Origin of the sequence: Colwellia sp., from assembly GCF_013214175.1 — a bacterium.
Classification (GTDB): Bacteria; Pseudomonadota; Gammaproteobacteria; order Enterobacterales; family Alteromonadaceae; genus Colwellia.
Genome location: NZ_JABSPA010000012.1, coordinates 92,134 through 137,324, shown reverse-complemented (window position 1 = coordinate 137,324; position 45,191 = coordinate 92,134). Strand labels below are relative to the sequence as shown.

At 38.8% G+C, this 45,191-nt stretch carries 37 protein-coding genes; 14 read left to right on the top strand and 23 right to left on the bottom strand.

Going from position 1 to position 45,191, the window contains the following annotated elements; translation table 11 throughout:
• Together HRT55_RS21000 and HRT55_RS20440 are read right to left on the bottom strand one after the other, a co-directional pair.
• The coding region (locus HRT55_RS21000) for a MerR family DNA-binding transcriptional regulator (RefSeq protein WP_367241227.1) at nt 1–95 on the bottom strand (95 nt) is incomplete at its 3' end.
• 191 nt (nt 96–286) lie between these two features.
• A complete protein-coding gene (locus HRT55_RS20440) occupies nt 287–745 on the bottom strand; it encodes an HPP family protein (protein ID WP_291624221.1) in 459 nt (152 codons plus the stop codon).
• 97 nt (nt 746–842) lie between these two features.
• On the opposite strand from HRT55_RS20440, the gene HRT55_RS20435 reads away from it, so the two are divergent.
• Together HRT55_RS20435 and HRT55_RS20430 are read left to right on the top strand one after the other, a co-directional pair.
• Entirely contained in the window at nt 843–1,391 is a 549-nt protein-coding gene (locus HRT55_RS20435) for a TetR/AcrR family transcriptional regulator (protein ID WP_291617387.1), read from the top strand.
• Nucleotides 1,392–1,739: 348 nt separating this feature from the next.
• Nucleotides 1,740–3,653, top strand: a complete 1,914-nt coding sequence (locus HRT55_RS20430) for a hypothetical protein (RefSeq protein WP_291624219.1) — start codon at nt 1,740–1,742, stop codon at nt 3,651–3,653.
• Nucleotides 3,654–4,135: 482 nt separating this feature from the next.
• Here the strand turns inward: HRT55_RS20430 and HRT55_RS20425 are convergent, their stop codons facing one another.
• The 4 genes from HRT55_RS20425 to HRT55_RS20410 form a co-directional block, all read right to left on the bottom strand.
• A complete protein-coding gene (locus tag HRT55_RS20425; RefSeq protein WP_291616751.1) occupies nt 4,136–4,450 on the bottom strand; it encodes a hypothetical protein in 315 nt (104 codons plus the stop codon).
• Nucleotides 4,451–4,452: 2 nt separating this feature from the next.
• A complete protein-coding gene (locus tag HRT55_RS20420) occupies nt 4,453–4,758 on the bottom strand; it encodes a hypothetical protein (protein WP_291624217.1) in 306 nt (101 codons plus the stop codon).
• 15 nt (nt 4,759–4,773) lie between these two features.
• Nucleotides 4,774–5,199 (bottom strand): hypothetical protein, encoded by a 426-nt coding sequence (locus HRT55_RS20415; RefSeq protein WP_291624215.1) that lies wholly within the window; start codon nt 5,197–5,199, stop codon nt 4,774–4,776.
• A 568-nt stretch (nt 5,200–5,767) separates the two neighbouring features.
• Nucleotides 5,768–6,187 carry a tetratricopeptide repeat protein gene (locus tag HRT55_RS20410; protein WP_291624213.1) on the bottom strand — a complete coding sequence of 140 codons (420 nt, stop codon included), beginning with the start codon at nt 6,185–6,187 and terminating at the stop codon, nt 5,768–5,770.
• 591 nt (nt 6,188–6,778) lie between these two features.
• Here HRT55_RS20410 and HRT55_RS20405 point away from each other — a divergent pair.
• Nucleotides 6,779–7,351: a TrmH family RNA methyltransferase gene (locus tag HRT55_RS20405; RefSeq protein WP_291616744.1), complete on the top strand. Its 573-nt coding sequence runs from the start codon at nt 6,779–6,781 to the stop codon at nt 7,349–7,351.
• A gap of 89 nt (nt 7,352–7,440) precedes the next feature.
• On the opposite strand, the gene HRT55_RS20400 is transcribed toward HRT55_RS20405, so the two are convergent.
• Nucleotides 7,441–9,276, bottom strand: coding sequence for an alpha-amylase family glycosyl hydrolase (locus HRT55_RS20400; protein WP_291624211.1), 1,836 nt, complete (start codon nt 9,274–9,276; stop codon nt 7,441–7,443).
• A 99-nt stretch (nt 9,277–9,375) separates the two neighbouring features.
• Complete coding sequence (locus HRT55_RS20395) at nt 9,376–11,028, bottom strand: alpha-glucosidase family protein (RefSeq protein ID WP_291624209.1); 1,653 nt, start codon at nt 11,026–11,028, stop codon at nt 9,376–9,378.
• A gap of 282 nt (nt 11,029–11,310) precedes the next feature.
• Between HRT55_RS20395 and HRT55_RS20390 the strand changes: the two genes are divergently transcribed.
• From HRT55_RS20390 to HRT55_RS20380, 3 genes are all read left to right on the top strand, one after another.
• Nucleotides 11,311–13,929: a TIM-barrel domain-containing protein gene (locus HRT55_RS20390; RefSeq protein WP_291624207.1), complete on the top strand. Its 2,619-nt coding sequence runs from the start codon at nt 11,311–11,313 to the stop codon at nt 13,927–13,929.
• A 3-nt stretch (nt 13,930–13,932) separates the two neighbouring features.
• Nucleotides 13,933–14,991: a glucokinase gene (locus HRT55_RS20385; protein ID WP_291624205.1), complete on the top strand. Its 1,059-nt coding sequence runs from the start codon at nt 13,933–13,935 to the stop codon at nt 14,989–14,991.
• A 236-nt stretch (nt 14,992–15,227) separates the two neighbouring features.
• Nucleotides 15,228–16,733 carry an MFS transporter gene (locus tag HRT55_RS20380; protein WP_291624203.1) on the top strand — a complete coding sequence of 502 codons (1,506 nt, stop codon included), beginning with the start codon at nt 15,228–15,230 and terminating at the stop codon, nt 16,731–16,733.
• 113 nt (nt 16,734–16,846) lie between these two features.
• Here HRT55_RS20380 and HRT55_RS20375 read toward each other — a convergent pair whose 3' ends face one another.
• The 3 genes from HRT55_RS20375 to efp form a co-directional block, all read right to left on the bottom strand.
• Nucleotides 16,847–17,869 (bottom strand): LacI family DNA-binding transcriptional regulator, encoded by a 1,023-nt coding sequence (locus tag HRT55_RS20375; protein WP_291624201.1) that lies wholly within the window; start codon nt 17,867–17,869, stop codon nt 16,847–16,849.
• Nucleotides 17,870–18,169: 300 nt separating this feature from the next.
• Nucleotides 18,170–18,835 carry an outer membrane beta-barrel protein gene (locus tag HRT55_RS20370; protein WP_291624199.1) on the bottom strand — a complete coding sequence of 222 codons (666 nt, stop codon included), beginning with the start codon at nt 18,833–18,835 and terminating at the stop codon, nt 18,170–18,172.
• A gap of 73 nt (nt 18,836–18,908) precedes the next feature.
• Nucleotides 18,909–19,481, bottom strand: coding sequence for an elongation factor P (gene efp, locus HRT55_RS20365; RefSeq protein ID WP_291624197.1), 573 nt, complete (start codon nt 19,479–19,481; stop codon nt 18,909–18,911).
• Between the two features lie 98 nt (nt 19,482–19,579).
• Here efp and epmB point away from each other — a divergent pair, with 98 nt between their 5' ends.
• Together epmB and HRT55_RS20355 are read left to right on the top strand one after the other, a co-directional pair.
• A complete protein-coding gene (epmB, locus tag HRT55_RS20360; protein WP_291624195.1) occupies nt 19,580–20,620 on the top strand; it encodes an EF-P beta-lysylation protein EpmB in 1,041 nt (346 codons plus the stop codon).
• Nucleotides 20,621–20,659: 39 nt separating this feature from the next.
• On the top strand, nt 20,660–20,965 hold the full coding sequence (locus HRT55_RS20355; RefSeq protein ID WP_291624188.1) for a hypothetical protein: 306 nt from the start codon (nt 20,660–20,662) through the stop codon (nt 20,963–20,965).
• A 132-nt stretch (nt 20,966–21,097) separates the two neighbouring features.
• On the opposite strand, the gene HRT55_RS20350 is transcribed toward HRT55_RS20355, so the two are convergent.
• The 6 genes from HRT55_RS20350 to HRT55_RS20325 all read right to left on the bottom strand — a co-directional run bounded on the left by HRT55_RS20350 (nt 21,098) and on the right by HRT55_RS20325 (nt 27,535).
• A complete protein-coding gene (locus HRT55_RS20350) occupies nt 21,098–22,765 on the bottom strand; it encodes a mechanosensitive ion channel domain-containing protein (protein WP_291624186.1) in 1,668 nt (555 codons plus the stop codon).
• Nucleotides 22,766–22,896: 131 nt separating this feature from the next.
• Nucleotides 22,897–23,400: a DUF3016 domain-containing protein gene (locus HRT55_RS20345; RefSeq protein ID WP_291624185.1), complete on the bottom strand. Its 504-nt coding sequence runs from the start codon at nt 23,398–23,400 to the stop codon at nt 22,897–22,899.
• Nucleotides 23,401–23,482: 82 nt separating this feature from the next.
• Entirely contained in the window at nt 23,483–24,049 is a 567-nt protein-coding gene (locus HRT55_RS20340; protein WP_291624183.1) for a DUF4136 domain-containing protein, read from the bottom strand.
• A gap of 482 nt (nt 24,050–24,531) precedes the next feature.
• On the bottom strand, nt 24,532–26,178 hold the full coding sequence (groL, locus tag HRT55_RS20335) for a chaperonin GroEL (protein ID WP_291624181.1): 1,647 nt from the start codon (nt 26,176–26,178) through the stop codon (nt 24,532–24,534).
• Between the two features lie 82 nt (nt 26,179–26,260).
• Nucleotides 26,261–26,551: a co-chaperone GroES gene (locus HRT55_RS20330; RefSeq protein ID WP_019026448.1), complete on the bottom strand. Its 291-nt coding sequence runs from the start codon at nt 26,549–26,551 to the stop codon at nt 26,261–26,263.
• Between the two features lie 465 nt (nt 26,552–27,016).
• The gene (locus tag HRT55_RS20325; protein ID WP_291624178.1) at nt 27,017–27,535 is read right to left on the bottom strand and encodes an FxsA family protein; all 519 of its coding nucleotides are present in this window, start codon (nt 27,533–27,535) and stop codon (nt 27,017–27,019) included.
• Between the two features lie 133 nt (nt 27,536–27,668).
• Between HRT55_RS20325 and cutA the strand changes: the two genes are divergently transcribed.
• Together cutA and HRT55_RS20315 are read left to right on the top strand one after the other, a co-directional pair.
• The gene (cutA, locus tag HRT55_RS20320; RefSeq protein ID WP_291610878.1) at nt 27,669–27,980 is read left to right on the top strand and encodes a divalent-cation tolerance protein CutA; all 312 of its coding nucleotides are present in this window, start codon (nt 27,669–27,671) and stop codon (nt 27,978–27,980) included.
• Between the two features lie 5 nt (nt 27,981–27,985).
• Nucleotides 27,986–29,860: a protein-disulfide reductase DsbD gene (locus HRT55_RS20315; protein WP_291624176.1), complete on the top strand. Its 1,875-nt coding sequence runs from the start codon at nt 27,986–27,988 to the stop codon at nt 29,858–29,860.
• 194 nt (nt 29,861–30,054) lie between these two features.
• On the opposite strand, the gene HRT55_RS20310 is transcribed toward HRT55_RS20315, so the two are convergent.
• Genes HRT55_RS20310 through HRT55_RS20300 form a run of 3 tightly spaced genes read right to left on the bottom strand, consistent with a single transcriptional unit; the run spans nt 30,055 to nt 34,250 of the window.
• Nucleotides 30,055–32,511, bottom strand: a complete 2,457-nt coding sequence (locus HRT55_RS20310; RefSeq protein ID WP_291624174.1) for an EAL domain-containing protein — start codon at nt 32,509–32,511, stop codon at nt 30,055–30,057.
• Nucleotides 32,512–32,524: 13 nt separating this feature from the next.
• A complete protein-coding gene (locus tag HRT55_RS20305; protein WP_291624172.1) occupies nt 32,525–33,817 on the bottom strand; it encodes a hypothetical protein in 1,293 nt (430 codons plus the stop codon).
• Complete coding sequence (locus HRT55_RS20300) at nt 33,795–34,250, bottom strand: hypothetical protein (RefSeq protein WP_291624170.1); 456 nt, start codon at nt 34,248–34,250, stop codon at nt 33,795–33,797. Before HRT55_RS20300 ends, HRT55_RS20305 begins: the two co-directional genes overlap by 23 nt.
• A gap of 327 nt (nt 34,251–34,577) precedes the next feature.
• On the opposite strand from HRT55_RS20300, the gene aroQ reads away from it, so the two are divergent.
• From aroQ to HRT55_RS20280, 4 genes are all read left to right on the top strand, one after another.
• On the top strand, nt 34,578–35,048 hold the full coding sequence (aroQ, locus tag HRT55_RS20295) for a type II 3-dehydroquinate dehydratase (protein WP_291624168.1): 471 nt from the start codon (nt 34,578–34,580) through the stop codon (nt 35,046–35,048).
• A gap of 79 nt (nt 35,049–35,127) precedes the next feature.
• The gene (accB, locus tag HRT55_RS20290; protein WP_291624166.1) at nt 35,128–35,571 is read left to right on the top strand and encodes an acetyl-CoA carboxylase biotin carboxyl carrier protein; all 444 of its coding nucleotides are present in this window, start codon (nt 35,128–35,130) and stop codon (nt 35,569–35,571) included.
• A 45-nt stretch (nt 35,572–35,616) separates the two neighbouring features.
• Complete coding sequence (gene accC, locus HRT55_RS20285; protein ID WP_291610892.1) at nt 35,617–36,963, top strand: acetyl-CoA carboxylase biotin carboxylase subunit; 1,347 nt, start codon at nt 35,617–35,619, stop codon at nt 36,961–36,963.
• Nucleotides 36,964–37,062: 99 nt separating this feature from the next.
• Nucleotides 37,063–37,230, top strand: a complete 168-nt coding sequence (locus HRT55_RS20280) for an oxidoreductase-like domain-containing protein (protein WP_291624163.1) — start codon at nt 37,063–37,065, stop codon at nt 37,228–37,230.
• Between the two features lie 111 nt (nt 37,231–37,341).
• On the opposite strand, the gene HRT55_RS20275 is transcribed toward HRT55_RS20280, so the two are convergent.
• The 3 genes from HRT55_RS20275 to HRT55_RS20265 form a co-directional block, all read right to left on the bottom strand.
• Nucleotides 37,342–40,494: an efflux RND transporter permease subunit gene (locus tag HRT55_RS20275; RefSeq protein ID WP_291624161.1), complete on the bottom strand. Its 3,153-nt coding sequence runs from the start codon at nt 40,492–40,494 to the stop codon at nt 37,342–37,344.
• Entirely contained in the window at nt 40,487–43,819 is a 3,333-nt protein-coding gene (locus HRT55_RS20270) for an efflux RND transporter permease subunit (protein WP_291624159.1), read from the bottom strand. The genes HRT55_RS20275 and HRT55_RS20270 overlap by 8 nt, the downstream gene beginning before the upstream one ends.
• A 129-nt stretch (nt 43,820–43,948) precedes the next feature.
• A complete protein-coding gene (locus HRT55_RS20265) occupies nt 43,949–45,103 on the bottom strand; it encodes an efflux RND transporter periplasmic adaptor subunit (RefSeq protein WP_291624157.1) in 1,155 nt (384 codons plus the stop codon).
• Nucleotides 45,104–45,191: the final 88 nt, after the last annotated feature.

Below are 45,191 nucleotides of genomic sequence, written 5' to 3'. Positions count from 1 at the left end.
TTTAATAGGCCAACCTTATCGTAATAATGAAGTGTTCGAATAGTAACACCCGAAATTTCGCTTAGCTTACTTACACTGTAAGTTTTATTTAACATAAATTTCCAATGGCCTACTGTTAATGACAAATAGAATCATCAACTATCACGTAAGGTTAGGGTCAAGCAAAATTTAGATACATACTGATGCCGAGCGAGAAAACTTAGCTATAAAACTGCGATAAATGAAAAAACTATCTCTTTTGGTATATTAAACAACCTTTCAAATAGTTAAACAAAACAAAGCCCCTTTAGCTCACGTTTACCACAAATCTATCTTGAAATATTTGCATTATTTTTCCCATTAAAACGATAATTACAGCGCCAATTAATACAGGAGTTACTAAGAATAACCAACTTTGTCCTGACATCATAATTAGTAACGGATTAGCTCCTGCTGGCGGATGCGTAGTTTTTGTTAACAGCATTCCGCTAACTCCTAGACCTGTTGCTATAGCTAAATCTATTTGGGATACACCTATAAATTGAACAAAGAAAACACCAATAAATGCAGTAATTAAATGCCCTAAAATTACATTTTTTGGTTGTGCCAATGGGCTTTTAGGCAAACCAAAGACAATCACTACTGTTGCACCAAAAGGAGCCATAATCAATGTTGAATTTTCGAATGTAGTCTCAAAGTACAAAAGAAAACCAATTGTTATAGAGGCACCCACCCCTGCAATCAACGGCAAAACAAATTTATTCATATAACCTCCGAAACAAAAAAAACAAGACAACTCTGTCTACTTTATATTCTAGACAAGTCGGTCTAGTTTTGTCAATATAAAAACTTAGGAGAATAAAATGAATAAAAAACGAAAGTTATTAATTGATACTTCTTTAAGTCTTTTTTATTCCAATGGTATTAACTCTATTGGAATAAATGAAATATTGAAGATTTCAGGAGTAGCAAAACAAACTCTTTACAGCCATTTTGAAAGCAAAGAAAGCTTGATACTTGCAACTCTTGAACAAAGGCATATGAACTTTATTGAATGGTTAGAAATAAAGCTTCAAGGAGCAGATTCTAACGAAAAAGTGATAATTAGATTATTCACTGCACTAGAAAGTTGGTTCACTAATTCTGAACCAATGCTTGGAGATTTTCGTGGATGTTTCTTTATTAATAGTTCAGCTGAATTTAGTAATAAAAGTAGTGATATTTCGTTATTTTGTAAAAGGCATAAGCATAAAGTTCGAGAAATCATTCGCCTGCACATGACAAAAGAAAACCCTTTTTTACTCGATGCTATTTGTATTATGAAGGAAGGAGCAATAACTAGTGCATATGTGACTGGTGATTATTCTTCAGCGATGAAATGTGTTCAGATACTCACACGATATGAGTGCTAACGCTTATTATGGAGACTTCTCAGTAATAAGCCACCAATCATTCATTAGAAAATATATCGCAAATATTTTGAAGCTAACTTCCGCTTAGCGCACATTCCAGACGTTAGCAACGGTCGATTATCTGGCTGTTTTTAGTCGCATTGTGCCTATTAGATACATTAACTGTAATAGATTGCCAATGACCCCCCCCTAAAGTATCCAAGGTGACATGGAAAACTTTCTTATTCTTTGTTGCTCTAACTGCAATTGTTCAAGGGGACATTAGGACAAAATCGTCTTGTTGAAAATTAAAGTATTTAGCTTTATTACCGATATAAACTTAACGTGGGTTTACGATTAAGGACAATCATGATTAACAATGTATTAAACAGCCCATTTGACTTAAAAACATCCCTTGCCCAACCAGTCAATCAGCAACCCCATACACTCACCAATGAACTTAAAAATATTGCGCCAGAAATGGTTCAAGAACTATTGAGCCAGTTTGATGAAGAAAGAGTGGAACAATTACTTCATCAACAATTTGCCGCACTCATCACTGTATCAAGTGGACCTACAAACTTCGATTACAAATATTCAGACAAAGAATTAGCCTTACGCACAGTGATAAGCAGTCAACAAGAAGGTTTACTCAATAATGAGAATAGTGATGAGCTAATGAAACGTTTGAATAAATCGGTAAAAAACATTCACGGAGCTTACGCCAATACTAGTGATATATTAGCGAGTTTAGGGCAATTGGGTCATGAGCAAAAATCATTTTTAGCCTCGAGTGAACAGCGCGTTGAACGAGCACTGGGTTCTTATATGGAAAGTATCAATCGAACCGACAATGAAGATAATGATAACTACAGTTTTGAACTTTCAGTGAAAACTAAGGAAGGCGATATTATCAATATCACCTTTAATTCATCGCAAGGCTATGACGAAAACACGGGTAAAACAGTAGATGGTTTTGGTCTCATTTATCAAGTTGAGGGTGACTTATCAGAAGCTGAGCATCAGGCACTAACCGAGGTATTGTTAGGGATTGGACAAATGGCTGATGAATTTTTTAAGGTAAGCCAAAACTCATTCAGTAAATATGTTCCCCCAGGTCAATCTAATTTTAACCTAGATTTTTTGGCTGCTTTTAATCATCAACAGTTATCTGGTTTTGATGTGTCTTTTTCGACCACAGAAGGTCAACAATTTGACTCCCCAGAAAATAATCTCGCTCTAAGTTACCACGTTGATCAAGAGTCAAACCAACAAGCGCTTATGTTTAACTCTCAAGCGGGTGTTAACGAAATAGATTTCTCGTTAGATATGTCTACTTTTGGCGGTAAAGACGTAAAGCAAATGCAGCAATACATAGCCACATTAGATAAAAACCTCGAAGATAGCCGTTACAATAGTAAAGGCGAAAATAAAACATCAGCATTTGGGAAAAAAGACGATTTAAAAATGCAACAAGGCTTTGCTATTTTTAAAGGCGCTTTTGCTAGTATGTCATCGGCAGCACAGCGTTATAGTAATATAGAGTCAGTAGCTGCTCAACAATTCACTGATGGCCGAGCAATGGTCGCAGAGTTAGTCGATAACATGATCACCAATGATCCTCGCTATCAAGGACTTGGCAGCGAAAAAAATAATACCTTAGGTACTGGCATTTCTAAACTAGCAGATTTTGATGCTAAATTTTCATTTTCAAGAGAGCCACTAAACCGGCGAGAACTGGCCCCTAAAATTAGCGTTGAGTTAGAGCAAGTCACCCAGCAATACAAATCAGGAAAATTTACCGGGGTAAGCCAAAGTAAAACGGTAGCGACTCATTTCGATTATCAGCTTACCCGACCTGATTACTATGACAAAACTGAAAGCTACAACATTGGTACAGCAGTCAAAAATCAAGAATTGGTTGGACTTGATCAAAAACACCAAGTGGATGTTAGTAAAGAAACTTATCAATTTAACCCTAAAACGAATCAATATGAACTGCAAATGGCATTTAATGAAAATATTGAGAATGAGAGCAACATTCGTCTAATTAATGATCTTTGGCTTGAAAACACAGAGAGTAGCCATACTCTGGATAAAAAAGAGCGTATCGCTAACGAAGGAAAACCAGAAGATTTTAAGCGAACAAATCACCATTCTCATAAAAAACTAATGACGTTAATTGGAGATCTAGATAAGTTAGCAGAAAATAAACACGTTAAACGTGAGTATCTTATCGGATTAAGTAATGTGAACTTTTTTATGGATAGTAATACTAAATAAGAGAATACTTCCCTTGTTAGTGGTTAGAAACCATAAGGTAGCAGCGGCATTATCAACTTAAAAGTGAGCATGATAAGTTAACAATACCGTTAATAAATTACTTTTTGCAAAAGTTAAGTCGAAGCAAGTTAACTTTAAAGCTGTCAATTTCCTTCACCATATTTCCATTAGTATCTAACAAAACACCTCAGCTCAGTTTAACGGGTTAATTTGTTGCAATTGAGTTTTTCCATCACCAATTACCAAGTAAATCATTTTGTCTGGAACCATGTATTGACTCATGGGTGTATTGCCATGAACTTCATCATGGCAACCTTGCAGACCATACAAATTGATGACTTTTTAAATCCCTGTTTAGCGCTATAAAATTGCTAGCACTACACTATACAAAAAAGTAGCCTAGCTATATAAAAAGAATTGCTGTGTTCTATACGGATCAACCGAGCTGTACTCTTAATTATATCGCTAGCATATTTGATAATTTACGCCGGTTTGCATAGCGCTTTAATACGGATTTTATCGGTCCAACTAAGAAAACCATGATTAGTTAAGTACTCAACGTTAATCATTGAGGTGCCATTCGGGCATTGCTGTAAAAGTTGTTTATAGGCTTGATCAACATAATTACTATCATAAACAAAACCTAAAAATATTTTTTGTGACTTTTCAATATTAATAACCTTGCCACTAGCCAATTCCTGCTGACTATTAGTGCCAACATCCACTTGTGACATATGAATACTGCTAGTACAGGCACTAAGCATCACTACCATAAGTAACGAAAATAGCTTTTTCATCACTACACCTCATTACAGTAAGCGGAGACAATAACTTCTCTTTTAAAGACAAGTAAATAGCCTGTAGTTTGGTGCTTGGTATATACCCCTTCAATTTTTCCTGTTGGACATTGTGCTTTAAGATTATCAATGGCTTCATCAACAAAGGCATTGCTAAAATTAATGCCAATAAAATTCCAGCTAGATGCAGCAGTAGTTATTTTGTTTTCTCTTTCTGCTGGTATCTGGGTCATTGATACGGTATTTAAACCAACACAACCACTAAGTGAAAGTGCTAATAATGAAAATAATATGGTGTTCTTTAACATGATAATTCCTAAAATTTAGTTAATACAGTAACCCTTGATACGTACAACCTCACCACTTACTGGGCCAACATTGGTTGCTTCGCGTACGGAAGTTAATCCCGTTATTTTTTTACTTGGACATACTTTAATAACCTCAGAGAGCACTTGGTCAGCATAAGCATCGTTGTAAACTGGATTACCCGTTTTAGGACCAAAATTACTGATAGCCAAAATTAAAGCGACAAACTCCAAATCTTCACTGGTCGAGGCAGACTTTGCCACTCCAGCGCCTATTTCTGCGGCTTTAGCTGCATCAAAGCCAAGTTCATTTACCTCAATAGTAAATGGCGTTAACCTCCCCTGCGACTGATCTATATCACCAATATGAACATGATGAAGTTGACTACAGCCACCAAGAAGTAAAAAACTAAGCCCGAGTATACTTTGCAATTTTATCGGCATATGTGCCTACCTGTTGTTAATGTCTATTGATAAAACTTGTGACTATTATACGTTTAATTGTAACGAACAGGTGCGCTTTACTGTTTAGTTAATGTGGTGGAAGTGTCAGAAAATGTAAGCTAAAGCCGAAATATCCAAGTTACATAAAGGTGTGTGTTTCAGGTGAAATTGCAGGTTAAATGTGAGTTATGAACGAGAGTATAGATAGTATTAATGGCGCGGAGATGACTTATGTTTTGTTAATAGGAGTTGTGAAAGGTAATGATGATTAATAAAAAAACACTGTGAATGCTTTAAATAAAGGTCGGTAAAGCGTAGGCAGAAGACAAGCCTGCCTTCGCCATAACGCCGTTACTATTTAACCTGAATCCAGCTTAACAAATGTTTCTCTAGCAGCTATTTTTACTTACTTCTGCGTTAAACTCACTTGCAATAGGCCAGCTATTGACGCGTAAATTAGCCTTGAATTAAGAAAAGCTATCAAGTTAGAGGTGCGTAAAATAACTTTACTAAAATTTAAATTAGTTAAACACATTTCAAACCGAGTTCAGGTTATTTAAATGTATTTTTATGAAGCCTTTAATTTTTCCAATAAGTCATGAATCTCAGCTTTTAATTCTTTATCTGCAATTTTATTACAACTGATTTTAGCTTGTTCTAAATGCTCAATAGCCCCTGTTTCATCACCTAACTCCACTTTTAGCGCCGCGATTGAAAAACCAATGGAAGAGCGGAAATCTTTAGAGTTAATAGCTTCAGCCTTCACTAATGCTTGTTGATAAATAGTAACAGCTAAGTCTAAGTCATCGGTAAAGTCAGCTAGGGTTTCCCACTGTACTGGATGGTCTTTATCCGACTTTTCATTATCTTCACAAAGTTGCTTTAATTCTAAATAAAAACCATCAAATCTTTTTTGATTTTTTTGTTGAGCAGCCGCTAATAAGTTATCAGTGAGGAAAAGCACTCTTTTGTATATTTTGGTATTCATCTTGTGGCCCTGTTATTTAGAGTAAAAAGCAATTATGGTTAACAATATATGGTGAACTAAGTTTCAAGCTGCCATTATAATGTTTTACCGAAAATAAACAGCAACTATAGCGAACTAACCTGAACTCTGGATAAGCAGCACTTGCTCAATATTCCCCTTTATCCGATTCTCCGCGTTAAAACGTCGATAAATAACCAGTTATTCATAAATGTTTTGCCTTGATAATCGAATAAATTGAAACATTGATAGAGTATATCACTACTTAATCGTGTGAATTTCGTTCTAAACAACCGTAAACTGTTGTTTTACCTAAACATCAAGCACTCATTATCCAGAGTTCAGGTTAACTAAGCAGAATACTTACTCATATAAATGTCTCTATTAACTTCCATAGAAAATATAACGCCAATTTTTTAGACTCATACTTTTCTACAAAGATTAAAACCTTATTCTTTATAGTTAACAGCTCGTTTAGAGCATAAATCAAGCGGTAAAAAAATAAGTAAAAAAATGCCATAAACATTACGCTGTCAACAAGTACAATAGCGCCATAATATTTGTCGAATTTATACAGATAACAGGATATATAACATGCCCTCAGCTATGCAGCCATCAATACAAGTATCAAAACAGCTCAGTAAAGATGAGCTTAGAGAAAACAAACCAACACGAGATGACTACTTAAGTCAGCCTAAGCTGCCTCTAATAGTGGTATTAGATAATGTTACCAATAGCTACAATATTGGCTCCTTTATTCGTTTAGCTGATGCTTTTGCTATTGAAAAAATCATTGTCTGTGGTCAGTTGACTATCTCAGATAAGAAGCTAAAGAAAGCCTCCCGTAATGAAGCTAAATGGGTTTGCATTGAGTACAGCGATAGCACCACTGCAAGCTTACAAACACTAAGAGAGCAAGGTTACGGGATTTATAGTGTCGAATTGTGTCATGAGTCTGTTGATTATAAGACGGTTACTTACCCATCTCCCTGTGTATTAGTATTGGGCAATGAGCGTAAAGGTGTTAGTGAAGCTGCCTTACAATTAAGCCACCAACAAATACACATTCCTATGTTCGGCATGGGTAACTCGTTGAATGTTTCTACCGCTGGCGCGATTGTTTTAGCTGAGTGTGCGAGCCAAATTCGTGGTTCCTTAACAGCATAAAGAAAAAGCGACCTCAACATTACTTGAGGTCGCTTTTTTTATATCTTTTTAACAGGCTTAGTTCTCCTGCCTAATTACCTTTTCACTAACTATTTCAGTTGATAAATAGCAAAACTCAATGGTGCTATTTCGCCATCATTTTTCGCTTTGACAGAACGGTAAACTAGTTTAGCCTTTTTTTTATTAGCATCCGCTTGCTCAGTAATAACATCTAAACGCTCTGCATTATCAGCGGTATTAAATACTATTAATAAATTTTGCGCTTTTGCTTCGCTTGTCGCTTTCACTTTCCGAGTTATAGCAAATATTCCAGCTTTATCTTGCGAATAAACAACTGTTTGCTCACCAAAACGTAACGCTGGGTATTGTTGATATAATTGCGCATATTTAGCAAACGTTTGATAGAACAGATGGTTAATATCAAAGTTATCATCAGCAGTAGTATTATTTGTTGCTAATAAATCATCATCGTTATAACTGGCAACCAAAGAAGGCATCATATCTTGGCGTGAAGCTTGATCACCACCATCACCAACAAACCCTTGCTCATCGCCATAATATATAACCGGTACACCACGACTAAAGAACATCATGGCGTGAGCCAATAAGTTACGCTGAATTTGCGTTTGCTCGCTATAGTTATGAGGACTTTGTTTAAGTGTATAAGCAAAGCGGCCCATGTCATGATTACCGGTAAAGTTAACTAATTGATTAGCATTGGTGTTACTAATATATTTATGTTCAGTTTGATAAAAATGATCTTTAGCAAATAACTGCGCCAGTACGTCTGTACCCTGCTGTTCAACCAAGGTTTTTGTCATCGCGCCTTGAAAAGCAAAGTCTAATACTGAAGGGATTTTCGCTTCAGTGGTAAAGCGGCTTAATAACTCAGGCTCAAAGCTATAAACCTCACCAAACATGAAAAAATTATCTATGCCTTGTGTTTTAGCATGCTGCATTAACGCTGGTGAGAATTGTTGCCAAAACTCTATGTTGACATGTTTAACCGTATCAATACGAAAGCCGTCAGGTTTGAATTCATCAATGATATCTTTATAAATATCGACCATGCCATTAACAACACTGGCTTTTTGAGTATATAAGTCGTCAAGGCCAGCAAAGTCACCACGCACTGAGCTTTCGCCACGCCAAAATGAATCACCTTGGTTGTGATAGACATCCATGTCATTAAGCCATTTTGGGTATTTTAATGTTTCATCGCCCTTAGGAATTAATGGGCTGTAATGTTTGCCTTCTGCAAGTTGTGCCATTGAAATAAATGGGCAATCATTGCCTTTATTACCTTTACCGCCATCAACAATCCAACCTAAGCCATCTTCGCCGTGACATTCTTTGTACTTAATCACGTCAGCAGTATGGTTAGTAATAATATCGAAAAACACTTTAATATTGCGCTTGTGTGCTTGGTCGATAAAGTTTTTCAACTCTGCGTTACTACCCAAGTGAGGGTCAATTTCAGTAAAATCTAGAATCCAATAACCATGATAACCTGAAGTTCCTGCTTGCATAGCGCGATTACGTAATATCGGCGTTAACCAGATAGCACTTACACCCATATTATCAAGGTAAGGTAATTTTTCAGTAAGGCCGGCTAAATCACCGCCGTGATACATACCTTTATGAGTTTTATCTAAACCACCACGAGAAACGCTACGCTTTTTATCATTGGCGGCAGCGCCTAAATCATTGCTGGTATCACCATTATAAAAACGATCCGGTAAAACAAAGTAAAACACCTCATCTTGAAAGGCACGTTGCTGATAGGGTGCTAGCTCTGCGGCTTTTGCTGTTAACTTTCCCGTTACTTTTGGTGTAACCTTAGCATCGCTTGCTTGGCTTACTTGAGATGTTAAACAAGCCAAGCTTATTGTAGCTAGTAGCGAACATTTACTGATAAAATTCATAGAGCTTCTCTTAATGCGTTTACCGTATTTACGTTACTGACATTACTGATGTTAATCAATTTAACTTACTGAGTTAATTTACTGAGTTAATTTACTGAGTTAATTTACTGACTTGCTTTGCTGCTCTAGTTTGCAGTAAAAGCAACCAAAAGGCGGTAACTGTAATACGCCATCAACAATCGTTGCACTTGTTAGCTTATGCCCTGATACCGCAGTTAGGCTATCGCTTAGTTGAGTCAGTGAAGATAAAGCCACTGTTTGACTTTGCTCACTAAAATTAAAGCATACTAATAACTGCTCACCTTGGTATTGACGTACAAAAGCTAATATTGGCTCAGGGGTATCAATAAACTTGATATCACCGTAACGTAACGCCGGTTGTTCCTTGCGCCAGCGATTAAAGTGACGGTAACTATTTAATACTGAATCAGCCGTTTCATCTTGTAGATCTACCGATTTAGCAAAGTGTTCGCTTGCTACAGGTAACCAAGGTTTGCCTTCACTAAAGCCAGCATTGACTGAGTCATGCTGCCATGGGTGCGGCGTTCTACAACCATCTCGACCTTTAAATTGTGGCCAAAAGGTTATGCCGTAAGGGTCTTGAATATCTTCAAAGGCAATATCAGCTTCGGTTAAACCTAACTCTTCACCTTGGTAACTACAAATACTACCGCGTAATGATGAAATCATCGCAAAAAGCATTTTAGCAAAATCGTTACTGTTAAAGCCACCCCACCTTGTAACAACACGCTTTACATCGTGATTTGAAATAGACCAGCATGGCCAGCCATCCGATACACGCGACTCTAAACTTTCTACTACTTGTTTAATGTAAGCGGCTGAAAAATTGTCAGTTAATAAATCAAAGCTGTAACCCATATGTAGTCGGCTATCACCTTGGGTATATTCAGCCATAGTTTTTAACGAGTCTTCTGAAGAGATTTCACCTAAGGCCACTGCTCCAGGATATTTATTCAATAAACTGCGAATATCTTCCATAAAGCCCAAGTTTTCATCTTGAGTATTATTGTAATAATGATATTGATAAGCGTAAGGGTTTTTCTCATCAAAACCTATGCTTGTACGTAATTCTTTAGGTTTAGCTGGGTTATCACGCAATTGAGCGTCATGATAACAAAAGTTAATAGCATCAAGACGAAAGCCATCAACACCACGTTTAAGCCAAAATTCAATATTGTCTAACACCGCTTGGCGCACATCAGGGTTATGGAAATTTAAGTCTGGTTGACTAGTGAGAAAGTTATGTAGGTAATATTGCTGACGTCTAGGATCCCAAGTCCAACCGCTACCACCAAAGATAGATAACCAGTTATTTGGTGCAGTACCATCTTCTTTGGCATCAGCCCAAACATACCAGTCAGCTTTATCGTTAGTTTGATCTTCACGTGAATCGATGAACCATTGATGTTGATCTGAAGTATGGCTAAGCACCTGATCAATCATTATTTTAATACCAAGGGCATGCGCTTTCAGCACAAGTTCATCAAAGTCAGCTAGGGTACCAAAGATAGGATCAATATCACGATAGTCGCTAATATCATAGCCAAAATCTTTCATTGGGGATTTGAAAAAAGGCGAGATCCAAATAGCATCAATCCCTAAACTAGCAATATAATCTAACTTACTAATGATTCCCGGCAAATCGCCAATACCATCTTGATTAGCATCATAGAAGCTACGTGGATAAATTTGATAAATTACCGCGCCACGCCACCACATTTGTTCATTCATTTGAAAACCCCAACACTGATACTTGCTCGTTTAGTGACAGTTATTAATAACCGTCGCTGTCTAAGCACTTAATAATTATTATCAAATAAGAATACGCAAATAAAAACGCAGCTGATAGGCTTTGCATACGTATGTATCGCCTTTGTCTAAAAATGCATACGTATGTAATAACAATTATGGACTTAGTCTGTATTGCATACGTATTCAAGATGTTGCGCAGCTTAGACTAAGGTTATTATCAACAGCACTCCGCTAGCCACATTCAACTTTAAGGGTTTTGTTTTGCGTTTATTCACCTTGAAATACTGCACCGCTTACTTATTAACAAGTGTATTTACTTACTTGTTCTTCTCAGGCCAATCATTGGCAAGTACTGGCAATTACCTAAACCATAAATTAGAAGGTAATACCGTTGTTATCAGCACGACTTTAACGACAGTAACCTTAAATGCTTACGGGGAAGGCGCCATAGCAATACATTATCAAAGTCATAAAGAAAAACTTCCTGCTAGCCAATTGCCTTCCTTTGCCATCAAGGAACAAGCCGTGAACCGTCGTTTTGTTATCCAAGAAGATAACCAGCAGCTGACACTTACTTTGAATAAGCTGAGTGCTGTTATCAACAAGTCGCCTTTTTCTATTTCCTATTACCAGAAAAGTAAGTACCAAAAAAATAAGCACCTGAAAAATGGTAAGCATGAAGACACCTTACTCATCGCCGAGCAGCAAGGTTTTTTTAGCGGTACGGTAAATGAAGTTACCGAAATCCCCGCTATTGACGGCAGTAGCACGGCAACCAAAATAACTAAAAATCTGCCAGTGCAAGGATTTCGCTTTTATCTAGATGACACCGAAAAACTAGTCGGCGGCGGCGAACGGGTATTAGGTATGGATAGACGTGGCCATAGTTTCCCTTTATATAATCGCGCCCATTACGGCTATGCCACACATTCAGAGCAAATGAATTTCTCTATCCCGGCGGTAATGTCGAGTAATAAATACATAGTATTGTTTGATAACTCCGCCAAGGGTTATATGGATTTGGCTAAAAAAGAAGAGAACATATTAGAGTTTTCTGCTGTTGCCGGTCGTATGGCTTATATCGTTTTTTCCGCGGATAGTTATCCAAAACTAATTAATAACTATGTTGATGTTACCGGCAAGCAACCCCTTCCACCGCGCTGGTCTTTGGGTAATTATGCTTCACGTTTTGGTTATCGATCAGAAGCTGAAGTTAGAGCAACGGTAAATAAATTTATTGATTTAGACTTCCCTCTTGATGCGCTGATCTTAGATTTATATTGGTTTGGTAAAGATATTAAAGGTCATATGGGTAATTTAGCTTGGGATAAAAACGCCTTCCCCGAGCCTGAAAAAATGATCAGTGATATTAAAAAGCAAGGCGTGAAGACTATTTTGATCACTGAACCCTTTGTGCTGAGTACATCCAGTAAATGGCAGGACGCTGTTGAGCAACAAGCATTAGCGACAGATGCACACGGCAAGGCTAAACAATTTGATTTTTACTTTGGCAATACCGGTTTAGTTGACGTCTTTAGTGACAAGGGTCAACAATGGTTTAACGATATTTACCAGAAGCTTTACCAACAAGGCGTCACTGGTTGGTGGGGTGACTTAGGTGAGCCAGAAGTTCACCCAAGCGATACTTTACATACCCTTAGCGATGGTAGCGTAGTTAATGCTGACGCTATTCATAATGTTTACGGCCATCAATGGGCCAAAATGGTTTTTGACAATCAACTTAAGATGGACCCAGAGCAGAGACCGTTTATCTTAATGCGTTCAGGTTTTGCTGGTTCACAGCGTTATGGCATGATCCCTTGGACCGGTGATGTTAGTCGTTCGTGGGATGGCTTAAAGCCGCAAGTGGAATTGAGCTTACAGATGAGCTTGCTTGGCATGGCTTATACCCATTCTGATTTAGGCGGCTTTGCTGGTGGCGAGACCTTTAATCAAGAAATGTATATCCGCTGGTTACAGTATGGCGTTTTTCAACCGATTTACCGTCCTCATGCCCAAGATAACATTGCCCCGGAAGTTGTCTTTCACGATAAAGAAACTCAAGATATTTTAAGAACATTTATCAAGTTAAGATATAAGCTACTACCGTATAATTACAGCCTTGCTTATCAGAATAGCACTACTGGCATGCCTTTAATGCGCCCGCTCTTTTTTGAAAGTGAAGAGCTTGATCAAGGCTTAGAACAAGAACTTAAAAGTAGCCCTAAAAGTGACAACTATTTAGCTTCCTTTGATAATGCCAGCAGTTACCTGTGGGGCGATGCCTTTTTAGTGACTCCGGTAGTGGCAGCTAATGTTAGCTCTGTCGCGGTTAACTTACCTGCAGGTGTTTGGTTTGATTACTTTGTTAGTGACAATGAGCCAGCTAAAAAATATCAAGGCGGACAAACAATTAACTTAGCCACGAGTTTAGAGACGCTACCAGTACTAGTGCGCGGTGGTGCCTTTATTCCTATGATTGATGATATTCAATCTACCCAAGATTATGACGCCAGCAAGTTAACCTTACATTATTATGCTGATAAGTCAGTCACTAGTGCTAACTATGAAATGTATGAAGATGACGGCAAAACCTATCAAGCCATTGAAAAAGGATTGTTTGAATTATTACAATTTTCAGCTAAGCAACAACAAAAGCAGTTAACCATAAAGCTTAACCGTACCGGCAAGGCTTATAACGGTATGCCACAAGAGCGGACCATGACCTTGGTTATTCATAATATCGCGCAAGTCCCCAATAGAATTAGCTTGAACAATAAAGTGATAAACAATGCTGTTTGGCAAGATACAGACAACACATTAACTATCGATTTTACTTGGCAGCATCAACCTTTAACTTTAACTTTAACGATACAGTAAATAATGAAGACACATTTATCTAACAAAAATAAAGACACCATCAACCTTATTGCCGATATTGGTGGTACTAATATTCGCATAGCGCAAGCAACGACAAACCCTGAGGCTGATCAAAGTGATAGTGAGGCCACGGACATTGATAGCATGGGCATTAATATAAGTCACATTGAAACTTATCAATGTAAGCAGTTTACTAGTCTAGCTGAAGTGCTTGCCCATTATATTGAGGTTAAAGCGTTGGCCGACACTAGTATTAACGCTTGTTTTGCCATTGCTTGCCCGGTTGATAGAGACTTAATTAGCATGACGAATTTACCTTGGCAGTTTTCCCAAAAAGAACTTCAACAGGCTTTAAAACTTAATAGCTTAAGCTTTATTAATGATTACACCGCCATAGCAATGGCTATTCCCCTTTTATCAGATAATCAAAAAGTAAAAATTGGTGGCGGTACCAGTGTTGCTGGTAAACCTATTTCGGTATGTGGCCCAGGAACAGGTTTAGGCGTAGCTAATTTAGTCTCTGTTAATATTTCAGGAAAGAGCCAATGGCATTGTATCAGTGGCGAAGGTGGTCATATTGATTTTGCTGCGGTTAATGAAACCGAGCAACAAGTAATGAACTTTATTCAGGGCTTAAAAAAACGCGTTTCATACGAGCAACTATTGTCAGGTTATGGTTTAGAGCAAATACATCAGGCGTTATTATTTATTAATCAAGGTAAAGAAATCACCACAGTAAAGGATAAGCTTTCAGCCAGAGACATTACCACTAATGCCCTTAATGGTACTTGTGAGATCTGCCAGCAAACACTTACCCTTTTTTGTAATGTACTGGGCAGCTTCGCCGGTAATTTAGCGCTAATAATGAATAGCCAAGGCGGCGTTTATATCGCTGGTGGCATAGTACCGCGTTTCATTGATTATTTAAAATCCAGTGATTTTAGAGCGCGTTTTGAAAGCAAAGGGCGTCTCGCTTATATCACCGAGCAAGCACCCACTTACGTGATAACAGAAGAGCAACCCGGGTTGCTCGGAGCCGCTGCTTTTGTCTTACAAAAGTAACCAAAGACAGTAAATGGTAACTAGACGTTACTGAATACGTATGTAACATCTAGTGGTTACCCTAGAAACTGCGTATATTAAATTAATTGCTGTAGTTTTGTTGTAAATCTATTTCAATATACACCTTGTTTTATACCTTATTGGTATTGCACATTACTACTTTATTTATCTAGAGTAATAATGTGCTTTTTTTTAAAGACAAGCGCCGCAACATATAACAATAAGAGTGCCTCGAGATGAGCGATACCAGCGACATGAGTAATCAAAGCAAAAATAACCAGCAAAAACCACGTTTGAGTTTTTGGCAAATTTGGAATGTAAGTTTTGGCTTTCTCGGTGTTCAATTTGGCTTTGCCTTACAAAATGCCAATGCCAGTAGAATACTCTCTGATTTAGGCGCTGACTTACACTCACTGTCACTCTTTTGGTTAGTTGCGCCAATCATGGGCTTGCTCATTCAGCCTATCGTCGGCTCAGCTTCAGATAAGACCTGGAACAAATTAGGTCGTCGTAACCCTTATATTCTAGCCGGCGGTATTGCCGCAGCAATCGGCATGTTATTAATGCCAAATTCAGCCACCTTAGCGAGCTTTATCACGCCACTATTTTTTGGCGCCATGATGTTAGCGTTAATGGACGCTTCTTTTAACCTAGCGTTTCAACCTTTTCGTGCCTTAGTGTCTGATATGGTACCTGCACAGCAACGTACTGTTGGTTACTCTATTCAATCGTTTTTAATTAATATTGGCGCCGTTTTTGGCTCCATATTACCTTTTGTATTAACCAATGTGATTGGTTTAGAAAATACAGCTAGCGCTGGCCAAGTGGCACCTTCTGTTATTTGGGCTTTTTATATTGGCGCAACAGTGATGTTAGGCTCAGTATTATGGACCGTTTTTAGAACCAAAGAATATGCACCTGGTACTAATGGTTTGTCGACCTTAGATAAAAATGATAGTGAACGTCCACTGAGCGAAAAATTAGCCGAGTTTTTTGGCCTAATGAAAACTATGCCAACCACTATGAGACAACTTGCCTTAGTACAATTTTTCTCGTGGTTTGCGCTGTTTATTATGTGGGTATATACCATGCCAGCCATTGCCCAACATATTTGGGGCATTGATGCTAAATGGTTTGACCCGACTTATTTAGAATCAGTTGGCACCATACCTGAGCATATAGCCAAAGCAAAAGGCACCGCCGGTGACTGGGTTGGTATTATCTTTGCCGCTTATTCTTTGTTTGCCGCGATTGCTTCCATATTTATGGCAAAAATTGCCAATACTATCGGTCGTAAACTCACTTATTCAATATCGCTATTGGCAGGTGGCATTGGTTATATCAGCATTATGTTTATCCAAAACTCTGAGCCAACGTTAGTAAACTTACTCATTACTGAAATCACAGTACCACAAGGTGCAGTATCATTATTCTTACCTATGATTGGCATTGGTATGGCTTGGGCGGCAATATTAGCAATGCCTTATGCTATTTTGGCAGGATCATTACCTGTGAAACAAACCGGTGTTTACATGGGCATATTTAACTTCACCATTGCCGCTCCGCAAATTGTTTCAGGAATTTTTGCTGGTTGGATTTTAACGGCAGTATTTGATAATCAAGCCATCTATATCATTATGCTTGCCGGTGGCTCAATGATATTAGCGGCATTGTCAGTGTATTTTGTTAAGGATGGTGTGGAAGAGCAAACGGTTAATCATCAAGATGAAGCAACGGCTTAATACCAGTAGCACTAATTACTAAACTGCACATACTAAAAAGGCGCTTAAAGCGCCTTTTTAGTTTCTAAGTTATTTAAATTAATGAAGTCTGTATTAAAGCAAAACTTAACTAGCTAACTACCACAAGATTTTCGAACAACTAACTCAGGTGGGATCAAGGTGGTTTTCGCCTCTTCACCACTAATCAAAGCCAGTAAAGTTCCCACTAATAACTCACCTGCCAACTGGGTATCTTGTTTCACCGTAGTTAATGGCGGGAAGGTAAAACTGGCAATGGCAATATCATCAAAACCAACCAGTGCTACTTGCTCAGGGATCTTAAGATCATGCTCTTGTAGTGCCCGCATTGCACCAACGGCAATAAGATCACATGCAGCACAAATAGCATCGAAAGACTCACCACTTGCGATTAATTGACATGCGGCCTGATAGCCAGCTTCTTCGGTATATAGCGCGTTAAACTGCAAAGCTTGATTAACCACTAGACCATTATCTTTTAACGACTGACAATGACCTTTATAGCGGTCAAAAAATTCCGGTGCATGACTCGAAGCACTGCCTAAAAAGGCCAATTGCTTTCGCCCTTGATTAATGAGGTGTTCAGTCATCTCTATACCGCCTTGGTAGTTATCACAACCAATAGAGATAAGCGGTAAGTTTTTAACTTCAGCTCCCCAACGAACAAAGTGAGTTCCTTGCTCAAGTAATTTAATTAACTTCTCTTCATAGTCAACATAATCACCATAACCCAATAAAATTAAACCATCGGCTTTATTACTATCTTCAAAGTCAGCATGCCAATCGTCACTTGCTTGCTGAAAAGACACTAACAAGTCATAACCTTTTTTGGCACAAGCACGGGTGATGCTACCTAACATAGATAAGAAAAACGGGTTTATGTCTGAATCATCATTGGTGGGATCGGCGAATAACAACAAGGCAATTGTATCACTTTGCTGTGAACGTAAATTACTGGCATTTTTATCAACCTTATAATTTAACTCTTTGGCAATGGCTTGAATCTTCTCTCGTGTTGCCTCATTAACTAATGGGCTATTTCGCAAAGCTCTTGAGACAGTAGATTGAGAAACCCCTGCCTTATAAGCGATATCAAATGACGTTGCTTTTTCTTTCACGCGACCTACTTAAAAAATTAAATAACAAGAATAAAATAATAAGAATAAAACTTAATAATAATATACCTGAGCTGCTGACTTATGTATAGCTAGCAGCAAGTTAAACTAGATTAACTTACTGGCATATTTATTAATTATCTCCCCTCTAAAGCGATGTTATCGCAGAGAGTATTGCTGTTTTCTAAGCAATAAAAAACCCAGTAAACAGTAATACTGCTTGCTGGGTTTTTTTCATAATTTGACTAACGATTTACTCGTAACTAACGCTATTCGCGATAAGTATTCTGTCGCTTATATAACTTAGAAAATAGAACCTATTTCCAGATGGTAAGAGCCGATGCTGGCATCATCTGAATGACTAAAATCAATCCAAGCTTGTTTATAACTGGCACGGAAAAATAAACTGTTATCTAACTCGTAACGAAAACCGACAGCAACATTGTACGAAAAGCGCGTATCATTAAAAGTGTTCTGATAAGTATCACAAACATAACCCCACCACGGATCCCACCAACAAACAGAGCCTGGCGGACCTGTAGCAATGTTGCTATCGACAAAACTCCAACCGGCTCCGGCTTGGATATACGGAGTAAATTGTGAAGCAAAAACACTGTAAATGACATTAAACTGACTTTCTATCAAATCCATTTTATGATTTATTTGATGACTACTACCATCGTCAGCATCAATTAAAGTAGCCTTATAACTTGGCGTCGATGAAGACAAGTCAAAATTAAACAAAATATGTGGATTCAAATTATAGCCAAGGGTAAAACCCCAACCATAGTCACTTTCCATAGCGGTTTTAGAGCCATTTTGTCCATCGATATCAGTAGCTTGGTTATTGAGTAATTTAAAGCTCGCTTCCCACTTATCACTACGCTTAGTATATTTAGCGTTGGCATCAACACTTAACGTACTCGCTAAAAAGCCAAGTAGACAAGTTATTAGCATTGCCTTTGACATTAACACCTTGTTAAACAACATCATTATTCCTTTAACTCAATTGAGTTTGATAAAAATTAGTTTGATAACTTTATTAAGCTTTGCTTGCTCGTGATACATATTCGCCCGAACGTGTATCAATGCGAACTTTCTCACCAATTTGCACAAACAAAGGTACACGCACAACCGCACCTGTAGCTAAAGTAGCGGGCTTGCCACCAGTACCTGCGGTATCACCTTTAAGGCCAGGATCTGTTTCTGTAATATCTATTTCAACAAAGTTTGCTGGCGTTACGGTAATCGGCGTGCCATTCCATAAGGTAATAGTACAAATGTCACCTTCAACTAACCACTTAATAGTATCAGCTACCGCTTTTTCATCTGCGCCAATTTGCTCAAAAGTTTCATTGTTCATAAAGTGCCAGAATTCACCATCAGCATATAGATAGGCAAGTTCAACTTCCATTACGTCGGCACCTTCAACAGTCTCTCCTGACTTAAAGGTTTTCTCTAACACCTTACCTGAAACTAGTTTACGAATTTTAACGCGACTAAAGGCTTGGCCTTTACCTGGCTTAACCAATTCATTTTCAAGAATGTTACAAGGTTCGCCATCAAGCATGATTTTAAGTCCAGCTTTGAACTGGTTGGTACTGTAATTAGCCATAATAAGAGTGCTCTTTTATTGATTACTTAGTTATTTATTTGATCTCCACTAGTCTATAACCGTTATAATGGCAACAGTAGCTAGTGAGAGATGTTCAATTGAAATTAGAATTGCCGCAGATAATAACCCAAATTGATCACGATTTGCATCTTTGTGATGAAAAATCATGGCAAAAAGACTTACGTGATGTAGTGACAGAGCCAGAACAACTATTAGCCTTGATTAATATTGCCCCTGATGACTATTTACAACATTTCAAAGCACGGAGTTTATTTCCCGTGCGTGTGCCGCTGTCATTTATTAAACGCATGAAAAAAGGCGATTTTAACGATCCACTACTCAAACAAGTTATGCCGCTGTCTGAGGAATTCTTGCTCACCGATGGCTACTCTGCTGATCCCTTAAATGAACATGATACTGTCGCAGAAGGTTTATTACATAAGTACAAAAATCGGGTGTTGATGATAGTAAAATCAGCCTGTGCCATTAATTGTCGTTATTGTTTTCGCCGTCATTTCCCTTATCAAGATAACAGCCCTAATAAAAAACGCTGGCAAAGTGCTTTAGATTATATTGCTGCTCATGATGAAATCAGTGAGGTGATTTTTAGTGGTGGCGACCCATTAATGGCTAACGACAATCACTTGGCTTGGTTGGTTGGGCAAATAGAACAAATTCCCCATGTGACACGTTTACGACTTCATAGCCGCTTGCCTGTGGTGATACCTAATCGTATTACCGCAAGTCTTGTAGCACTGCTAAAAAACTCACGTTTAAAAGCTACTATGGTCTTGCATATCAATCACCCTAATGAAATTAATGATGAGTTAATAGCGGCACTTGAACCGCTACGGGCAGCACGGATACCACTCTTTAACCAAAGTGTATTGTTACGTGGGGTAAATGATGATGCTAAAGTATTATGTAACTTAAGTGAGACTTTATTTGATGCTGGCATTCAGCCGTACTATTTGCACCTTTTTGATGCTGTGCAAGGCGCTGCTCATTTTGATGTCAACGAGGCTGATGCGGTGACAATAGTTAATGACATGCTGGCCAGCTTACCTGGATTTTTAATGCCAAAGTTAGTACGAGAAATTGCTGGTCAAGCTAACAAAACCCCAATCAATCTGGCATAATTGCCGCAATTAAGAAAAGCCCTCAAAGTAAGAAGTATTATGACAAAAGCAATTGAACAACAACTTATTGAAAATATTTCAGTTATCTTAAAAAGATCTTTAACGGCTGATGCCACCCTAGCCAATTTGCGTGAACAGAAGAAAGCCAGTTTTAAAGCTGTTTTTACTGCCGAGGCTAGCTTTAAAAGTACTGCTGATACCTTCCAACCCTACATTGAAGAAATTGCTGATGACCTTTTAAAGTGGCAAGAAAGCAAAGACCAAGGGCAATTAATAGCCTTGGTTAAAAAGATAGAGCAGTTGTACACGGTATTAGCTAACTTTGAACAAAGCTACAATCAATAACCTGAGTTAAAAAAAACCAATAACGCTAGCCGTTGAAACTGTCATCTTCGAGGTGTTTTAGTCGAAGATCCATATTCTAAAGATATGGATTCTCGATCAGACATCTCGAGAATAACGACTTAAGCTCGCCAGTTACTCAGCAACTCTCTCTGCCATAACTTGTACCTTACAATCATGCTCGTCCAATAAAGCGAGTATATTCAGATTGAGTTGGTTAATTTCATCAAGAAATACATCAAAGTCTGTAGTTTTAACATAAGCCAAAATATCTAATTCTAAACCATAGATGGTATACGCTTTAAAATGGGTACGTTGCGGTGATGCTGCAATCATTTCATTATCGCTGAGCATAGCCCTAATGGCTTCCAGTACAGCCTCAAGGTTTTCTTTCCGCGTACTGGGTGCTAAGAATATCTTAGGTCTAAAGGCTATTTTTTCACGTTCGGAGTAATTTTCAAGATTCATATCAATAAACTTGGCATTGGCAACGTAGATGACACTTCGGTCTAACGTACGAATTCTAGTCGAACGTAAACCTATCTCTTCAACAACACCAAAACTGTTGCCAAAACGGCAAAAATCGCCAATTTTAATTGGCGCAGAAGTGTACAAAGTAATAGCACCAATGATATTTTCTACTGTTTTTTGCGCGGCTAACGCAATAGCTAAACCACCAATACCTAAACCAGCCAATAAGGTAGAAGCATTAAAACCAAGGTTTTCCAGCCAATTCAAAGCGGCAATGCTAAATATAATGATCTTTATTACTGTGCCTGCAGGCCTTAGCAAGTACACGGCTAAGGGTTTGTCTTGAGCAATAAATTTCTCAGCCAGTATAATTTTCATTAAATCAATAAAACGAAAACAGAGCCAGCACCAAGCAACAATTAGTAGCGTACTGCCTTCAGTCACAGCTCTTACGGCCATAGTGACATTCGCTTCATCACGAAAACTACGGGCAAAAATCACTGCGATTAATAATGCTACCGGTTCTTTTATAAAGCTTAAAACGTCATTTGACACTTTATGGTAAACACGTTTGAGACTAAAGGCTGTCAGCCAAGTAAAGACTTTAGCGACTGAGTAATATATCAACATCATCAAGGTGAAATATAACCATTGCCAAAGCATGACACCAAAGAGATCTATAGCCGGTAACTTTTTAGCTAAGAACTCTCCCAAAGGTGAGTACGAATAACGCTTAAATAACCTTGGGATTTTCTCAACCGTAGCATTTGATATTTTCCAAATTCTAACTTTATCTTTAGCGCGAGGAATGCGCTGCAATAAAATATCGATGTTATTACCTTGGTAATCTACCTGCCCTACCAACTCCCTATACGAGGGTAAGTTGTCATTTATCAGTCCTTCTTTTAAGGTACTAATACTATTTAAATCAATCCATAAAGTACGATTTAATACTACACCTAATTGTCGTGCTAACTCTTCTTTACCAACGCTAAGGGTTTTTTCTGACAGGTTACGGTAATCTAGATAATTTGTCGCTAAAGCTAAATCACCAGCACGCATAGCACGTAAATAACCGGCAATGGCACTACGAGGTTGACCTCGTTCAAAATCATCTTGCGGAATATCATACTCATCAGTGTAATCATATGGGTTTGTGTTTTTCTGCGATTTTTCTTTGCTCTCGAGCATACTTTTTATCGATAGCTCTTCACCATTATGTTTGCCTGGCTGAGCGCTCAATACATTTGGACTGATTAGGAATATAAATAAGAAAATGATAAGGGTAACAGGAGAGTGGTAAAAAAAAGTAGAGTGTTGGGCGAGCTTCATTGCGCCTTTTCCTTGCGATAACATAAAGTAACATGGCAAAGATAATAACTTAATTACATGTCATAACATACAATTAGCGGCAATAAAAAAGTCACCGAAGTGACTTTTTGTTTAGCTTTTTAAATGAGCTACTATTTTTTGACTATCAATTCTTTAAAAGTCTTGTCAAACCAGTCATCGAGCATCTTCTTCTCATAACCTAATGATTTATTACGATACTTTAAGCTACTACCAGACATAAAGTTCATATCTTTTACCACAACCTCATCGGCTTGAATCACCTTGCCATCAGCATCAAGCAGTTGGTAGGAAAAATTCATTCGGGGCATATATATTTGCTTAACAATACGGGTTCTGTGTATGCCAGCGGCATTAGTATCACCAGCTAGGTCGACATCAGTAACATCAATTTTAAGTACTTGCCCCTCTGGTAAATTGGCGGCTAATTTTGCAAAGTGTTTTTCAAACTCTTTAAAGGTACGTTCTCTAAATGACTTACGGTTTTCATTACCGGCGTCAATATCACGATAACTTTTATAATCAGTCCAAGTCACTTCACTACTTGCGGCAAATGCACCTGGCGCTATTAATAACGTTGAAGTTAACAGTGTAACCATTAAAATAAATTGTTTCATATACTGCTCCTTAATTAATATTGTAACTTAAGTAAAACAAAAAACAGCTTAGCGATCTGTGTAAAATTGATACTTAACTGTATTAGTTTGTAGCGTAAAACTGCTTCATCACACGACTGACAATCGCGGCAGTACGATGCTCTCGCTCTGCTTCATTAGCATCTTCATGTGCAAAACCCTGTACCGCACCACGCCACACTTTCTTACCTGTACGAGCATCTTCGATGTAAATCAAAAAGCTGCCTTTTTTCAAATCATCATTACCCGGTAAACCTGGGGTAATACCGAATTCATCATTGATGGTTTTATCTGATAAATCACTGGCTAAAGCAACGCCAAAACCAACATGAAAAGCAGAGTTACTGCTATCAACAGTATTTTTAAAGCCATGACTATTTAGATCAGCAATAATGGCATTCGCATATAGCTGATATACTGCTTGTGTTTGCTCTGGCTTTAATGAAGTTTCTTCTACATATTTCGGTGCTAAAGAAAACTGGCTGCCCGGAGAGTAAGAAATAGGAATATCTCGAACACTTGATATGGCCAATTGATTTTTATTCACTTGTGGCTGTACCTGTACAGTCACACAAGCACTTATAAATAGGCTACTAAGTAGAGCTATGGCTACAGTAATATTTTTCTTCATTATTCAATCCCAGAAATATGTATTATCACTTCAATACTGACTTAAATCACTAGTTAAGTATATAAATACAATCAACTAAATTCCGAGAAACAATGTTACCTTAACGTTATCTTATGTAAACAAGATTCCACTTCAAATAAGCAGTATAACTTTCGCTTTTAAAACAACATCATCTGCTGTTTTCAGTGATTTAAAAGACTTAAGCTTCATCATAATTCGGCTTACTTCTCTCGACTTAATCAAGTAGGTAGGATAAACACGTTTAGTGTTTCTTAAACGAACTATTCATTTCTTCTTTTACAAAAAACAAAAAAGCCCGCCGAGGCGAGCTTTCATTTACTTATTCAAGTAAGTGCTATAAACAATAAAATGTTTTATGCGCAGGATAAACTGTTTAGTTCAAGGCGCTTTATGATGACGTTAAGTGTTTCTTAAACGAATCATAAAGCAACGATGAAATTAACAATTTAGACCAGCATAAATTACATCATACCGCCCATGCCGCCCATACCACCCATACCGCCCATATCAGGCATAGCAGCAGATGAATCTTGAGGAGCATCAGTAATCATAGCTTCAGTAGTAAGCATTAAACCAGCGATTGAAGCAGCAAACTGTAAAGCACTACGTGTTACTTTAGTTGGGTCCAAAATACCCATCTCGATCATATCACCGTAAGTGCTGTTTCCGGCATTGTAACCGAAGTTACCTGTACCGTTACGCACTTCGTTAAGCACTACTGATGGTTCATCACCACAGTTAGCTACGATTTGACGAAGTGGCGCTTCCATAGCGCGGATAGCAACGTTAATACCGTGAGTTTGGTCTTCGTTAGCACCTTCTAAATCTTTAATCGTTATCGCAGCGCGAACTAAGGCAACACCACCACCGGCAACAACACCTTCTTCAACTGCAGCACGCGTTGCATGCAATGCATCTTCAACACGGAACTTCTTCTCTTTCATTTCCATTTCAGTAGCCGCGCCGATTTTAATTACCGCAACACCGCCAGCTAATTTTGCTAAACGCTCTTGTAGTTTTTCTTTATCATAATCTGAAGATGAATCTTCAATTTGACCACGAATTTGGCTAACACGTGCTTTAATGTCGGCTTCTTCACCAATACCATCAATAATTATAGTGGTATCTTTAGAGATAACTACACGTTTGGCTTGACCTAAGTCTTCTAACGTTGTTTTCTCAAGCTCCATACCGATTTCTTCAGAAATTACCGTACCGCCAGTTAAGGTGGCAACATCTTGCAACATAGCTTTACGACGGTCGCCAAAACCTGGTGCTTTAACCGCAGCAACTTTAACAATACCGCGCATGTTGTTCACTACTAAAGTAGCTAAGGCTTCGCCTTCAACATCTTCGGCAATAATTAATAACGGCTTACCTGATTTAGCAACGCCTTCAAGCGTCGTTAATAATTCACGAATGTTAGATACTTTCTTATCAACTAAAAGAATGAAAGGGTTTTCTAATTCAACACTGCCATTTTCTTGGTTGTTAATGAAATAAGGAGATAAATAACCACGGTCGAATTGCATACCTTCAACAACGTCTAATTCGTCAGTTAAGGCTTGACCTTCTTCAACCGTAATAACACCTTCAGTGCCAACTTTATCCATTGCGGTAGCAATGATTTGACCAACAGTTTCATCAGAGTTAGCAGATATAGTACCTACTTGCTCAATCGCTTTGTTGTCAGTTACTGGTGTAGAGTTTTCTTTCAATGCGGCAACAGCAGCGATAACGGCTTTGTCGATACCACGTTTAAGATCCATTGGATTCATACCAGCAGCAATAGATTTCAAACCTTCGCTAACAATGGCTTGCGCTAAAACAGTTGCAGTAGTTGTACCGTCACCCGCTTCGTCATTCGCTTTAGAAGCAACTTCTTTAAGCATTTGCGCGCCCATGTTCTCAAACTTGTCTTCAAGTTCAATTTCTTTAGCAACGGTAACACCATCTTTAGTGATTGTTGGACCACCGAAAGATTTATCAAGCACAACATTACGGCCTTTAGGACCAAGCGTTACTTTTACCGCGTCTGCTAATATATTTACACCACGTAGCATTTTTGCACGTGCGTCATTTCCAAATAATACGTCTTTTGCAGCCATGTTATTTATTCCTATTTATATTACGGGGATGGAGCTAAACGAAGCTCAACATCAAATTAAAATTTAGTACTTAAAAAACAGATTATTCTACGATTGCTAAAATGTCAGATTCAGAAAGGATTAAAACTTCTTCACCATCAATTTTTTCAGTTTTAACGCCGTAACCTTCAGAGAAGATCACTTGGTCGCCAACTTTTACGTCTAATGCACGTACTTCGCCGTTTTCTAATATACGACCATTACCTACAGCAATAACTTCACCACGTGTGGATTTTTCTGCAGCGCTGCCTGTTAATACAATACCGCCAGCTGATTTTGTTTCTGCATCTTTACGTTTTACGATTACACGATCGTGTAGTGGACGAATAGCCATTTGTTTTTCTCCAAAAAATGATTCTGTTGTATAAGGTAGTGATTAAATTAACGAACAAATATTTAACACTAATCGTTGTTGCTAATAGAAATGGGGATAAAAAAAGTCGACACAAGGTCAGCTTTAACTTATTTGTACTCTTTGTTTACTTTACCTAAGGGTCTATTGATCTTTCGCGGTGGAATTTTGTTCGCTTCGTTTAAAGAGAGTAAAGCGTTTTAATCGCGGCGGGTAGTGTGTAGCCTAGTCATTCTAAGCAAATACTACTCAACAAAGAGTAAATTTCTTTTAACCGAATCCTTCGGACAACATCTGTTGAACCTTTTTACGGCGTTATCGCCGTTTTATGTGACGCTACATGGATGTAGCCTATTTGACAATGCAGGAGCACATTGTCCTGAATAACCACATGTCAAAGGCTCTGCCTTGTAAAAATACCCAACAAATAGCTGCAATCAACAGACCCTAGTCTTTACGCTTAAACTCACCTTCTAGAGTCTCACCTTGGTGATGTGAAAGTGGCTCATTGGCTTGAGCTCTCGACGAAGTAAATGGCTCGCTGGTAGTTTCATGCTGATAAACATTACCTTGAGCACTATGATTAAATGCAGCGCCTGCGCCAAATTGATTAACCTTAATATGCTTTTGCACTTGATTAGCTATAGCAGTACGTACCGCGGGTACCAATAACGATAAGCCGAAAATATCAGTAACAAAACCGGGAGTGACTAATAAAACACCGGCGACTAATAGCATTAAGCCTGTGACTATTTCCTCTGAAGGCATTTCACCTTGTGCCATTCTCGTTTGTACCGACTGTAAAGTAGCTAAGCCTTGTTGACGGACATATTTAGCCCCTAACCAAGCACTTAAAATAACGATAGCAATGGTTGGCCAAATGCCAAGTAAAGCGCCTACTTGCATAATCACCGTTATTTCGATGATAGGGATAATGATAAACAGCACAAATAATAGTTGAAACATAATAATTCCTTATTTTCTATGAAACTTATATGGGGCTAAACAGGTCTTTTTCAAGGCTAGCTAATAGAACCCTAAGTTTTCCTTAATTCTCAGGGTATACTAGCAACAAGATTGCAGGAATTAGGTAACAAAAGTGTATCAATTAGTATTAACAACGTGCCCAGATGAAATCGTCGCCCAAAAAATTGCTCAACAATTGGTGACAGAGAAACTTGCTGCCTGCGTTAATATTATTCCTAACATCACCTCAGTATATTATTGGCAAGACGAATTACAATGCGATAGTGAAGTGCAATTGCTGATAAAAACCGATGAAAAAACCTTTGCAGCCTTAAATGAGCGAATTAACCAATTACACCCGTATGACGTGGTGGAAGTTATTGCCTTGAATATCCAGCAAGGTGATAAACATTATTTAAACTGGATCACTAACTCTTTGAAGTAGACTGAATGAAAAATTTACTTTCCCTATGTTTGATTATACTAACAAGCTTTACTTTTCTTCCCGCTGTTGCGCAAGAAAAACAATCGATTTTTGATATATCTAGTACTAGCTTATTTAGCAACGATGATGAATTCTTAAAGGTAGACCAAGCATTCACCTTCAATTTTTATCAACAGAATAACCAATTAGAAGTTAGCTTCGATATTGCCCCTGGCTATTACCTTTACCGTCATCAATTTAAGTTTAAAGGTAACAACATCCTCTTCACTCCGGTTGAGTTACCTGTAGGAATAGACCATGAGGATGAATTTTTTGGTATTCAGCAAGTATTTACTGAGCACCTTAGCTTTGTAATAAACCTCGAACAAGTATCAAGTGATGGCAGTATTAAAGTCACTTACCAAGGTTGTGCTGAAAAAGGCCTATGTTATCCACCAACAAGCCAGGTGGTCGAGTTAAGTAAAATTACCTCTGCTGGCAGTGCGGCAGTAAATTCGTCGTTATTTACCACAAGTGACAATAGCTCAAGTACTAGTGCCGCAAGTAATAATACTCAGCTAAGCACTAGTGAAGTGCAAAACAGTGAACAACATCAACTTGCCGATATGCTTAAGCAAGAGAGTTTGTTATTAACCCTTATTGCTTTTTTTGTCGGTGGTTTATTGTTGTCATTCACCCCCTGTGTTTTCCCTATGTACCCAATTTTAACGGGGATCATTGTTGGCCAAAGTAAAAATGGCACACCATTAACCACTAAGAAAGCGTTTACCTTATCTTTTGTTTACGTACAAGGTATGGCTGTTACTTACACCTTGCTCGGTATTGTCGTTGCTTTAGCAGGAGCCAAATTTCAAGCGGTATTTCAACACCCTATTGTACTGATCAGTTTAAGTGTTTTATTTATTTTCTTAGCCCTATCTATGTTTGGACTGTTTAATTTAGCCTTGCCTGCTAGCTGGCAAAACAAGCTCAATGCTATGAGTAACCAGCAAAAAGGTGGTTCATATGCAGGTGTATTAATGATGGGTGTTATCTCAGGGTTAGTCGCCTCACCTTGTACTACCGCACCATTAACAGGGGCATTGTTGTATATATCACAAACTGGCGATGTTGTTTTGGGCGCATCGGCTTTATATGCGTTAAGTTTAGGTATGGGTTTACCCTTGTTAGTACTGGGTAGTTCGGGCGGTAAGCTATTACCGAAAGCGGGCGCTTGGATGAATATAATTAAGAATATCTTTGGCTTACTATTGTTAGCCGTACCTATATTTTTACTCGAACGTTTTATCCCTGAAGTTGCTAGCCAAGCACTATGGGCATTATTGATATTAGCCAGTGCTAGTTATTTCTATGTCGCCAACCAAAACCATGCAGCAATACAAAAGAGTCAACAAGAAAAAGGCTTTTGGTTCGGCTTGCGCTCTTTGGTTATTTTCTTGATGTTATTTTTTGGTGCTAATATGACTTACCAATTAGTATTTCCAAACAGCAGCACTGTTGCCAACAGTGCTCAGCACCCGAGTTTTAAACAAGTAACCTCTTTGACGCAACTACAAAACGAAGTGACAAAGGCTAATGAGCAGGGTAAAACCGTGATGGTAGATTTGTACGCGGATTGGTGTATTGCTTGTAAAGAATTTGAAAAATATACCTTTGTTGATAGCCATGTACAGCAAGCACTGAGCAATACTGTCTGGTTGCAGATTGATATGACTGACTTTGACTCACCTGATAATGCCGAGCTTGTTCAGCATTATACTATCTTAGGTTTGCCATCAATTTTGTTTTTTGATTTACAAGGTAATGAGTTAACCAAGCAACGTACCACAGGATTTATAGGTGCTGATGAGTTCAGCGCCCATATTCAAGCAATATTTTAATAGTTATGGTGGCGTTGCTGAGTTCTGCACATAGCAGCGAATAGAAAATTAACAGCAAGTAGTCAGCCTTAGCTTTGGCTGACTATTTAAAACTGACCACTTAAGACTGACAGCCCAAGTCTAATTATTCAGAGCTAACGTCTCAGGGTTCAGGGTTCAGGGTTCAGGGTTCAGGGTAGTTAGGCTGGCTTGCCTCAAGATAAATCAATAGGGATTTCTTTAGGTACTTTCCAGAAACCTGCTGTCGTTTGTTTATCTATCATGGTAAACAACTCTGCTTCAGGTATCGGTTTAGAGTAATAGTAGCCTTGAATAATATCGCAATCATTTTCCGTCAAACTACGTAATTGCGCCTTAGTTTCAACCCCTTCAGCCACAACCATTAAGCCTAGGTTTTTCACCATGGCAATAGTTGAGGTAATAATTTGAAAATCAGAGTGATTTTCAAGCATGCCAAAGATGAAACTCTTATCTATTTTAATAACATCCACTGGCATTTTCTTTAAGTAGGCTAGTGAAGAATAGCCAGTACCGAAGTCGTCAATAGCAAAGCTAAAGCCAATCCTTTTTAAAGACTGCATCATGGCAATAGTATGATCCATATCTTTCACTAACGTTTGCTCGGTTAATTCTAACTCAAAAGTCTGCGCGCTAATGGAAAACTCTAGCAGTAGTTCTTTTAAGAAATGCGGTAAATTACTGTCAATAAACTGCCCCGCAGATAAGTTAATGGCAATGCGCACATCATCTAAACCATGTTTTTTAATGGCTACCGCAATCTCAAAGCAGCGTCGAATAATCCAATAACCGAGCTCAATCATGTGCTGTGAGTTTTCTAGAATAGGGATGAAGTCTTCGGGAGAGATCATACCGCGCTCAGGGTGTTGCCAGCGCAGCAGAGCTTCAAAACCATAGAGTTTTTTCGTTTTGGCACATATTTGTGGTTGCAGACTTAAGCTAAACTGCTGTTTGGCTAGCGCTTGTCTCACTTCACCTTCGAGCATAACTCGATGAGCAACACGTTGAAACATTTCTGGATGATAAACATGATATTGTCCGCCACCATTATCTTTTGCTTCATACATAGCGATATCAGCATGACTGATCAAATCATCCGACCTCTCAGTAGCCGATTCGGTATAAGCTATGCCGATACTGGTCGATACATAAAAAATATTTGAGCCTAACTTAATCGGTTCTTTAAACTGCAGCAGTACCTTCTCAGCAACTTCAATGGCCTCTTCAACATTTTTAAGGTGACTCAATACAATAACAAATTCATCACCACCAAAGCGAGTGGCTAGGTCTATATCACCAACACTAACACGAACTCGCTCAGCAGCTTGAATAAGGAGTTTATCGCCAACATTGTGGCCATTACTATCATTTACCTTTTTAAAGTCATCTAAATCGAGAAACAGTACTGCGACACCGCTTTTATGACGAGCAATATTGCCCAGTGATTTACGTAGCTGATAGTTCAGCATATTTCTATTTGGCAGACCAGTAAGTAAATCATACATGGCGATATTTTCTAACTCTTTGGTCTTTTGCTCAACCACTAAGTTAAGCTGCTCTAATTCAAAGCTAAGCTCTTTCGATGAATTCGTTAAAACATCCAACTCATCGGCAAACATTCTCGGTCTTTTTAAGTCAACTTGTCGAAATTCATCAAACTTTTTTTGCGCTAATAAAGGTAAGGCATTAGAGAGCAATAATAGTCGTTTGGTAAACGGGCTAGAGATAAAATAAACAAAGGCGGCTAACAAACTAAAGATAAGGCTTAGCGACAAAATAAAGCGTAGCTGATAAGCATCATTCTTAGCTTTAAATGCCGAAACATCATCAATTAACACGAGATAAAAGCCCTGTTCTTCCTGTATTACTAGTTCGAGTAAATTAAGTAAGTAGCTATTATTATCAATCTCAAGGTGCAAGCCCTGCTCTAGGATAGTATTTAAGGTTGAGTCGGACTTACCTAAGGTAAGCAGGGATTCCGTTAGTGTCATATTCGACGCTGAAATAACTTTTGCATTGGCAGTATTAATTTCATTATTAGCCTGATTAGCTATACGAATAACCGCCACATCTCTATCTAAAGTGGTTTTAAGAGCAAACAGCATATCCACTAATGAAGTGCTCATAGTGACAACAACCATGTCACCATTTTTATTCAGTAAAGGTAAACTCAACAATAATTGACAGCTTTGAGGGCAATAAATTCTATGTTTAGGCTCTTGCTGCTTGAACACTTGGGCAATGTTATCCTGCACAGCTTGAGGGAAGTCTTTAGTTGAAAACAAGATATTTTGATTGTCATCAACCAGCCAAATATCCTCTACGTTGAGGTGCAATTGTAATGCGTCATATTGCTTTTCAAGCTGCTTGGTTAGGCTGGAGAAGTCATCATGCTCTGATAATTGGATTAGATCGGTAAAGGATTCTAACCAAACCGTTAATTTTGTACGTAATATATTATTGTGCAAATTGACTTGCAGCTGACCTTGCACGGTATTATTTTGCTGAAACTCTTTATAGTCTTGCTGTAAACGCCAATATGACAGCGAAGAAAAACCCACCGCTAAAAAGAGTAAGGTTGATACAATCAGTATCATCAGTTTGGTTGGAACACCGATAAATTTTTTATTCATTAAAGTACTACTTCTAGAACCAATACATCAATTGTACGGCCCACATTTGCCAATCTTCGGAATTATTAATTTCAGGGTTAGGAGCTACAACAGGAGTTAACCTACCAGCACCTCTTACCCAATGATATTCAGCCCGAATACTAAAGTTACTGGTAAAATCATAATTAACACCTAAGGTGATATCTTTATGAAAACCAAAATAATATGGAATAGCTCCTCCTGTGCTTTCTTCCAATTCTTTGCCGTCTTTATCATCTTTATCTAGATAGAAGTCTTCATATCGCGCTAAAAAAGTTAATTTTTGCGTTAACTTATAGCGTGATTGTAAATAAAAACCTTGGCCTATATTATCGAGTTTAAAAGCCGGAAAATAAAAACCATCGATGGTAAAGCGCTGTTGATATATCTCACCACTGAACTCCCACTTTTCACCTTCATAGATAGCATTCATGGTATAAAACTGAAAGGTAAAGTCACTATCATAAAAAAAGTCACCCTTAGCTGGACCAGCACTGTCATAGGTAAAGCCTGCATCAAGCAGTGACACACCAAAACGCCACGGAGAAAACGCCGGTTGCCAATAGATACTTGCTTGGGCATCGTGATCTTGCTCGGCACTACCTTGAGCATATTCACTCAATATATTCTTGGTCTGTTCATCGGAAATAGGCGATGAACCATAGCTGAGTTGAAAATCAAAATTACCATATTCATCGGTACTGTGACTTAATTTCGCCGCGATACCATCACTTCCCACGGCAATATCTCTAAAGCCATCAAAATAAACAGATTGCGGCAGAATAATACTGGGTCTAGCAAAGGGGATATCTCTAGAGCTTGAATAAAGCCAATGATTATTTTTAAAGCGGCCTAAATAAATATTGGCTTGCCAATGTTCATCAGTAAACGCTGACCAGTCTAACAGTGCATAATCTACTCGGGCACCTTGTGCATAACGATTACCACCGTCTAAATAAACCACCTGACCCGCCAAACGAAAATTATTTGTTAATTGATACGAGATATTTAGCCCAATTTCGGTTAATTCAGTCGAAAGTTCACCGTCGTCATTAACAAAATCACTGCCGTTTACGTCAATAATGCCCTGTGAAATAAAGCCATGCAGTTGAAAGTCTTGCGAGTTAGTATAAGTTTTCCCCTCCTCTGCTTGTGCTTTAGTCGCAATACATGCGAGCAATAAAAAAGTGCACAACAGTGTTCGGGAAAGAAAGCTTCTAGAACAATACAAAACATTAACTCTGCTAGCTATTGCTACTGCAGCATTAGTCTTTAATTTTGACAACATTTACTACTCCTTGACTGCTAACCTTCGACTCTTCATCCATATGAAGTGGCTCTTGACTCCGAGAGTCATTATTACTTTGCCTTAATAGCACTAACGTTGCTTCACTTATATATCCAATAGCGCCAGGGGTTTTGGTGACTGCTTGGATCAGTTCCTGTTCAGATTTTACAATTGTCGGTGCGACCCCTAAACCTGAATAAGTTAATTTATGCCAGATACGATTGAGTTGATAAGGGAATATTTGCAAACGCTCTTTGGCAAAACGTTGGTGAAGTTCATGCTGACTTGGTAAAACAAATACGGTAATAGCATGGTTATCACTCCAACGTAATTGACGCATAGTATAAATACGTCGCAGCTGTGATTTAGTTAAGCTACTTTGGGTAACTTGTGGGTGGGTGACTACTTCAATAGCGGCAACTTGTGTGGTCACAAGGCACGCTAGCATAAGCACAATAGCCAGAAAATAGTGTTTAATAAGGAAGCCCTACAATAAAGCTGAAAAAATATAAAAAATACGTTTAAAATCAATACAATAATAACTACAACTAGCTAATGATAGCCCAAATCAGTAGAAAATCAAACACCTAGCTTACCTCTAAAGAGGTTTGACCAGTACTTTGCTGCTATATTCTTCGAAAACATAGCTATTATCGCCAATAACAAAATAATAGTGAAAAACCAATTTTTTTAGTTCACAGTGCTGCTATTTTGTGTAATTATTAGCGCCAATGATTTTTTAATGGTGTTTTAGCAGAAGATGAGCACGAAGTTTACAGTTTTAGTGTTAAATGGCCCAAACTTAAATATGCTGGGTAAACGAGAGCCTGCTATATACGGTAAGCAAAGCTTAGCTGACATTATTGCTGAGCTCAGCTTGCAAGCTGCTGACAAGCATATTGAGTTAAAGCATCTACAAAGTAATGCTGAGCACGAATTAATCGATGCGATTCAACAAGGCTTTCAACAGGTAGATTTTATCATCATCAACCCTGCTGCATACACTCATACCAGTGTCGCTATAAGAGATGCTCTACTTGCTGTTGCCATACCTTTTATCGAAGTACATTTATCAAATGTGCATGCGCGTGAAGCTTTTAGAAAGCACTCATATTTATCTGATATCGCCGTAGGCGTTATTTGCGGTTTTGGTGCGCAAGGTTATAGCTTCGCCCTAGAAGCGGCCAGTGCTCACTTAAACAAGGCACAAGCGAGCAATAAGAATCAATAACAAAACGTAACGGTTAATGATTAATTATTAACCTATATTGAAAAATATTAATTTTAGTAACCCAAATTAAGGTGTTCCCATGGATATTCGTAAAATCAAAAAACTTATCGAGCTAGTTGAAGAGTCAGGTATCAACGAACTAGAGATCTCTGAAGGTGAAGAATCAGTACGCATTTGTCGTGGCGCTACTGTCGTTGCTGCAGCCCCTGTTGCAGTTGCAGCCCCTGTTGCGGCTCCGCTTGCTGCTGTTGCCGCTGCCCCAGCTGAAGCCGCTGCCCCAGTAATTACGGGTCATATTGTGCGTTCTCCTATGGTTGGTACTTACTACGCATCAGCTTCACCTGATTCGCCAGCATTTGCTGAAGTAGGTAAGCATGTAAATGCTGGTGATACTTTATGTATTGTTGAAGCAATGAAAATGATGAACCAAATTGAAGCGGACAAGTCTGGCGTTATTAAAGAAATTTTAGCGCAAAATGAAGACGCTATTGAATTTGACCAACCGCTATTCATCATTGAATAAACCCATTTATCTTAACTTAAAGATTTCAAACATAAGGGTTATTCCATGTTAGAGAAAGTTGTTATCGCCAATCGTGGCGAAATTGCCTTAAGAATATTGCGCGCTTGTAAAGAGCTTGGTATCAAAACTGTCGCTGTTCATTCAACGGCTGATAAGAACCTTAAACACGTTTTATTAGCGGATGAAACCATTTGTATTGGTAAAGCACCTGCACCTGATAGCTATCTTAATATACCGGCAATCATTACCGCAGCAGAAGTAACCAATGCTGTTGCTATTCATCCCGGTTATGGCTTTTTAGCAGAAAATGCTGATTTTGCTGAACAAGTTGAAAATTCTGGTTTTGCCTTTATCGGTCCAAAAGCAGAAAGCATCCGTATCATGGGTGATAAAGTTCAAGCTATCAAAGCAATGAAAATTGCCGGTGTGCCATGTGTACCTGGCTCTGACGGTCCATTGACTGAAGATGAAGCAGCAAACAAAGCCCATGCTAAACGTATCGGTTACCCAGTAATCATTAAAGCGGCTGGTGGTGGTGGTGGTCGCGGTATGCGCGTAGTGCGCAGTGAAGAAGAATTGGTTGAGTCTATTGCCTTAACCAAAAAAGAAGCTGGTACTATTTTCAAAAATGACATGGTTTACATGGAAAAATTCCTTGAAAATCCACGTCATGTTGAAATTCAAATAATGGCTGACGGCAAAGGCGCTGCAATTCATTTAGGTGAGCGTGATTGTTCAATGCAACGTCGTCATCAAAAAGTAGTAGAGGAAGCTCCTGCACCAGGTATTACCCCTGAAATGCGCGCTAAAATTGGTGAGCGTTGTTGTAAAGCTTGTATTGACATTAACTACCGCGGCGCGGGTACTTTTGAATTCTTGTATGAAAATGGTGAATTCTACTTCATTGAAATGAATACCCGTATTCAGGTTGAACATCCAGTAACTGAAATGATCACCGGTGTAGATTTGATCAAAGAGCAACTACGTGTTGCTGCTGGTCAACCGTTATCTTATACGCAAGATGATATCAAAATTTCAGGTCACTCAATTGAGTGTCGTATCAATGCTGAAGATCCTCGTACTTTTATCCCTTCACCGGGTAAAATCACTCGTTTCCACCCACCAGGTGGTTTAGGCGTACGTTGGGACTCTCACATTTATGCAGGTTATTCTGTGCCGCCACATTACGACTCTATGATTGGTAAGCTAATCACTTGGGGTGATAACCGTGATGTTGCAATTGCGCGTATGCGTAATGCCTTAGCAGAATTAGTGATTGATGGCATAAAAACCAACATTACCTTACATCAAGATATTTTAAGTGATCAAGGTTTTGTAAATGGTGGTGCTAACATTCATTACTTAGAGCATAAGTTAGCTGAACTTGACTAACTAACACTCAATTAGCTATTAAACAAAGCCCTGCAATTGCAGGGCTTTTTTGTTATTCTAGCCTGGTAAATATTTCACTTATTTGAGTTAACAAAGCTTATGTCCAATCCCAATGAAAAACCCCTAGCGCCTGCCGATGACGATTGTTGTGGTGGTGGTGCCTGTAATCCCTGTGTATGGGATGGCTATTACGCTGAATTACAAACATGGCGTATTGAAGAAGCAAAACGCCGGGAACAAGCTGAAGCAGAGAAAAACTCAGAATAAGTCATTATTAAAATCAATAAAAAAGCCAGTAATGCATTAGCTTTACTGGCTTTTTCTTATTCAAAATAAAAACAGTGAATACTTACCCTAAAATGGTTTATCCCGTTTTTATTACACCTTGGCAATACGCTTAGCAAAGCTATTGGCCTTATTAAAGCCAATGCTTGAGTTTCTCGCCAACCGACTAAACATCAAGTAACACCAAGGAACTAGGTATAAACTGGTCACTGTTGAGAAGGTTAAACCGCCAATAATTGCCACAGCTAAAGGCGCATAAGATGGGCCATCTCCGCCAATTTGAGTTGAGCCTAGCGCAAGTGGCACCATACCTAATACTGTCGTTGCTACCGTCATTAACACTGGGCGCAGTCGAGTAATACAAATATCGGCAATCACTGTTTCCAACTCATCAATTTTTGGCGACATCTGATTTATTTGATCGATGAGCACAATACCATTATTGACCACTATGCCCATTAATATCAAAATTCCAATCATTCCCATCACCGACATACTGCTACCAGTAAGCAGGAAGAACCAAAAGACACCGACAATTGAATATAAAATAGAGCTAATAATAGCCGCTGGTAATAATAACGACTCAAATAAAGCCGCCATCACGATGTAAATCATCGCTAAAGCTAACAGCATATTCACCAGCATAATATTTTCCTCTTGTTGCTGACGATTAAAACCTCGCCCCAACTTCCAGGTGTAACCCGTAGGTAAATTCAAGGTATCCATGGCCTGCTCAATACGCTCTTGTGCTTGCTCCATGGTGATGTCATTCATGTTGGCCCCTATGGTCAATGCAGTTTGTCGCTCTTCACGATAAATTGCCGATAGCCTTGGCTGAACCTTAAATTGAGCAACACTTTCTAAACTAATAGTTTGGCCATCAATTTCGGTAATAGGCAATTTTTTCAACTGATTTAACGAGTACTTAAGGCGTTCATCATAAAGTAGACGAATATTAACTTCGCCATTGGGATCATGACGAAAACTACGCAGTTCAAGTCCACGTAATGCTGTACCGACTATTTGCGCCACTTGCCGAGAATCAAGCCCCAATTGATTCGCTTTAAATCTGTCAATGACCACCACCATTTCTTTTTGATGTTGCGAGACATCACTTTTTACATCCGTTAAACCGTCAACATGGGCAAGCACCGGTACGATTTGCTCAGAGAGTGTCATCAACATTTCAGTTGAGGCACCCAATAAGGTGACACTTACGCCGCCACTTTTAGCACTGCGCCAACCAAAGTCGGGTTTAGCTTCAGCAAATACCGGCATATTTTCTCGAATACGCTCTTTCAATTCATTCATTGAAATATCGCGACTTTCTTTCAACAATAAAGTCGAAGAGGCACGTTCACCACTGTAGTAACTGTAAACAGAGTCAATATAGAATTCTTCTTTATGTTTATATAAGTATTCTTCCATGCGATTGACCATAGCTTCGACATGCTCAAGTGGAAACTGACCTTCGACGTGGTAACGCATAAACAAACGAGTACCGTCTTGATTGTCATTATTGTCTGAAGTAATCACGCCCATAGGGATTGCCGTACTGGCTAAAATCAACAATGCACAAAAGCCAGTGATTTTAGGATGCGCTAATACCCATGACAGGCTTTTTTTGTAGCGCATACTGCCTTTATCACCTGCGGCACTGTTCTCTTGATTAGCCATTGAATTAGACGATGTGTTAGTCGATTTATTTGCCAGTTTTTTTATTGTTGCCTTGCTAGGTTTTGCTGCCAGACTTTCTAGTGGCATCTTACTTAACAGCAAGGGTAATAAGGTTTTGGCAATCAATAATGATGCCGCTAATGATATACAAATGGCGATAGCGACATGCTCTAAGAAAACCGTCAATTGTACTTTTTCGCCAATGATATTGGGCAAAAACACTATCATTGTGGTTAGTGTACCCGTCATTACCGCTAACGAGACTTTATCAACACCGCGCAATATATTGTCAATTTTTTCTTGTTTAGTACTTGCAGGATTATTGCGGTGCTCCGCAGCGATAGATTCAGTGATCACCACAGAATTATCAACCAACATACCGACCGCTAATAATAGCCCCATCATTGATAGAATATTGAGTGTGTAACCTAAAAAGTACATCACAGCTAAGGTTATACAAATTGAAAAAGGCACGGAAGCAACCACTAAAATAGTGGCGGTAGTGTTGCGCAGAAATAGAAATAGCACAATAAATGACAATGTGGCGCCAATGCCACCGGCCATCAATAAATCAGACAAAGAATCGGTTACCCCTTTCGCCTGGTCCTCCATCATAAAAATATTGATGCCATTAAACTGAGGACTATTAGATATTTCATCAACGGCACTAACCACTCGGCCGGCAACATCAACTAGGTTAGCGCTAGACTCTTTAAAAATATTGACACCGATGGCGTAACTTCTATCTAAGTGTCGACCGTCGATTCTTTCTGGCTGCTCAAATAGCACCTGGGCCACATCACCAAGATAAACATTATCTTTAACCATCAACTCTCTAATATCATTTAACTGGGTAAACTCTCCTTTCGGACTGATGCGAATAGTGTTGGTTGCTGACTTTAGCGAACCGGCATTTATAGTAAAGTTATGCGCCTGCAGTATTTGTGTTAACTGTCTAACATCAACATTGTGACTTGCCATTCTTTCACTTATTAACCGGATAGAAATTTGTCGTTGATCTACGCCATAAAGCTCAACTTTTGAAACCCCTGACATGCGCTCAAGTGGCTTTTTCAAATAATTATTAAGCAGTTGAAAGCTATTTTGTAATTCACGTTCACTGGAAATACGTAATGTTAAAATAGGCATATCTGCGGTAGAAAATTGATAGACAAACACCCGTTGTAAATCTTCCGGTAATAAATGCCGCACCGCATCAATTTTTTCCCGCGCTTCTATCGATTTACCCGTTAGGCTACTTTCCCATGCAACTTCAATACTTATTTCTGCGCCATGTTCTGTTGAGCGAGAACTGAGTCGCTGTATGCCGCCCATAGTTGCCAGTGCCTCTTCAAGCGGTTTGGTTACTAAACGCTCTACTTCTGCTGGCGTTGATGCTTGATATGGCGCACTGATCATCATTTCGGGAATGTCTATACCTGGCCATTTCTCCAGAGGCAGTAACTGAGTTGCAGCCATGCCCATCATCAACATAGTGAGACAAAGCATAAAGGTGGTTACTGGCTTCTTAATAGCCAGCGCCGTTAAGTTGAACTTGCTATTAGACATTTTGAGGCTCCACTAATGGGTTTATTCCAGGTGCATTATTACCTGCAACCGTCTCAACGCCTTCAGCAAACTTCTTATTATCGAATAACTGATACAGCACAGGTAAAACCACTAAGGTTAATAACGTTGAGCAAAGTAAACCACTGATAACGGTAATCGCCATTGGAGTTCTAAGTTCAGAGCCCTCCCCCATGCCTAAGGCCATAGGAAGCAGACCAAGGGCCGTGGTCAATGTTGTCATTATAATAGGACGTAAGCGAGACTCAGCAGCCTGCTTTATCGAGCTAATTTTATCCAAGCCTTGTTCGCGTAGTTGGTTGATCCTATCCAATAAGACAATGGCATTATTAACGACAATCCCCGCTAACATGATCAAACCAATAAAGACGATGACACTGATATTGCTGCCAAATAAATATAAGCCATAAATAGAGCCAACAGCTGCTAACGGTACACTGAACAAGATTAATAATGGCTGTAATAACGACTCAAACTGAGATGCCATCACTAAGTAAACTAAAAATACTGCCAAGGTTAATGCCATCAGCATAGAAGTAAATGACTGCTGCATTTCTTCACTTTGGCCACCAAAAGTTGGTATGACAGTTAGCGGCAGTTTTAGTTGTTTTATTAACTCATTCGCCCGAGCTAAGGCACTATTTTGATCGCCCATAGCAATATTTGCGCTAATAACGGCAACACGTTGTTGATTAATACGATTAATTTGCGCGGGGCCAACTGTCTCGACAATATTACTGATACTTTCTAGGGTGATAGGGAAATCATCATTAGGGTTAACAACCAGCTCTCTTAAATCACCAATGGAGTCTCGTTGCTTTTTATCGCTACGCACTAATATATCTATCTTGCGATCAAGTAAGGTATATTTACTGGCTATATTACCGCCGATTTTAACCGCGACAAGTCTGGCGATATCAGGGGAGTTTAAACCTAGCTGGGCAATTTTCTTCTGGTTAAAATGTATGGCTAACTCTGGCTGACCTTGACGTTGGCTATTCGCTACGTCGACAAACTGTGGGTCTTGCTGCATCAATTGTGTTAAACGTTTGCTGTAGCTTGATAACAAGTCCAGATCATAACTTGCTAATTCAATGCTGATTGGTTTACTAAAAGTAAACAACTCTGGTTGATTTAATTGCGTGGTCGCGCCAACAAGCTTTTGTGTATATTGACGAATATCAGCCATGACTTGCGCTTCATTTTGACTGTCATGTAGCATAATTTGCAATCTAGCCTGATGTTCTCCACCTTTATCAGCATTACTGGTCATCAAGCTACCGCGCCCGGTTAATGAGTAGGTACTTTTAATTCGCTTATCTTGTTGTAATTGTTTAGCTATTTTATTGATGGTGCGGTCGGTTACGGCCAGTGGTGTACCCGGAGCAAGCTCAAGTTCAAGGTAAAATTCTCCTTGTGCCAACGGCGGTAATAATTCCACGCCAATTTTAGGTAATATGAAAAATGCAGAGCCAGCAAAGGTCAAGCTTATCAATAATGTAGCAACGCCATGTTTCAAGGCAAATGTTAACGATTTACTATAGAGGGAAGCGAACTTATCAAAGATAAAGTTAAAGCCGGCAGTGAGTGGCTTCATTACAAAGGAAGCAACCTTATTCACGCCATGAAAAGCCAACAGCACAATACGGGTAATCAACATTGGCAACCAAATAAAGACCAGCTTAAGTGGCAAGGTTAAAATAAAAGTTATTTTTTTATACCAAACTAGTGCTTTAAAACTAGTTTTACTGTCATCAACAGCAGCATTGTTTGTGGTACTGTTTTTGGCATTACTTCCAGCATTGCTACTTGTTTCGCTTTCTTCTCTCTCTTGAGAGGCCTGTCTTGAAGCTAGCATAGGAATCAATGTTAAGGCGACAATTAATGAGGCAATTAAGGCAAAGGCAACTGTCATCGCTTGATCGGCAAAGAGTTGGCCGGCTACACCTTCGACAAAAATTAACGGCACAAAAACAGCCAGCGTCGTTAATGTCGAGGCTATAATTGCGCCACTCACTTCTTTAGTACCTTTTCTAGCCGCTTCAACAGCACTCAAGCCCTGCTCTTTATAACGGGCAATATTTTCCAGCACCACGATGGCATTATCAACCAATAAGCCCGTTGCTAAGGCAATACCGCCAAGAGACATAATATTAAGACTGATGCCATTGCCGTACATCATGTTAAAGGTAGCAATAACAGAGACCGGGATTGACAGTGAAATAATGAGTGTTGGGATAATCGAACGTAAAAACAGATACAAGATTAACATGGCCAGCAAGCCACCAATTAACGCCGCTGATTTCACTTCGCTAATGGCATTAGAAATAAAGGTTGATTGATCATAGACCACAGTTAATTGATAACGATCGCCTAATGATTTATTGATAGCGTCGAGTTTATTATTGATTAATTTAGCCACTTGTACCGTATTAGCGTCACCTTCTTTATAGATGGCTAACTCAACCGCTTCAACAGCATTAATACGAGTCACATCGGTACGTTCTTTGTAACCATCAACTATGGTGGCAATATCGTTTAGGGTGATAATTTGTCCGTTTTCACGATAAACCACCAACTCGCCAATTTGACGGATATCGGTAAATTGATTCAGCGTGCGTACTAGGTATTGGGTATTACCCTCAATTAATTTACCTGCTGAAATATTTATATTCTCGGCATTAATTCTATTAATTATCTCTTGGCTACTTAAGTTAAGCTGCGCCAATTTGTGTTGATCAATAATCACTTGATATTCTTGCTCTAGACCACCACCTAATTTTACCGACGCCACCCCAAGCAGTGACTCTAATTGTCGTTTAACATCATATTCGGCATAGGTTCTTAGCTTGGTTAAGCCAGCTACTGAATTATCTGAGGTTTGTAAACCCAAACGAATAATGGGATCTAAAGACGGGTTAAACTTTAAAATCAGTGGCTTTTGCACATCAAGAGGTAAACTAATAAGGTCAAGTTTCTCTCTGACTTCTAAGCTGGTAATATCCATAGCAACATCCCACTCAAACTCAAGTAACACGTCTGACTGGCCTGCTTTAGAGACTGAACTTATTTTCCGTAAGCCTTTTACCACACCGACAGCTTCTTCAATGGGTTTGGTAATTAACTGCTCAATTTCTGCCGGAGCAGCGCCGGTATAGTTAGTTCGCACGGTCAACGTTGGGTATGACAGATCAGGTAATAGATTAACCGCCAGACGAGATAAACCCACTAAACCAAAAAGCATTACCGCAAAAGTAAACATCCACACCGTGACCGGACGTTTTATTGCTACATCAACAATACTCATGATAAGGCTCCAATGGTATTTACACTACTGATCAGTAATGCAGTAAAAATTAAACATAGGGTGGCTATTGGATGTTTAGCAGCCACAAAAAACAGTCTATCAATCAAAATATTCATCCTCTTTGACTCTCTATTTAGTGGTTTTTGCTATAGCAGTATCAGTATCAGTTAGTGCTTCATCCTCGAGAGCATCATCATCACTGGCTTTGGCATTTAAAATTTCCACCAAGGCATTGGCTTTAAGGTTATGGTGGCCATTAACCACCACAATGTCACCTTCATCTAACTCGCCGCTTATTTCAGTAAGTTGCTCTTGTACAAAACCTTTATTGATTAACACTTCTACCGCTTTATTATCTTTTACTAAGTAAATTTTGCTTATGTTATCAAGGGTAATGATGGCATCTGTTGGAATGGTTAAGGTGTCTTGGTGGGTATCAAAAGTCAGCGCTATTTGTGCAAACATACCAGGCTTTAACTGCAAGTGGTCATTACCTAGGGATAAAATCACTTTGAAGGTACCGCTGCGACTGTCGATTACTGGCGAGATTGAACGTATCTGAGCAACAAATTGTTTACCTTGACGGGCACTGAACTGTAATACCGCCTGTTGTCCTAATTGTACATAGCTCAGCTTATGCTCAGGTAAATAAACCACGGCTTGTAAGCTTGATTGATCAACAATATGAAATAGCTTTTGGTAACCTTGAGTAAAGTGGCCTGTTTTGATAAAGCGTTCAGAAATATAACCTGATATTGGTGCAACAATTTGGCTATCCTTTAAGTCTAGCGCAGCCAACTCTTTCGCAGCTACTGCAGCTCGATGTTGATATTTCAACTTATCTGATGCTTGTGCACTGACCAGTTGCTTTTCAGCCATTAAAGATAAACGCTTTAACTCCTGCTCAAAACCCGCTAACTCGGCTTCAGCTTTATCGAGTGCTAATTGATAACGTCTGGCATCAACTTTAGCAAGCAGTTGACCTTTTTCGACAAAATCACCTTCTTCAACACTTAGCTCTTCAATGATGCCTGTAACGCGGGTGATAATCTCCGCTTCATTACGAGACTCAAGAGTCGCTGTGGTATGGAAGTTTGAGGAAATATCTTTACGTTCGATACTTGCCACCATCACTGGTATGGCAAATTCTGCAATTTCCTGCTCTTCTTTAGCTTCTGGCTCTGAACAAGCCGTTAGAAAAACAGTGGTAAGCAGCATAGAAGAAAGTAGTAATTTTTTTGAAGCTAATGTTTTTGCAAATAATGTTTTAGAAAAAGTAAGCATGGGTATTTCCGTATTTTTAATATTGCATTAAAAATAGCACAGGCTATGCCACTTAATCATTTTCCATATGTAACAGTAAGTTACACTT

Coding starts and splice junctions, on each gene's coding strand:
- HRT55_RS20395 (WP_291624209.1), bottom strand. CDS start 11,028: ATGAATGAACAAATGTGGTGGCGTGGCGCGGTAATTTATCAAATTTAT.
- aroQ (WP_291624168.1), top strand. CDS start 34,578: ATGAGCACGAAGTTTACAGTTTTAGTGTTAAATGGCCCAAACTTAAAT.
- HRT55_RS20310 (WP_291624174.1), bottom strand. CDS start 32,511: ATGAATAAAAAATTTATCGGTGTTCCAACCAAACTGATGATACTGATT.
- HRT55_RS20270 (WP_291624159.1), bottom strand. CDS start 43,819: ATGAGTATTGTTGATGTAGCAATAAAACGTCCGGTCACGGTGTGGATG.
- HRT55_RS20380 (WP_291624203.1), top strand. CDS start 15,228: ATGAGCGATACCAGCGACATGAGTAATCAAAGCAAAAATAACCAGCAA.
- HRT55_RS20350 (WP_291624186.1), bottom strand. CDS start 22,765: ATGAAGCTCGCCCAACACTCTACTTTTTTTTACCACTCTCCTGTTACC.
- HRT55_RS20410 (WP_291624213.1), bottom strand. CDS start 6,187: ATGAATACCAAAATATACAAAAGAGTGCTTTTCCTCACTGATAACTTA.
- HRT55_RS20340 (WP_291624183.1), bottom strand. CDS start 24,049: ATGAAGAAAAATATTACTGTAGCCATAGCTCTACTTAGTAGCCTATTT.
- HRT55_RS20440 (WP_291624221.1), bottom strand. CDS start 745: ATGAATAAATTTGTTTTGCCGTTGATTGCAGGGGTGGGTGCCTCTATA.
- accC (WP_291610892.1), top strand. CDS start 35,617: ATGTTAGAGAAAGTTGTTATCGCCAATCGTGGCGAAATTGCCTTAAGA.
- HRT55_RS20275 (WP_291624161.1), bottom strand. CDS start 40,494: ATGTCTAATAGCAAGTTCAACTTAACGGCGCTGGCTATTAAGAAGCCA.
- HRT55_RS20280 (WP_291624163.1), top strand. CDS start 37,063: ATGTCCAATCCCAATGAAAAACCCCTAGCGCCTGCCGATGACGATTGT.
- HRT55_RS20345 (WP_291624185.1), bottom strand. CDS start 23,400: ATGAAACAATTTATTTTAATGGTTACACTGTTAACTTCAACGTTATTA.
- HRT55_RS20315 (WP_291624176.1), top strand. CDS start 27,986: ATGAAAAATTTACTTTCCCTATGTTTGATTATACTAACAAGCTTTACT.
- HRT55_RS20420 (WP_291624217.1), bottom strand. CDS start 4,758: ATGTTAAAGAACACCATATTATTTTCATTATTAGCACTTTCACTTAGT.
- HRT55_RS20330 (WP_019026448.1), bottom strand. CDS start 26,551: ATGGCTATTCGTCCACTACACGATCGTGTAATCGTAAAACGTAAAGAT.
- HRT55_RS20305 (WP_291624172.1), bottom strand. CDS start 33,817: ATGTTGTCAAAATTAAAGACTAATGCTGCAGTAGCAATAGCTAGCAGA.
- HRT55_RS20430 (WP_291624219.1), top strand. CDS start 1,740: ATGATTAACAATGTATTAAACAGCCCATTTGACTTAAAAACATCCCTT.
- HRT55_RS20325 (WP_291624178.1), bottom strand. CDS start 27,535: ATGTTTCAACTATTATTTGTGCTGTTTATCATTATCCCTATCATCGAA.
- HRT55_RS20385 (WP_291624205.1), top strand. CDS start 13,933: ATGAAGACACATTTATCTAACAAAAATAAAGACACCATCAACCTTATT.
- HRT55_RS20405 (WP_291616744.1), top strand. CDS start 6,779: ATGCCCTCAGCTATGCAGCCATCAATACAAGTATCAAAACAGCTCAGT.
- HRT55_RS20415 (WP_291624215.1), bottom strand. CDS start 5,199: ATGCCGATAAAATTGCAAAGTATACTCGGGCTTAGTTTTTTACTTCTT.
- HRT55_RS20265 (WP_291624157.1), bottom strand. CDS start 45,103: ATGCTTACTTTTTCTAAAACATTATTTGCAAAAACATTAGCTTCAAAA.
- HRT55_RS20435 (WP_291617387.1), top strand. CDS start 843: ATGAATAAAAAACGAAAGTTATTAATTGATACTTCTTTAAGTCTTTTT.
- efp (WP_291624197.1), bottom strand. CDS start 19,481: ATGGCTAATTACAGTACCAACCAGTTCAAAGCTGGACTTAAAATCATG.
- HRT55_RS20355 (WP_291624188.1), top strand. CDS start 20,660: ATGACAAAAGCAATTGAACAACAACTTATTGAAAATATTTCAGTTATC.
- accB (WP_291624166.1), top strand. CDS start 35,128: ATGGATATTCGTAAAATCAAAAAACTTATCGAGCTAGTTGAAGAGTCA.
- HRT55_RS20425 (WP_291616751.1), bottom strand. CDS start 4,450: ATGAAAAAGCTATTTTCGTTACTTATGGTAGTGATGCTTAGTGCCTGT.
- HRT55_RS20370 (WP_291624199.1), bottom strand. CDS start 18,835: ATGTCAAAGGCAATGCTAATAACTTGTCTACTTGGCTTTTTAGCGAGT.
- groL (WP_291624181.1), bottom strand. CDS start 26,178: ATGGCTGCAAAAGACGTATTATTTGGAAATGACGCACGTGCAAAAATG.
- HRT55_RS20400 (WP_291624211.1), bottom strand. CDS start 9,276: ATGAATTTTATCAGTAAATGTTCGCTACTAGCTACAATAAGCTTGGCT.